Raw genomic sequence first — 57671 nt, 5'->3', positions numbered from 1 at the left:
TCAGCGCCACCAGCTGCAGCAGCGCGAAGGCGAACCAGCCCACCGCCGGCATCGCCATCGGCCGGCCGGAATGGCCCTGCGTCACTCGCGTCACCATCGCCACCAGCAGGCTGCCGAAGAAGCCGATGAACAGCGCGTGCGCCGGCCCGCGGCCGAGCACGAACTCGCCGCCGCCGGCCAGGATCGCGCTCTGCGCGGCATACAGCGCGAACGCGACCGGCAGCCAGGCGAAGCCGAGGAACAGCACCCACAGGATGCCGGGCGCCTTGCCGTGCGGCCACCAGCGCAGCAGCACCAGCGCGCTGCCGATCGCCAGCAGCGCGTCGACCGGCCACATCCAGGCGTTCGCGTGCGCCAGCTCCAGCGCCAGGTGCGCCAGCAGCAGCGCCCACAGCGCGGCCAGCGCCCACAGCGGCCGCCACGCGCGGTAGCCCGGCACCACGTTGCCGGCGAAGAACGGGAACATCCGGTGCGCCACCGTCGCGTACACCGGCAGCAGCAGGCCGAACGTGCCCAGCTTGATCGACACCGTCACCGCCCACGGCCCCGCGCCGTGCAGGTAGGCGGCCATCAGCAGCAGGCCGAGCAGGCCGAACGCCATCGCGGCGAAGCACGACCACGCGTGCCAGGTCGGCCCCTTGCCGGCGCGGCGCTCGACCAGCAGCACCCGCAGCAGCTGCGACACCCCGTACGCCCAGCCGACCAGCGACATCACCACGCCGATGTGGACCATCGCCTGCTGCCCGAACAGCATCCCGCCGACCACCGCCAACTGCCCGCCGAGCAGGCCCAACCCGACCGGCACGTAATGCCAGCGCGACAGGTCGGGCGTGCCTGTCCATCGCGGGAAGGTGGTCATCAGGAAGCCGAACATGAAGGGCGGCAGCAGCTGGTACTGCATGACGAAGGCGTGCATCCAGCCGCCGAACGGCGTGCCGGCGGGCAAACCAATCACGCCCCAGCGCACGTCAATCAGCCACAGTAGCCACCACGTCATCGCCAGCAATACGTTGACCGCGCCGACGAAGAACAGCAGCCGGTGCGGCGCTTCCGCCAGCAGCGCGGGCGAGAGGCCGCCGCCGGCGTCGTTGTGGAGAGTCCTGTTCATGCCGGCAGTGTCGCGCCGGGCGGTGGCGGTCGCCTTGATGCAGGTCAGCCGCGCCCGGCGCGCAAACAAAACGGGGACGGCGTTTGCCGTCCCCGTGGTCACGCGGCTTGCGATCGAACCGTCAGTCCGTCGCGAGCTTCGGCTTCAGCCACTTGCGGGCGATGAACAGCGCCAGCATCAGCGCGCCCGCCGAGAACACCAGGTCGCCCGGCATGCGCATCCACACCAGCATGTCGATGATCGGGCGGTTCATGAACTCGGCCGAGCGGGCGAACCAGTAGCCGTGGTCCAGCGCCGCATTGAGCTGCAGCACGCCCATCGGCAGCAGGGTCAGCAGGCCCATCAGGCCGAGGCCGATGTTGAGGCTCCAGAACGCGCCGCGCAGCAGGCCTTCCGGCCATTGCACCTGCGGCTTCAGGCCGCGCAGGCAGAACAGCATCAGGCCGATGCCGAGCATGCCGTACACGCCGAACAACGCGGTATGGCCGTGCAGCGCGGTCAGGTTCATGCCCTGCATGTAGTACAGCGCGATCGGGGTGTTGACCAGGAAGCCGAACAGGCCGGCGCCGACGAGGTTCCAGAAGCTGGTGGCCAGGAAGAACATGATCGGCCACTTGTAGCGGGCCATCCACGGGGTGGCACGGCTGTGGCTCCAGGTCTCGTAGGCTTCCAGCCCGATCAGCGCCAGCGGCACCACTTCCAGCGCCGAGAAGGTGGCGCCCAGCGCGACCGCCGCCGTGGTGGTGCCGGCGAAGTACAGGTGGTGGAACATGCCCAGCACGCCGCCGGTCAGGTAGACGATGGTGGCGAACAGCACGTTGATGGTGGCCGACTTGCCGCGCAGCAGGCCCAGCTTCACGAACAGGAAGCTCATCACCGCGACCGCGAACACCTCGAAGAAGCCTTCCACCCACAGGTGTACCACCCACCAGCGCCAGTACTCGACCACAGAGATGTGGCTGTTCTCGCCCCACATCAGGCCGGCGCCGTAGAACAGGCCGATGGCGATCGTGGAGAGGAACAGCAGGCCCACGATCGAGGACATCTCGTCCTTGCGCTTGAGCGCCGGCCACAGCGCGCGCCCCACCAGGGTCAGCCACACCAGCAGGCCGACGAACAGGAACGCCTGCCAGAAGCGGCCGATGTCGGTGTATTCCCAGCCCTGGTGGCCGAACCAGAAGTTGTACTTCAGGCCCATCTTCTGCATCACCGCGAACCACTGCCCGGCGAACGAGCCGACCACGATGATCAACAGGCAGGCGAACAGGAAGTTGACGCCGGCGCGCTGGTACTTGGGTTCATGTCCGGAAATCGCCGGGCCGATGTACAGGCCGGTGGCCAGCCACGCGGTGGCGATCCACAGCACCGCCAGCTGCGTATGCCAGCTGCGGGTCAGCGAGTAGGGCAGGATTTCCGCGATCTTGAAACCGTAGGCTTCCTGGCCTTCCACCTGGAAGTGCGCGGTGGTCGCGCCCAGCAGGATCTGGCACAGGAACAGCGCCACCACCACCCAGAAATACTTGGCGGTGGCCTTCATCGACGGAGTGATGGTCAGGCTCTGCAGCGGATCCTGCGCCGGCGGCGTCGGCAGTTCTTCCTTGCCGTGGTAGGCGGCGTAATGCCAGGCCAGCAGGCCGACGCCGCCGATCAGGAACAGCAGCGAGAACATCGACCAGATGAAGTTGTCCGAGGTCGGCTTGTTGCCGATCAGCGGCTCGTACGGCCAGTTGTTGGTGTAGCTGCGGTTCTCATAGCCGGGACGGTCGGTGCCGGTGGCCCACGCGGTCCAGAAGAAGAACGCGGTCATCGCGCGGCGGTTGTCGCCGTCGGACACCGTGTTCTCGCGCATCGCATAAGCCTCGCGCAGCTCGTGCGTGGCCGGGTCGTTGGAGAACACGCTCTCGTAGTGCGCCGCGACCATGCTGATCGCCTGCGCGCGCATGTCGCTGACCACGATTTCGTTCTTCGCCGCGTCATAGGTGTTGGTGCGGACCATCGGCTTGACCGCCGCCTGGATCTTCGCCTTCTCGCCGTCGTCGAGGCTGGCGTAGGACTGGCCGGTCGAACCGCGTGCCTGCAACTCCAGCAGCGCTTCGGTTTCGCGATGCAGCCAGTCGGCCGACCAGTCGGGCGCGACCAGCGCGCCGTGGCCCCAGATGGAGCCGAGCTGCTGGCCGCCGATGCTCTGCCAGACCTGGCGGCCGCGGTCGATGTCGGCGCGGGTGTACAGGGTCTGGCCGTTGGCGGCGACCACGCGATCGGGGATGGGCGGTGCGGTGTGGATCAGGTCCACGCCGAGCCACAGCATGACGGCGAAGCTGGCGGCGAGCAGGGCCCCCAGACCCAGCCACAGCCGTTTGGTGATGGACATTGCGACTCTCCTGATCTGGAACGGGCGTATTGAACGAGCGGGCGCATCCTCGGCCGAACGGCCGCGGGGCTCCATGACTTGAATCAACTTGGCGCGAGGATGCGCGGGAAAGGCATCGGCCCGCCTCCGCGGCGCAGCGAGGCGTTCGCGTTGCGATGTCGCGAACGGCGCAGCGGAATGGCGCTGTGGCGGGCGGCGCGGCGAATGCCGCCGGAAATCCGGATGCGGATCAGCGCGGAAAACGCGAAGCGGAGCGCGCGAATCGAATCGGCTTCCGGTTGATCCGCGTCAAACGAACGGCGCGGACAACCGGGGCGTCGCCGAAGGCTTCACTCGCGCAGGATCGGCGCGGCCATCGCCTCGAGGCGGTCCGGGGCGAGCAGTTCGACTTCGCGGCGGTCCACCGCCAGCACGCCTTCGTCCTGCATCCGCCGCAGCACGCGGCTCACGGTTTCCGGCGCCAGCCGCAGGTAGTTGGCGATGTCGGTGCGCGCCATCGTCAGCTGGAAGCGGGTGGACGAGAAGCCGCGTGCGGACAGGCGGCGCGACATCCCGACCAGGAACGCGGCGACGCGCTGGTCGGCGCTCCAGTCGCCCGCCAGCAGGGCGGCGCGGCCGATGTCGCGGCTGAGCAGGCGGAACAGCTCGCGCTGGATGCCGGGCACGCGGGTCGCCAGCACCGAGATCTTCGGGAACGAGAACCGGCACAGCATCACGGTGTCCAGCGCGATCGCGTCGCACGGGTAGCGGTGGCCGTCGATGGCGTTCAGGCCGATCACCTCGCCGGGGAAGTGGAAGCCCAGCACGTGTTCGTGGCCGTCGCGGTCGGTGACGCAGGTCTTGACCGAACCGGCGCGGACGGCGGCGATGGCCTCGAACGGGTCGCCCTCGCGGAACAGGTAGTCGCCGGCGTGGAACGGGCCGACGTGCTCGACCAGCACGTGCAGTTCCTTCAGCGCGTTCTTGTCCATGCCCTGCGACAGGCAGGCGTGGGAGAACGCGCAGGTGGTGCAGAACTGCAGTTCGTCGCCGTCGTCGGACAGAACCTGCGGGCTCAGGCGAGGAAACGGCAGGTTGCTCATGGCTGCCACCGGCGCGGGTGCGTGCCGCCCGGGAGCCGCGACGGCGGCGCGGCCCGGAGCGATCGTTTCGGGAGACAGGTCAGATCGCGCGCGAGAAGCGCGGCCGGGCGTCGGGAGCGGGCGGGGCCAAGTATTGGTCGAAGCACATGGCAATGTTACGCAATAGCAGGCGTCCGTGCGACGTCGCTTCGATGCGGCCGGGCAGGAGCCGGATCAGGCCGTCCTCGGCCAGCGGACGCAGGCGTTCCAGCTCGGCCGCGAAATACTCGTTGAAGCTGATCCCGTAGCGGCGCTCCAGCGCGGCCATCGGCACTTCGCCCTGGCACATCAGCGACTGGATCAGGTCGGCGCGCAGCTCGTCGTCCTCGCTCAGGGTCATGCCGCGGAACACCGGTAGCTTGCCGGCGTCGATGGCGGCCTCCCACGAGGGCAGGTCGCGCGGGTTCTGGCTGAAGCTGTTGCCGATGTGGCTGATCGCGGACACGCCCAGGCCGATCAGATCGCTGTCGGCGTGGGTGGTGTAGCCCATGAAGTTGCGGTGCAGGCCGCCGCGCTGCTGCGCCTGGGCGAGGTCGTCGTCGGGCAGGGCGAAGTGGTCCATGCCGATGTAGACGTAGCCGGCGGCGGTGAGTTTCTCCACCGCCAGCTGCAACAGCGCGAGCTTCGCCTCGCCGTCCAGCAGCAGCGCCTCGTCGATCTGCTTCTGCGGCTTGAACAGGTGCGGCATGTGCGCGTAGCTGTACACCGCCAGCCGGTCCGGGCGGATCTCGGTGACGATGTCGAGCGTCCTGCCGAAGCCTTCCAGGTTCTGCCCCGGCAGGCCGTAGATCAGGTCGATGTTGACCGAGCGCAGCCCGGCCTGGCGGCTGGCCTCGACCACCGCACGGGTCTCCTCGACGCTCTGGATGCGGTTGACCGCTTCCTGCACCTTCGGGTCGAAGTCCTGCACGCCCAGGCTGACGCGGTTGAAGCCGATCTTCGCCAGCTCCGGCAGCCAGGCCGGCTCGCAGAAGCGCGGGTCGATCTCGATGGAAATGTCGCGGTCGCCGGCCTCGGCGAAATGGAACTGCCGACGCAGCGTGTCCACCACGTCGCCCAGCTGCGCGGGCGAGAGGAAGTTCGGGGTGCCGCCGCCGAAGTGCAGCTGGATCACCTCGCGGTCGCGGTCGAACAGCGGCGCGATCAGTGCGATCTCGCGCTGCAGCCGCGCCAGGTAGGCCTCGCCGCGCGCCAGGTCGCGGGTGATGATGCGGTTGCAGCCGCAGTAGAAGCAGGGGCTGAAGCAGAACGGCACGTGCACGTACAGCGACAGCCGGCGCGGGATCGGCTCCTCGTTGCTGGCCTGCACGACCTCGCGCAGCGCCGCCTCGCCGAATTCCGCGTTGAACTGGGGCGCGGTCGGGTACGAGGTGTAGCGCGGGCCGGGCCGGTCGTAGCGGCGCAGCAGGCCGGCATCGAAGGCGATGAGCTGGGAATGCATGGGCGCAGCTTAGGCAGGGGCGGGTGGTTGCGAATTGATCCTGGTCAACCGATGGCGATGGGGCTCAGGTCCGGCTCAGACCATACACCGCCGTGTCCAGGCGCGAAACGCCGTCGACGTAACCGGCGTGATCGCGCGGGATCGGGCGGCGCTCGAGCAACTCGATGTCCCAGTCGCCGCCGTACAGGGCGCGGACTTCGTCCTCCGGCACGCTGAATGGCGGGCCGGCGCGTTCGTCCTGCGGATATTCCAGGGTGATGAGCAGGCCGCGGCAGCCGGCGGGAAGACGCGCGTGAAGCTCGCGGACGTAGCGCTGGCGGAGGTCGGATGGCAGCGCGATCAGCGCGGCGCGATCGAACACGGCGGCGCAGTCGGCGAGGATCGCCTCGTCCAGCGCGAAGGCGTCGCCGCAGATCAGTTCGATGTTGCCGGCGCGGTAGTGCGTGCCGTAGCGGGTGGTTGCGATGTCGGGTTGCAGGCCGTGTTCGGCGAAGAGCCGTTCGACGGCGAGCTGCGACAGCTCCACGCCCAGCACCGGGTGGCCCTGCTGCGCCAACCAGAGCATGTCCAGCGATTTGCCGGCCAGCGGCACGAACACCTTCGCACCCGCCGGCATGCCCAGCGCCGGCCAGTGTTTCTGCAACAGCGGCGTGGGCGTGTCCTGGTGGAAGCCGATCCGGTTGTCCTGCCAGCGCTGGTGCCAGAAATCGGGTTGCATGCGATTGCCTCCGTGTTTTTGCTCCCTCCCTTTCGCCGTAGGCGAAGGGGAGGGCTGGGGAGGGGTGCTTTTCACTTTGGCCCGAAAGGCACCCCCTCCCGGCCTCCCCCTTCGCTGCGCGAAAGGGGAGGAGAAATCACTCCACCGCCAGCGCGTCCACCTTCTGCCAGCCGCGCGGCAACAGCCCGCCGCGCGCGCCGCGCGCGCCGACGTAGGGATCCAGCTCCTTGAACGACAGCGTCATCGTGCGACTGCCGGACTTCACCAGCAGCTTGCCCGCGGCCGGCACCACCGCGATCGCCACCACGTGCTCGGTGCCGCGCTTGGCCTTCGGGATCTCGATGATCTTGTTGCCCTTGCCCTTGTCGAGTTCCGGCAGCTCGGACAGCGGGAACGCCAGCACGTGGCCGGCGCTGGTGACCGCGACGATGCGGTCGGTCGCGACGTCGGCCGCCATCGCCGGATGCAGCACGCGCCCGCCTTCCGACAGCGAGAGCAGCGCCTTGCCGGCCTTGTTGCGGCTGGTCAGGTTCTCGAAGCGGGTGACGAAGCCGTAGCCGTGGCTGGAGGCGATCACGAAGCGGGTATCAAAGTCGCCGCTGGCCAGCGCCTGGAAGGTCTCGCCCGGCGCAGGCGCGAAGCGGCCGGTCAGCGGCTCGCCGTTGCCGCGCGCGCTGGGCAGCGTGTGCACGGCGGTCGAATAGCTGCGGCCCGCCGAATCGAGGAAGGCCACCTGCTGGGTGCTGCGCGCGCGTGCGGCCGCCAGCAGGCCGTCGCCCTCGCGGTAGGACAGCGCGGCGGCGTCGATGTCGTGGCCCTTGGCGGCGCGCACCCAGCCCTTTTCGCTGAGCACCACAGTCATCGGCTCGCTCGCCACCAGCTCGGTTTCGTCCAGCGCCTGCGCGGCCTGGCGCGCGACCAGCGGGCTGCGGCGCGCATCGCCGAACTTCCTGGCGTCGGCCAGCAGTTCGTCCTTGACCAGCTTCTTCAGCTTGGCCTTGCTGGCGAGGATCGCGGCGATGCGTTCGCGCTCGGTGGCCAGCTCGTCCTGCTCGCCGCGGATCTTCATTTCCTCCAGCCGCGCGAGCTGCTTCAGCTTGGTGTCGAGGATGTAGTCGGCCTGGTCCTCGGACAGCTGGAAGCGCGCCATCAGCACGGCCTTCGGCTCGTCCTCGGTGCGGATGATGCGGATGACTTCGTCCAGGTTGAGGAAGGCGACCAGCAGGCCTTCCAGCAGGTGCAGGCGGCGCTCGACCTTTTCGAGGCGATGGTTGAGCCGGCGCGTGACGGTGTCCTGCCGGAACGTCAGCCATTCGCCCAGCAGCATCCTCAGGTTCTTGACCTGCGGGCGGCCGTCCAGACCGATTACGTTCATGTTGACCCGGTAGCTCTTCTCCAGGTCGGTGGTGGCGAACAGGTGGCCCATCAGCTGTTCGACGTCCACTCGGTTGCTGCGCGGCACCAGCACGATGCGGGTGGGGTTGGCGTGGTCGGATTCGTCGCGGATGTCTTCCAGCCACGGAAGCTTCTTGGCGCGCATCTGGTTGGCGATCTGCTCGATCACCTTCGACGGCGACACCTGATGCGGCAGTTCGGTGATGACGATGTTGCCCTGCTCCTTGTTGGCACGTTCCTTCACGAACACCGCGCGGGCGCGCACGCTGCCGGTGCCGGTCTCGTACATCGCCAGCAGGTCGGCGGCGGGCGTGATGATCTCGGCGGCGGTCGAATAGTCCGGGCCGCGCACGTGCTCGCACAGGTCGCGCACGGTCGCGTCCGGATCGTCCAGCAGGCGCACGCAGGCGCTGACGATCTCGCCCAGGTTGTGCGGCGGCACGTCGGTCGCCATACCGACCGCAATGCCGGTGGTGCCGTTGAGCAGCAGGTGCGGCAGCCGCGCCGGCAGCCAGGTCGGCTCCTCCAGCGTGCCGTCGAAGTTCGGCGTCCAGTCGGCCGTGCCCTGGCCCAGTTCGCCCAGCAGCACCTCGGCGATCGGCGAGAGCTTGGATTCGGTGTAGCGCATCGCCGCGAACGACTTGGGATCGTCGCTGGAGCCGAAGTTGCCCTGGCCCTCGATCAGCGGATAGCGGTACGAGAACGGCTGCGCCATCAGCACCAGCGCCTCGTAGCAGGCGGAGTCGCCGTGCGGGTGGAACTTGCCGATCACGTCGCCCACGGTGCGGGCGGATTTCTTCGGCTTGGACGCGGCGTTCAAGCCCAGCTCGCTCATTGCGTAGACGATGCGGCGCTGGACCGGTTTCAGACCGTCGCCGATGAAGGGCAGGGCGCGGTCGAGCACCACGTACATCGAGTAGTCGAGGTAGGCGCGCTCGGCGTATTCGCGCAGGGGGATCTGTTCGAAGCCGTGGAAGGTGGAGCGGATGAGGTCGTCGGTCATCCGTCCATTCTAAGGTTTAGCGCGGGTAGGCCGCTCCGGGTTCCTGCACCTTGCCCGCCGGCCGGGTCTGGATGCGCGGGCGCAGCCAGGCGGCGAAGCCGGCTTCGTCGAGGCTGCCTTCGGCCAGTTGCAGCATGGCGATGTACTTGTCTTCCTCGCCGGCCATCAGTTCGCCGTCGTTGAGGGCGATGAACACGCGATAGCAGACGTGCGCAGTGCGCTTGTTGCCATCGACGAACGGGTGGTTGCGCGCCAGTCCGAACGCCAGTGCGGCGGCCAGATCCGCCAGGTCGGGCGGCGGCTCGCCATAGGCGTGGCGCTGTTGCGGACGGGCCAGCGCCGAATCCAGCATGCCCTCGTCGCGCACGCCGCTGCCGCCGCCGTGTTCGGCCAGCTGGCGCTCGTGGATGGCCAGCGCCAGCGCCTTCCCGATCCATACGATCATGGCGGCTTATTGCGCCAGCTTGCGCAGCACCAGGCGATCCTCGCGCATCACCTGCTCGGCCACGTCCATCTGCGCGGCCAGCTGCGGGTCGTAGGCGGTCAGGCGGATGCCGTCCGGAGTCTCCAGCGCGTACAGCGCGTCGCCCTTGTCCAGGTGCAGGCGGGCCAGCAGCTCCTTGGGCAGGATGACCCCGGCGGAATTGCCGATGGCGGTGATCTTGAGCTTCATGGGCATGCTTCGGGCGGAAAGTTATAACCGATGTTATCACTTTCGGTGCCGGCGCAGCGCCCATTCCACGTGCTCGCGCACCACCTTTGATGGATGGTCGCGGCGGCTCGCCAGCGCGGCCAGCGCCTCCGGCGTGGTCGGCGCGTTGCCGAGTGCGATCGCGATGTTGCGCAGCCAGCGCTCGTGCCCGCTGCGGCGGATCGCGCTGCCCTCGCTGCGGCGCAGGAACTCGTCCTCCTCCCAGGCGAACAGTTCCACCAGCGTGGCCTTGTCGAGGTCGTTGCGAACGCGGAAGTCGGGCTCGTCCGCGCGCCTGGCGAACTTGTTCCACGGGCAGACCAGCTGGCAGTCGTCGCAGCCGAAGATGCGGTTGCCGATCAGCGGGCGCAGTTCCTCGTCGATGCTGCCGTCGTGTTCGATGGTGAGATAGGAAATGCAGCGGCGCGCGTCCATCCTGTATGGCGCGACGATGGCCTGCGTCGGGCAGATGTCGATGCAGCGCGTGCAGGTGCCGCAGTGTGCGCTGGCCGGCGGATCGATGGGCAGCGGGATGTCGACAAAGAGTTCGCCGAGGAAGAACCAGCTGCCGCCGTCGCGGTCGATCAGGCAGGTGTGCTTGCCGATCCAGCCCAGGCCGGCGTTGCGCGCCAGCGCGCGTTCCAGCACCGGCGCGGAGTCGGTGAAGGCGCGGTGGCCGAACGGGCCGATCTCCGTCTGCACGGCTTCGGCCAGCCGTTGCAGGCGGTTGCGCATCAGTTTGTGGTAGTCGCGGCCCAGCGCATAGCGGGCGACGTAGGCGCGCTCGCCGTCGCGCAGGTTCTCCCACGCGGCGTCCGGGTCCTTGCCGTAGTCCAGACCGACGGAGATCACCCGCACCGTACCCGGCAGCAGCTCCGCCGGACGCGCGCGCATCGCGCCGTGTCGGGCCATCCACTCCATCGAGCCGTACAGGCCCTGCCCGAGCCAGTCGAGCAGGTGGGTTTCGTCCTCGCGCAGGTCGATGCCGGAAATCCCCACGCGCTGGAAGCCGGCCTCGCGCGCCAGCGCGCGGATGCGGTCGGCGAGCGAGGCGTGGTCGGGGGTCTCCATGGCGCGGAAGTATAGGCGTCGCCTCCATGCCGGCAGTTCGGCGATGGACGCTTCGCGGGTACGATGGCCGCAGCGAATCAGCCTGGAATCGCCGCATGCACGCTCCACTGCCGCTGTTCGATCCCGCCGCGCTGCGCATGCTGGAAGCGCGCGGCACCGCGCATTGCGACGGCGACGCGTTCGCGCTGATGGCCCGCGCCGGGCAGGCGGCGTGGCGCTGCGCGCTGAAGCACTGGCCGCAGGCGATGCGGATCGCGGTGGTGTGCGGGCCGGGCAACAACGGCGGCGACGGCTACGTGCTGGCGCGGCATGCGCGCGAGGCCGGGCGCGACGTGCGCGTGCTGCGCCTGGCAAAACCCGCGAGCGCGCTAGCGCAGCGCGCCTGTGCGGACTATCTGGCCATCGGCGGCGTGATCGATGACACGCTGGGCGATTGCAACCTGATCGTCGACGCGCTGTTCGGCATCGGCCTGTCGCGTGCGCCGGACGCGGACGCCGCCGCGCTGATCGCCGCCGTCAACGCGCACCGCGCGCCGGTGCTGGCGCTGGACGTGCCCAGCGGTATCGACGCGAACAGCGGCAGTGCGCCGGGCGCGGCGGTGGATGCCGACTGCACGCTGCAATTCCTCGCCCGCCATCGCGGGCTGCGCACCGGCGCGGCGCTGGACCGCTGCGGTGAACTGGAGCTGGCGACGCTGGAGCTTCCCGCAACCGTGTTCGACGGCATCGCGCCGGCCGCGCTGGCCTATCGCGCCGATGCCTTGCCCGTGCTCTTCCCGCTGCGTCCGCGCGACAGCCACAAGGGTCGCAACGGCCACGTGTTGTGCATCGGCGGTGATGCCGGCAGCGGCGGCGCGATCCTGCTGGCCGCGCAGGCGGCGCTGCGCAGCGGCGCGGGACTGGTCAGCGTGGCGACCCGCGCGGCGCACGTGCCGGCGCTGCTGGCGCGCTGCCCGGAGGCGATGGTGCATGCGGTCGAGGGCACGGCGGAACTTGCGCCACTACTGGAGCGCGTGGATGTCGTCGCGATCGGGCCCGGACTGGGTCAGGGCGAATGGGGTCGCGCGATGTTCGATGCCGCGCTGGCCTGCGGCAAACCGCGTGTGCTGGATGCCGACGCGCTCAACCTGCTGGCCGCCTCCGGTGCGTCGCTGCGCGCCGGCGACATTGTGACGCCGCATCCGGGCGAGGCCGCGCGCCTGCTCGGCTGCGCCACCGCCGAGGTGCAGCGCGACCGCTTCGCCGCCGCCGCCGCGCTGCATGCGCGGCTAGGCTGCGCGGTGGTGCTGAAGGGCGCGGGCAGCATCGTGCAATCCGAGGACGCCGCGCCGGCGGTGATCTGCGCCGGCAATCCCGGCATGGGCACCGGCGGCATGGGCGACCTGCTGACCGGCGTGGTCGTGTCGCTGCGCGGGCAGGGCTTCGACGCCCATGACGCGGCGGTGGTCGGTGCGCTGCTGCACGCGGCGGCCGGCGACGCCGCCGCGCGCGAGGACGGCGAGCGCGGCCTGCTGCCCTCCGACCTGCTGCCGTGGCTGCGCAGGCTGGCCAATCCGGTGCGACGATAGGCGGATGTCCGATCTCCTCCTTTCCGACGCCGCCGCCACCGAAGCGCTGGGCGCGCGGCTGGCGCAGACCCTGCCCGAGCGCGCCGTTGTCCACCTGCACGGCGACCTCGGCGCCGGCAAATCCACCTTGGCGCGCGCGCTGCTGCGCGCGCTGGGCGTGACCGGCACCATCCGCAGCCCCACCTACACCCTGGTCGAGCAGTACCTGCTGCCCGCCGGCGGGCTGGCCCTGCACCTGGACCTGTACCGCATCGGCAATCCGGGCGAACTGGAGTTCCTCGGGCTGGATCCGGCCGAGGCCCGGCTGTGGCTGGTGGAATGGCCGGAGCGCGGACAGGGCGCGTTGCCGCCGGCCGATCTGGACATCGAACTGGCGGTGGACGGCGACGGCCGCTGCTGCGTCCTGCGCCCGCAAACGGCGGCGGGACGGGCCTGGGCGGAGGCGCTGCGAACCGGTTGAGTTGCGGCCAGAAGCTGCGCGCTGATCGAGAAAGATCGCGCAGGTCACGGATTATTCAGGGAAAAGTGCTTGCGCACCGGGTTCGCAAGTGCTTAACTCCCGGCCATGCGCCTGAGGGGAATCCACATCGAGCAGATCCTGCTGGCAGCCATGCTGCTGGCGGCGCTTTGCTGGAATCTGGCGAATGCCTCGGAAATCAGGCAGTTGCGCATCGAAACCGGGGCCACCGGCACGCGCGCCGAACTGCAGCTCGACAAGGCCGGCGCCTACAAGCTGATCCCGCTCTCCAACCCGGAGCGGCTGGCGGTGGACTTCCCCGACAGCCAGCTGGCGCGCGGCCTGGCGATGCCCGCGGCCGCCGGCATGGTGAAGGCGGTGCGCACCGGCCAGCCGGTGCCGGGCACGGTGCGGGTGGTGTTCGACCTGGCCGGCGCGGTGAAGGCGATCCCCACCACCATCGAAACCGCCGGCACCGGCTACACGCTGGTGCTGGAATGGCCCGGCGACCGTGCGCCGAGGATGACGGCGGCAGTGCCGTCCGTGCCGGCGAAGCAGGAGGCCGCGAAGCCGGAATCCGCCTCCGCGCTTCCGCCCGCGTCCGATCCCATCGCGCAGATCGCCAGCCAGCCGATGCCCGCGGTGGCCGGCACCGATGCGTCCACGCGCTCGCCTGCACCCGCGCCGTCGCCTGCGTCCGATACGCTTCAGCCCGCGCCGCTTCCACCGCCGCCCCGGCTGCCGATGCAGTCCGGCATGCGCCCGCTGGTGGTGGCGATCGACGCCGGCCACGGCGGGCAGGACCCGGGCGCGCACGGCCTGAACGGCACGCGCGAGAAGGACGTCACGCTCGCCATCGCCCGCGAACTGGCGCGGCAGATCAATGCCACGCCGGGATTGAAGGCCTACCTGACCCGCGACAGCGACGTGTTCATCCCGCTCAACCTGCGCGCCCGCCGCGCCAGCGCCAACAAGGCCGACATCTTCCTGTCGATCCACGCCGACGCCGCCGAGAACCGCGGCGCGCGCGGCTCGTCGGTGTACGTGCTTTCGACCCGCGGCGCCTCCTCGCAGCGCGCGCGCTGGCTGGCGGACAAGGAAAACGCGGCCGACGTGATCGGTGGCGAGCGCGTCCGCGCCGCCGACAACACCCTCACCTCGGTGCTGCTCGACCTCACCCAGAGCGGCAACATGAAGGCGTCGGAAGACGCCGCCGAGCACGTGCTGGGCGGCCTCAAGCGGGTCGGCAACAACCACAAGCCGGACGTGGAGCGCGCCAACTTCGCGGTGCTGCGCACCTCCGACAAGATGCCGGCGATGCTGGTGGAGACCGCCTTCATCTCCAATCCCGACGAAGAGAAGCGGCTGACCGACCCGGCGTTCCAGCGCACGTTGGCGAGCGCGATCCTAGACGGCGTCGACCGCTACTTCGCCCGCCAGCCGCCGCCCGGCACGCTGTACGCCGCGCGCGCGCAGGCCAACCAGTCCGCGCAGGTCACGCAGGCGCCCGCCGGCATGACGGGCATCGGCGGCGCGGGCGGCAGTCCGTAACTTCGTCGTCATTCCCGCGAAAGCGGGCCGCTACTGACAGACGAATGTCTGTCCAATCCAGGGACTTTCGCTTTTCAAACGTGTTGAACGTCCTTGGACACACGGCCTGTGCCGTGAGAAGCGGCCCGCTTTCGCGGGAATGACGGGACTTGTTCGGCGGTGTCTTAGAATCCCGGCGTGAGCATCCGCCAACTCCCCGACACCCTCATCAACCAGATCGCCGCCGGCGAAGTCGTCGAACGCCCCGCGTCCGTCGTCAAGGAACTGGTCGAAAACGCGCTGGACGCCGGCGCGAAGCGCATCGACATCGACCTGGAAGAAGGCGGCGTGCGCCTGATCCGCATCCGCGACGACGGCGGCGGCATCGCGTCCGACGAACTGCCGCTGGCGGTCAGCCGCCACGCCACCAGCAAGATTGCTTCCATCGACGATCTTGAGGCAGTGGCGACGCTGGGGTTCCGAGGCGAAGCGCTGCCGTCGGTGGCTTCGGTCAGCCGCTTCCGCCTTGCCTCGCGCCGGCGCGACGCCGAACACGGCGCGGAGTTGCGCATCGACGGTGGCAAGCTCGGCGAGGTCGCGCCGAACGCGCATCCGCACGGCACCACGGTGGAGGTGCGCGACCTGTTCTTCAACGTGCCGGCGCGGCGCAAGTTCTTGCGCGCCGAGCGCACCGAGTTGTCGCACATCGAGGAATGGTTGCGCACGCTGGCGCTGGCGCGGCCCGACGTGGAGATCCGGGTCAGCCACAACGGCAAGCCGTCGCGGCGCTGGAAGGGCGAGGGCAATCTCTTGTCCGACGTGCGCCTGCACGAAGCATTGGGCGAGGAGTTCGCGCGCAACGCGCTGCGCGTGGACCACGCGGGCGCGGGCATGCGCCTGCACGGCTGGATCGCGCAGCCGGCCTACAACCGTGCCAGCGCCGACCAGCAATACCTCTACGTCAACGGCCGCAGCGTGCGCGACCGCAACGTCGCCCACGCGGTGCGGCAGGCATACAGCGACGTGCTGTTCCACGGCCGCCATCCGGCCTATGTGCTGTTCCTCGAACTCGACCCGCGCGGCGTGGACGTGAACGTGCATCCTGCCAAGCACGAGGTGCGCTTCCGCGAGTCGCGCCTCGTCCACGACTTCGTCTACCGCACTTTGCATGCAGCATTGGCGGAAACCCGCGCCGGCAGCATCGCCGCACCCACGCCGCCGATGCACGTCTCCGCCGATGCGCCGCGCTGGTCGATGCCGCCGGCGCCGCAGCAGCAGGCGATGGGCCTGCGCGTCGCCGATGCGCCCGCCGCCTACGCCGCGCTGTACGCGCCGCGCGACGGGTCTGCGCCGATGCAGCCGGCACCCGCGATGCCGATGCCGGACGATGCGCCCGGCGGCATGCCGCCGCTGGGCTTCGCGGTCGCACAGCTGCACGGCATCTACATCCTCGCCGAGAACGCCGACGGCCTGATCGTGGTGGACATGCACGCCGCGCACGAGCGCATCGGCTACGAAAAACTCAAGGCCGCGCACGACGGCGCCGGCCTGCGCACGCAGCCGCTGCTGGTGCCGTCCAGCCTCGCCGTCTCCGAGCGCGAGGCGGAAGTGGCCGAGCGCGAGACCGACACGCTGGCGCAGCTCGGCTTCGAAGTGCAGCGCAGCGGCCCGCAGTCGCTGCTGCTGCGCAGCGTGCCGGCGCTGCTGGCGCACGGCGACGTGGAAGCGCTGCTGCGCGACGTGCTGGCCGACCTGCGCGAACACGGCAGCACCCGCCGCATCGCCGACACCCGCGACGAACTGCTGGCGACCATGGCCTGCCACGGCGCGGTGCGCGCCAACCGCCGCCTGAGCATCCCCGAAATGAACGCCCTGCTGCGCGAGATGGAAGCCACCGAGCGCTCCGGGCAATGCAACCACGGCCGTCCCACCTGGACGCGCTTTTCGCTGGCGGAGATGGACAAATGGTTCCTGCGCGGACGCTGACGCTGCTGGCCGCGGCCCTGCTGGTGGCGGCCTGCGATCGTTCCGCCGGACCCAGCGCGGCGCAGCAGGCCGCGAAGGCGAAGGCCGCCGCCGAGTTCGCCGCGTCCGAACAGGCGTGGCGCGACCAGCGGCTGGCCGAACTGACCAAGCCCGACGGCTGGACCAGCCTGATCGGCCTGCACTGGCTGGATACGGGCACGCACCGCGTCGGCAGCGCCGCCGACAACGGCATCCGCCTGATGATGGGGCCGGCGCACCTCGGCGTGTTCAGCGTGCGCGACGGCAAGGCCCGCTTCGTGGCGGACGCTGCCGTCGCCGTCGATGGCGAGCCCAGCAAGGGCGGCGTGCTGCGCAGCGATGCCGACGAGGGCGGCCCCAGCGTCATCGCGTTCGACGAGGGCAAGGGGCTGGCGACCGTGATCGCGCGCGGCGGCCGGCTGGCGCTGCGAGTCAAGCACGCCGATGCCGGCAGCCGCCTGCATTTCACCGGCCTGGACTATTGGGCCGGCGGACCCGGCTGGCAGGTGCAAGCGCGCTTCATCCCGCATCCGGCCGGCAGGACGCTGCCCATCGCCAACATCATCGGCACCACCGACGAGATCCCCAACCCCGGCGTCGTCGAGTTCACCCGCAATGGCACGCCGTTCCGGCTGGAAGCGCTGGACGAAGGCGAGGGCACCCTGTTCCTGATCTTCGCCGACCGCACCAGCGGCCACGGCAGCTACGGTGCCGGCCGCTTCCTCGACGCGCCGATGCCGGACGCGCAGGGCCGGCTGACGCTCGATTTCAACCGCGCCTACAACCCGCCGTGCGCGTTCACCCCGTTCGCCACCTGCCCGCTGCCGCCGCCGGAGAACCGGCTGAACCTGCGCGTGGAAGCGGGCGAAAAGACCTATCTCAAACCCGCCGCTCCGGCCAAGGACACCTGATGAAACCGCGATTGCTCGCCCTCGCGCTGTGCGCGCTGCTGATCCCCGCCGCCCATGCCGACCAGCCGGCGCAGGACGGCAAGCGGCCGCTGCTGTGGAAGGTGTCCGACGCCGACAATTCGGTCTATCTGCTCGGCTCGTTCCATCTGCTGAAAGCCGACGACTATCCGCTGCCGGCGGAAGTGGACCGCGCCTTCGACGACAGCGCCTCGCTGCTGTTCGAGGTCGATCCGGCGGCGATGACCGCGCCGGAATCGGTGGCGGCGATGCAGAAGTACATGGCCTATGAAGACGGCAAGACCCTGAGCGCGGTGCTGCCCAAGCCCACGCTCGCCAAGCTGGGCACGCTGGTGTCCGCCAGCGGCGGGTCGCTGCAGGCGCTGGAGCACAGCGAGCCGTGGGCGGTGAACCTGGGGCTGGTATTGGGCATCACCCAGGCGATGGGCTTCCGCCCGGAGCTGGGGCTGGACCGCAAGCTAATGGAGCGCGCGCAAGACGCCGGCAAGCCGGCGGCCGGCCTGGAGACCGTGGAAGACCAGATGAAGGCGATGGACGCCGTGCCCTACGCCGAGCAGGCGCAGGGCCTGGAGGAGTTCCTCGACGACCCGCAGAAGTCGATCCGCGAGATGGGCGACATGCACGCCTGGTGGCGTGCCGGCGACGTGGCGAAGCTTGACGCGGAGATGCGCGCGGAAATGGCGCGCAAGACCCCGGAGAGTTACCGCCTGCTCGACGTGGAGCGCAACCAGGCCTGGCTGCCGCAGGTGGAGAAGCGCCTGTCCGACTCGAAGAAGGACAACACGCTGGTGGTGGTCGGCGCGCTGCACCTGCTGGGCGGCGACGGGTTGGTGGAGCAGCTCCGAGCCAAGGGCTATACCGTCGAGCGCATGTGCGACGCCTGCGCGGCGGACTGATCCGTTTTAGACGGGCGAGCCCATTCTGTTCGTGCCGCCGCTCCCGCCTCAGCAGTAGGAGCAGCGGCAGGCTTCGAGCCTGGACGATGCTCCGATGCGCATCAGCGCGGAAAAACCGATCCCAGGATCCGGTCCGCGACTATCCGCCTCGATCCGCGTCCAATGTTCCCCGCGGAAAAGACGCGGCTCACCGCATCACGATGCAGTCCACCGGGCAGGCCGGCACGCACAGCTCGCAGCCGGTGCATAGCGCGTCCAGCACCGTGTGCATGTGCTTCGGGCCGCCGACGATGGCGTCCACCGGGCAGGCCTGGATGCACTTGGTGCAGCCGATGCAGTCGGCCTCGACGATGAAGGCCAGCTGCGCCGGCTTGTGTTCGCCGCGGCTGCGGTCAAAGGGGCGCGGCGCCACGCCCAGCGCCTTCGCCAGCGCGCGCGCGCCGGCATCGCCGCCGGGCGGGCAGTGGTCGGGACCGGCCTCGCCGCGCGCCATCGCCTCGGCATAGGGGCGGCAGCCGTCGAAACCGCATTGCCCACACTGGGTCTGCGGCAGCAGGCGGTCCAGGCGTTCGGCGAGATCGGTCATGGCGCTCCCCACGCGACACCGGCATGCGGGCGCCGGTCCGGCGGCATCGTCCGTCCGCGCACGCCTTCAGACCTGTTCGGCCAGCGGCAGCAGTTCGCGGGTTTCGTGGTGGATGCGCGCATGCAGTGCCTCGAAGACGGCGTCCGCCTCGCGCCGGAACCCGTCCGGATCGGCGGCGATGCGTGCGCCGGCGTTCCAGTGCGTCGCGAAGGCGCGGTAGGCCTCGGCCAGGCCGCCCATGTCCTGCCGGAAGCGCTTGCCGGCGGCAGCGATGTCCAGGTCCGCGGCGTTGGCCAGCGCCGGATACAGCATGCGGTCCTCGATCGACAGATGCAGCCGGATCGTCGCGCTGAGCTTGCCCAGCTCGCCGGAAATCGCGTCGGCGTTCTCCGCGACTCCCACCCGCATGAGCGCGCGCAGCGCGTCGATGCCCGCGAACAGCGCGTCGTGATCGCGCCTGATCTTGCTGGTGTCCATGCAGCCTGCAACGGGAAAAGCGCGGGGAACCGGCGCGCGTTCAGCGCACCGGCATCCCGGGCTGCGCGCCGGCGTCGGCGTCCAGCAGCGCCAGCGCGCCGCCGTCGAACCCGGCGGACAGGATCATGCCCTCGCTGGTGCCGAAGCGCATCTTGCGCGGCGCGAGGTTGGCGATGAACACCACGCTGCGGCCGACGAGTTTTTCAGGCTCGGCATAGCTGGCGCGGATGCCGGAGAAGATCTGCCGCTGGCCGAGATCGCCGGCGTCGAGCAGGAAGCGCAGCAGCTTGTCGCTGCCCTCCACCAAGCCGCATTCCAGCACCTTGCCGATGCGTAGGTCGAGCTTGGCGAAATCGTCGATGCCGATGTGGCCGCCGGTATCGGCGGCCGGCGCGGCGGCGGGCTTGCCCTGTTTCTTCTCCACCGGCTTCGCTTCCGCCTGCTTCGCGGCAGCCGCGGGCGCGGCGAGCGTTTCCTTCGACGCGTCCACCATCGCCTCGATCTGCTTCGGATCGATGCGGGTGAACAGCGGCGCGTAGGCGTTGATGCCGCGCGCCAGCAGCGGCGCGTCGAGGTCGTCCCAGCCCTTCACCGGCGCGGCGAGGAACTCCGCGGCCTGCGCGCTGGTGCGCGGCAGGATCGGCGCCAGCGCGGCGGCCAGCACGCGGAACAGGTTCAGGCCCTGCGTGCACACGCTCTGCAACTGCACGTCCGCACCTTCCTGCTTGGCGATGACCCACGGCTTGTGGTCGTCGATGTACTTGTTGGCCTCGTCGGCCAGCGCCATCGTCTGGCGGATCGCGGCGGCGGCATCGTTGCGCTCATAGGCCTCGCGCACGCCGGCCAGCGCGGACACGAAGCGGTCGTACTGCGCGGGATCGGGCAGCGCATCGGCCAGCCTGCCGCCGAAGCGCTTGTCGATGAAGCCGGCGCAGCGGCTGGCGAGGTTGACGAACTTGCCGACCAGGTCGCTGTTCACCCGCGCGGTGAAATCGGCGAGGTTGAGGTCGAGATCGTCCACGCCGCCGGAGGACTTCGCGGCGAAGTAGTAGCGCAACGCCTCCGGATCGAGGCCGGCGTCGAGATAGGTGCGCGCCATGATGAAGGTGCCGCGCGATTTGCTCATCTTCGCGCCATCGACGGTCAGGTAGCCGTTGACGTGCAGGCGGGTCGGCGCGCGGTGGCCGCTGCCGTGCAGCACCGCCGGCCAGAACAGGCCGTGGAAGTTGACGATGTCCTTGCCGATGAAGTGGTGCAGCTCGGCCTCGCTGTCCGGCGTGAGGAAGGCGTCGAAGTCGATGCCGCTTTTCGCGCACAGGTTCTTGAAGCTGGACAGATAGCCGATCGGCGCGTCCAGCCAGACGTAGAAGTACTTGCCGGGCGCGCCCGGAATCTCGAAGCCGAAATAGGGTGCGTCGCGCGAGATGTCCCACGCGCGCAGGCCGCCGTCGGCGTCCAGCCACTCCATCAGCTTGGCCTTCACGCCGGGCAGCATGGTGTCCCGCGACAGCCAGTCGCGCAGGAAGGCCTCGAAGCGGCCGACCTCGAAGAAGTAGTGCTCGGAATCGCGCAGCTCCGGCGTCGCCCCGGACACCACCGACTTCGGTTCCTTCAGCTCGGTGGGCGAGTAGGTCGCGCCGCAGACTTCGCAGTTGTCGCCGTACTGGTCGGCGGCGCCGCAGTTCGGGCAGATGCCCTTGATGTAGCGGTCGGGCAGGAACATGCCCTTGGCCGGATCAAAGAACTGGGCGACGCTGCGGCGGGCGATGTGGCCGCCGGCGTCGAGGCGCGCGTAGAACCGTTCGGTCAGCTCGCGGTTGGCGGCCGAGTTGGTGGAGTCGTAGTGGTCGAAGGCAACAAAGAACGCCGCGAAGTCGCGCTCGTGCCCGGCCTGGATGGCGGCGATGAAGGCTTCCGGCGTGGTGCCGGCCTTCTCGGCGGCCAGCATGATCGGCGTGCCGTGGGTGTCGTCGGCGCAGACGTAGTGCACCGTGTCGCCGCGCATGCGCCGCGCCCGCACCCAGATGTCGGCCTGGACGTAGCCGACCAGGTGGCCCAGATGCAGCGGGCCGTTGGCGTAGGGCAGGGCGTTGGTGACGAGCGCGGAGCGGGACATGGGCAGGCGGGTTGCAGGGGGATCGGCGATTATCGCACGCGCAAAACGACGAAACCCCGGCGCGGCCGGGGTTTCGGAGATCGCTGAAGCCTGCGGTCAGTCCGCGCGCACCCAGGTCGCGGTGCGGCAGATGAAGGCCACGCAGCCCTTCACTTCCAGCTTCTTGCCGCCGTCGATCAGCTTGACCGACTTGGCGTTGAAGTTGCGGTCTTCCGACGGCTTGTAGCCGTTGCCGCCGCCCCAGGTGCCGTCCGGCTGGGCCTTCAGGTTCCACAGGGTGACGATGCCGACGTAGGGCTTGCCCTTGTACTGGCCGCTGCATTCGTCGCAGTTGGCCGGCATGCCGAGGTTCTCGGTGATCTTCGCCGCCAGCGTGCCGTTCTTGGCCTCGTAGATTTCCGAGATGGTCATCGCCTTGCCGGTCTTGTCGTCCAGCGTCTTCCACTTGCCGACCGGCGAGGCGTGGTGCTGCGCGGTGGCCGCGAACGAAAGCGAGGCCAGCACCGCCGCCAGGATCATCTTGCGCATGTACGTTCCCTCCCGGGGATCAGCGGGACGCGGCGCGCCCCTTGCGGGCTTTTATACCCCATCCGAAGGCGTATGGAAGGTGCCGCCCGCCCGGCCCGGTGCCGGGAGTTCAGGCAAAAAAGAACCCCGCCTCGCGGCGGGGTCCAGGGTGTCGCGATGGCGCGGGCGGATCACTTGCCCTTGCCGAAGCTCCACTTGGCTTCGATGTAGTAGGCGCGGCCCAGTGCGTCGAAGTTGTAGCTGTTGTACGGCTCGTCGCTGGTGCCCGGATAGGAACGGGTGTCCATGTCGGGCATGCGGTTGGCGATGTTGTTGACCATCAGCGACACGGTCAGGTCGTTGGTGACGTTGAAGTTCACGCTGCCGTTGACCGTGGTGTACGAACCTAGGCGGCCGCCGCCGGCGAACGCGTAGCCCTTCGGGTCGAGGGTGGCGCTGTAGTTCGGGGTCGGGCCGAGGTAGTTGGCGTACAGCGTGGTCGTCCAGCGATCCTTGTTCCAGCTGGCCGAGGCACTGGCCTTGTACTTGGCGTCGGTGCTCCAGTACGGGTCGCTCAGCGCGTCGCGGACCGGGTCGGTCGGGTAGGTCTGGATCTCGTGCTTGAGGTTGCGCGTCCACGAACCGGCCAGGTTGAGCAGGCCGAAATTGCCCAGCTCCACGCTGTAGTTGGTGTCCACGGTCACCGCGTTCAGCGTTTCCTTGGCGACGTTGACCTTGTCCAGGCTGATCGATTCCACGTTGCCGCTGACGTCGCGGACGATCTGGTTGCCCGCCGCGACGCAGGTGCCGGAATCCGCCGGCAGCTTGCCGAGGCGGCAGTTGGCCTCGTCACGCAGCAGCTGGTCCACGTCCTGCAGCGCCACTTCGTTGCGGATGTCCCAGTGGTGGAAGTCGGCGCTGAGCGAGAACTTCGCGGTCGGCGCCCACACCACGCCGTAGCTCCACACGGTGGCGTTGATCGGCTTCAGGTCCGGGTTGCCGGACTGCTCGCCGAAGTACTGCATCTCGGAGTACTGGCTCGGGCAGTTCGTCACCTGGCCGGCATCGAAGCCCAACAGGGCGCAGTTGTAGTAGTCGACCGCCTTGCCGTAGAAGCCGCTGGCGCCCTGGAACTGGTCTGCCAGGGTCGGCGCCTTGAACGCGGTGCCGTACTTGCCGCGCAGCAGCAGCGATTCGAACGGGCGGTATTCCAGGCCCAGCGAATAGGTCGGCTTGGAAATCTCGGTGCCGGCCATGCGGAAGCCGTCGTAGCGCGCCGAGGCGGACACGGTCAGCTGTTCCCACACCGGCAGGCGCAGCTCGCCGGTCAGCGCGTAGCGCGAACGCTGGCCCTTGCCGCTGACGCCGGTCAGGCCCCAGATGTCGCCGTTCGTCAGGCGCGCGTCGGGCTCGTAGCTCCAGCCCTGGGTGCCCGCTTCCACGGCCACCGCCATGCCGGCGTCGCCGCCCGGCAGCGAGAACAGGGCGCCGTTGGTGAACTGCGCGCGCAGCATGTTGTCGTAGGTGCGGCTGCGCGAGCGCACGTAGGTGGAGATGCCGGCGAAGTCTTCCGGCGACATCAGCGTGTAGAACGCGGCGTAGTCCGGGGTGAACACCGGGTAGGCGTCGTAGTTCGGATCCCAGCCCTGCTGCTCGCCCAGCACGCGGTCCAGGAAGTACGTGTCCACCTTGTCGGCCAGCAGCGCCTGGCTGATTTCGGTCAGCTTGTACTCGGTGCGGGTCAGGCTGAGGTCGTAGTCCCAGTTCGAGTCTTCGCTCAGGGTGCCGTTCACGCCGAAGGTGACGGAGTAGGAGCTGCTCTTGTTCTGGTCGTTGTGGTCGTTCCAGTTGCCCACTTCTTCCGGCGCGAACGCGCGCTGCAGGTTCAGCAGCTTGCCCTGGTTCGGGTCGTAGTAGGCGCCGAAGCCCACTTCGGTGCCCCACCACAGGTAGCCGGAGCCGCTGTTGTATTCCACCTTCTCGTGGTTCAGCAGCACGTCGGCGTAGGCCTGGGCGAGGTCGTTGAGATCAAAGGTGGAATGCGCGTAGACCTGCGCCGATTCCTTGCTGTTCTTCAGGGTGCGGTAGCCCGGGGTCCACTGCGAACCGCAGTAGTCGCCCTTGCCGTCGCGGCTCTGCTTGCCCTCGGTGCCGCCGAAGGCGCTGCCGAGGTTGGCGCAGTTGGCCGGGTCGAGGAACACGTAGCTGTAGTCGTTCTCGACGTCGAGGATCGTCCAGTCGCGGCTGGCGACCGGCGCGGCGCCGTTGCGGGCATCGACGTTGAACTGCTGGGTCAGGTCGCGTTGCGACGCCCACACCGGGTCGGCCTTCTCGGCCTGCACGCCCAGCAGGGTGTTCCAGCGGCCGCCGGCGCCGTTGACGCTGGTGGCGAAGCTGACGCGGCCGCTCTGGCCGCCGCCCTTCTCGTAGCCGCCGATGCGGCCGCTCAGCACGCTGCCTTCGATGTTCTTCTTGAGGATGATGTTGACCACGCCGGCGATGGCGTCCGAGCCGTACAGCGAGGACTGGCCGCCCGGCAGGATCTCGATGCGGTCCACCAGATCGACCGGGATGCCGCTGATGTTGTTGAACACGTCGGAGCCGTTGTACAGCGCCGGGTAGTTGGCCATCGGGCGGCCGTCGATCAGGTACTTCACGTAGCTGGCGGACAGACCGAACAGGCTCAGGGTGTCGGCGCCCTGGGTGAAGCCGCCGGAGCTCTGGCTGTTCTGCACGCCGCCGGTGGCGAACGAGCTCTTCTGCAGCACTTCGGCCACGTTGTTGAAGCCGCGGGCCTTGATGTCCTCGGCGGAAATGATGGTGACCGGGACGAAGGTTTCGACCTGGGTCTGCGGGATCAGCGAGCCGGTGACGACGACCTTGTCCAGCTCCTTGGCCTGCTGGGCGGGGGCATCGGCGGGCGCCTGCGACTGGGCGAAGGCGGTGGCGGGCAGCAATGCGGCGGCAAGCGCCAGCGCCAGCGGGCGACGGTGGGATACGAACATGGGGGGACTTCCTTTGGTCTTCTTCTTCGATCTTGTTGTGGACATGCGCGACGGATGCGGGGCGCATGCGTCTCCGGACACGGAGGCAACGGAACCTAACATCCGATTAACATCCGATCCCTGAACGCACGAAGCGGTTTTGTATTGACTGCTCTTTGCAGATCGTGCGAAGCGCGCGCGTCGCCGGAGAGGCGGTCGGCTGCATCGCGCGGATGACGGGAATCAAGGGGAAGCGGGGACGGCTTCGCTAGAATCGACGCACTCCCCACGCGTCATTCCGCCATGTCCCGCCTGCCTTCCCACGCCGTCCAGGGCGAGCTGAAACCGCTCGCCAACGTCCGCAACGTCATCGCCGTCGGCTCCGGCAAGGGCGGGGTGGGCAAGTCCACCACCGCGGTGAACCTGGCGCTGGCGCTGGCGGCGGAGGGGCTGAAGGTCGGCATCCTCGACGCCGACGTGTACGGCCCCAGCGTGCCGATGATGCTGGGCCTGTCCGGCCGGCCCGACAGCCCGGACGGCAAGAGCATCACGCCGATGCGCGCGCATGGGGTGGAGGCGATGTCGATCGGCCTGCTGGTCGATCAGGATGCGCCGATGATCTGGCGCGGGCCGATGGCGACGCAGGCGCTGAACCAGCTGCTCAACGACACCCGCTGGGGCGACCTCGACGTGCTGGTGGTGGACCTGCCGCCGGGCACCGGCGACATCCAGCTGACCATGGCGCAGAAGATCCCGGTGGCCGGCGCGGTGATCGTGACCACGCCGCAGGACATCGCCACGCTGGACGCGCGCAAGGCGCTGCGGATGTTCGAGAAGGTCGCCATCCCGGTGCTGGGCGTGGTCGAGAACATGGCGGTGCACGTCTGCGGCAACTGCGGCCACGCCGAGCGCATCTTCGGTGAGGGCGGTGCGAAGCGGATGTCCGAGCAGTACGGCGTGCCGCAGCTGGGCGCGCTGCCGCTGGAGATCGGCATCCGCGAGCAGGGCGATGCCGGCACGCCAATCGTGATTGCCCAGCCCGAATCGCCCGCCGCGCAGGCATACCGCGACGCCGCGCGGGCGCTGCTGGCCGAGCTGGACAAGCGGCCGAAGGTGCGCGCCGGGATCATGGCCTCGCTGCTGGGCGGCTGATGATTGCCCCCTCCCTTTCGCCATTGGCGAAGGGAAGGGTTGGGGAGGGGTGCTTTTCCCGTGCCCGGCGCGACCCCCTCCCGGGCTTCTCCTTGCGCTGTGCGCAAAGGGGAGGAGCGGAACACCCTACAATCGCCACCTTTCGATCCGAGGAAACCGCATGAGCATCAAGAGCGACCGCTGGATCCGCCGCATGGCCGAGCAGCACGGCATGCTGGAGCCGTACGAGCCCGGCCAGGTCAAGCAGGTGGACGGCCAGCGCATCGTCAGCTACGGCACTTCCAGCTACGGCTACGACGTGCGCTGCTCGCGCGAGTTCAAGGTGTTCACCAACATCAATTCGACCATTGTCGATCCTAAGCACTTCGACCCCAAGAGCTTCGTGGACGTGGTGGCGGACGAGTGCATCATCCCGCCCAACTCCTTCGCGCTGGCGCGCACGGTCGAGTACTTCCGCATCCCGCGCGACACGCTGGTGGTCTGCCTCGGCAAGAGCACCTACGCGCGCTGCGGGATCATCGTCAACGTGACGCCGCTGGAGCCGGAGTGGGAAGGCCACGTCACCCTGGAGTTCTCCAACACCACGCCGCTGCCGGCGCGCATCTACGCGAACGAGGGCGTCGCGCAGATGCTGTTCTTCCAGGCCGATGCCGACGACGTCTGCGAGACCAGCTACAAGGATCGCGGCGGCAAGTACCAGGGCCAGACCGGGGTCACCCTGCCGCGCACGTAAGCGCGGTCAGGCCAGCGCGGCGCGCAGCGCGCCGACCCGCTCCACCAGGTCTTCCGGCGCGTAGGCGCGCGCGTTCGCCGCGCCCCAGACCGGGCGCGGCCAGGCGATGTCGTCGGTGTAGCGGGCGATGACGTGCACGTGCAGCTGCGGCACCAGATTGCCCAGCGCGGCGACGTTGAGCTTGTGCGGCTTGAACAGCGCCTTCAGCGCGCGCGCCGCGGCGTCGATTTCCCGCGTCAGCTGCGCGCGCTGGGCGTCATCCAGGTCGAGGATCTCCACCGCGCCGGCCACCCGCGGCACCAGCACCAGCCACGGATGGTTGGCGTCGTCCATCAGCCGCACTTCGCACAGTTTCAGGTCGATGACCGGCGCGGTGTCGTCGGCCAGCCGCGGGTCCAGGTGCCAGGCGCTCATCGCAGGTGCTCCGTGAAGAAGGCCAGTGTACGCCGCCATGCCAGCGCGGCGGCCTCGGGCTGATAGGGCGGTTCGGGATCGCGGTTGAAGGCGTGGCCGGCATCGTCGTAGGCGAAGACCTGCGCCTGCGGCTGCTTTCGGCGGTGCGCCTCCACCGCGTCCGGCGGGATGCTCGCGTCGAGGCCGCCGAAGTGGAACATCAGCGGCGCGCGCGCGGGTTCGTCGAGGAAGCCGACGTTGCGCGCGCCGTAATAGCTCACCGCCGGCAGGCCGAGCCGGGTGGCGGAGAGGAAGGCGACGCTGCCGCCCCAGCAGAAGCCGACCACGCCCACCGCCAGCCCCTGGTTCCGCAGCGTTCGCGCGGCTTCGTCCACCACGTCCAGCGCGCAGTCCAGCCCCAGCTTGTCCACCAGCTCGCGTCCGCGCCGGGTGCCGTCGGCGTCGTAGGCCAGTTCCGTGCCGGGTTCGATCAGGTCGAAGAACGCCGGTGCCAGCGCGGTGAAGCCCGCCTCGGCCAGCCGCTCGCAGACGGCGCGGATGTGCGCGGTGACGCCGAAGATTTCCTGCACCACCACCACGGCCCCGCGCGATTCGCCTTCGGGCCGCGCCAGCCAGGCCTGCACCGCGCCGCAGGGAGTGAAGAGGGTTTGCCATTCGCCCATGCGATTCTCCTCGGCGCGCGCGGCGAGCGGGGCGCGGCGCCATCGGTCTGGCGGGGCGGCGGGGGCCGTCCCGCGCGGGACGTATAATCTCGCACCTTTTCGAGTGGCCGTGGCATGTCCCTGCAACAACCCAGAGTCGCTAGCCCCAGAGTGGGATTTGTCAGCCTCGGCTGCCCCAAGGCGCTGGTGGATTCCGAGCGCATCCTCACCCAGCTGCGCGTCGAAGGCTACGACCTCGTGCCGACCTACGACGATGCCGACGTGGTGGTGGTCAATACCTGCGGCTTCATCGACAGCGCGGTGGCCGAGTCGCTGGACGCCATCGGCGAGGCGATGGCGGAGAACGGCAAGGTCATCGTCACCGGCTGCCTCGGCAAGCGCGCCGACGTGATCCGCGAGGCGCATCCGGGCGTGCTCTCGATCAGCGGTCCGCAGGACTACGCCAGCGTGATGGACGCGGTGCACGCGGCGCTGCCGCCGAAGCACGATCCGTTCGTGGATCTGCTGCCGGACTACGGCCTCAAGTTGACGCCGAAGCACTACGCCTACCTGAAGATTTCCGAAGGCTGCAACCACCGCTGCAGCTTCTGCATCATCCCGTCGATGCGCGGCGACCTGGTGTCGCGCCCGGTGGACGACGTGCTGCGCGAAGCCGAGAAGCTGGTGCGCGGCGGCGTCAAGGAACTGCTGGTGGTGTCGCAGGACACCAGCGCCTACGGCGTCGACCTGAAGTACGCGCCGCGCCTGTGGGGCAGCAACCTGTACGAGACGCGGATGAAGGCGCTGTGCGAGGGCCTGTCGGAACTCGGCGTCTGGACGCGCCTGCACTACGTCTACCCGTATCCGCACGTGGACGACGTGATCCCGCTGATGGCCGACGGCAAGCTGCTGCCGTACCTCGACATCCCGTTCCAGCACGCCAGTCCGCGCGTGCTCAAGCTGATGAAGCGCCCCGGCGCGGTGGACAAGACCCTGGAGCGCGTCCAGCGCTGGCGTTCGATCTGCCCGGAGCTGACCCTCCGCAGCACCTTCATCGTCGGCTTCCCCGGCGAGACCGAGCAGGAGTTCGAGGAGCTGCTGGATTTCCTCGACGAAGCGCAGCTGGACCGCGTCGGCGCGTTCGCCTATTCGCCGGTGGACGGCGCCAAGGCCAACGACCTGCCCGATCCGGTGCCGGAAGAAGTGAAGCAGGAGCGCCTCGCCCGTTTCATGGAGCGGCAGGCGGCGATTTCCGAGGCGCGCCTTGCGGCCAAGGTCGGCACCGTGCAGAAGGTGATCGTGGACGCCATCGACGGCGACCTCGCCATCGCCCGTTCGATGGCCGACGCGCCGGAGATCGACGGCCTGGTACAGGTGCAGGACGGTCGCGAGGCCGGGCTGGTGCCGGGCGAGTTCGCCCACGTCCGCATCATGGGCAGCGACGAACACGATCTGTACGGCGAAGTCGACTACACGGCCTGATCACGCCGCAGCCCCATACTGCGCCGTCCCATCGTCGGAGCGCGGTCATGCGGCAAACCCCACTGTTCGGCCGGCTGGCGAAATGGGCCTCCAGGGCGTCGGGGCGGCCGATGGCGTTCATCCTGGCGCTCTCGGCCGTGGTCGTGTGGATCGTCACCGGGCCGATCTTCGGATTCAGCGACACCTGGCAGCTGGTCATCAACACCGGCACCACCATCGTCACCTTCCTGATGGTGTTCCTGATCCAGAGCTCGCAGAACCGCGATACCGAAGCGATCCAGCTGAAGCTGGACGAGCTGATCCGCGCCACCCGCGGCGCGCACAACAAGCTGATGGACCTGGAGGAACTGGAAGAGTCCGAACTGGACGCCGTGCACGAAAGCTACGCCACGCTGGCCAGGAACGCGCGCGACTGCGGCGACGAAGCGGAGGAGTGCGGCACGCCGGAGGTGAAGGACGCGCTGGCGGAACTGAAGCAGGCCGAGGCGAAGCTGGAGGACGTGACGGATGGCGCGCCGGGGAAGCACAAGCCCGTCGCCGCGCAGCGGGGCGCCTGACGGCTGCGCCGCCTACGTCGCGGGATAGGACACGTCCACGATGGCGAAATGCGCGATCCCGCCGGGCAGCTCCACCCGCACTTCGTCGTCCACGCGCTTCTTCAGCAGCACCCGCGCCAGCGGCGCATCGATGCTGATCCAGCCCAGCTTCGCGTCGGTTTCGTCCGGGCCGACGATGCGGTAGCGCGACAGCTCGCCGTTGGCGACGTCCTCCAGCTCGACCTGCGCGCCGAAGAACACCGCCTCGCGGTCGGCCGGCGCGGCATCGACCACGCGCAGCGCTTCCAGCCGCTTGCTCAGGTAGCGCACGCGGCGGTCGATCTCGCCCAACTGCTTCTTGCGGTAGGTGTATTCGGCGTTCTCGGAGCGGTCGCCCTCGGCGGCGGCGGCCGACAGCGCCTTCACCACTTCGGGCCGGCGCACGCGCCACAGCTCGTCCAGCTCGGCCTTCAGCCGCGCGTGGCCCTGCGGGGTGATCAGCGCGGTGCTCTTCTCGGCGGGAGGTCGCCAGCGGCTCATGCGGGCATCGCACCCTGCGGCGTGGCCCCGGGCGTGCCAATCCGTGACGGGCGATGGAAGTAGTACTTGCGCTGCCACACCACGAACAGCAGCGCCGCGCCCAGGTAATACGGGGCGCTGGACGCGCCTCCCGGCAGATTGCCGCCGCCGATGCCGGGGAAGGTCGTTTCCAGGATGCGCGCATGGGTATTGGCGCTCCAATGCAGGAAGACGGCGGGCCAGACGGACCCTCCCGCGCGCGGCACCAGCCAGACCAGCAGCAGCGACAACGTCAGGCAATGGGCGGTGAAGCCCAGGGTGGAACGCAGCGAGGAAAACACGCTGTCGTAGAACGCCGGGAGGTGCCAGACGGCCCAGATGAGGGCGACGACGAGCGCGGTCAGGAACGGCGACATGCGGTTCAACAGCCTTGTCTGGAGATAGCCGCGCCAGCCGAACTCCTCGGCGAACGGCCCGGTGATCCAGGCCGTGGCCAGCATCGCAAGGAAGCCGGCGTCGAACGCCGGGTGGAACGTGGCGGGCAGTTTTCCCGCAGCGCGCAACGCCATCCACCCGAGCCCGAGGCCGAGCGGGATCAGGTAGCCGATGACGATGAAGCGCAGCGACCCCGCGACGCGCAGGGTGCGCCGGCCGAACTCGCGAAGCCCGTCCCGGCCGCCTTCGGCATAGCTGGCGGCAAACCCGCCGAGCGTGCAGAAGAGGGCGGTGTACCAATACAGCGGATTGTCCTCGCTCATGAAGATGTCGCACGCCCAGACCGGAACGAACGCCACGAACAGGAACACCAGCAGCCCGCGTTGATGCTTGCTCATCAGGGAGAACCTTGAGGTTGTAGAGGAGGGGGGAGCTCAGCGCCTGCCGAAGATGCCGCCCAGGATGCCGCGCACGATCTGGTTGCCGATCTGCCCGCCGTACTTCTTGCCGGTCTTGCCCATCACCGATTCGCCGATGGCGCTGCCGACGCTGCGGCCGATCGAGCCGCCGACGTTGCCGGTGGTCCGCTTCGCCACGCTCTGCACCATGCCTTGGCGGCGCTTGGTGCCGAACAGGAACTCGCTCATCTTCTGGCCGAAACCGCCTTCCTCCGCCTCGCTGGCGGCGGGCGCGTCCTGGCTGGCCTGCTGCACGCGCGCGGCCAGCAGTTCCGATGCCGATTCGCGATTGATCGCGGTGTCGTATTTGCCGCCCACCGGGCTGCCGGCGCGCACCTGCTGTCGCTCGGCATCCGTAATGGCGCCCATCCGGCAGCGCGGCGGCGCGATCAAGGTCTTCTCGACCGGCATCGGCACGCCCTTGTCCAGCAGCATCGACACCAGCGCCTCGCCCACACCCAGCTGGCCGATGGTCTTCGCCACGTCCAGCCCCGGGTTGGCGACGAAGGTTTCGGCCGCCGTCTTGACCGCCTTCTGGTCGCGCGGCGTGTAGGCGCGCAGCGCGTGCTGCACGCGGTTGCCGAGCTGGCCCAGCACGTTGGCCGGCACGTCGTCCGGGAACTGCGAGCAGAAATACACGCCCACGCCCTTGGAACGGATCAGGCGAACGACCTGCTCGATGCGCTGCTGCAACGCCGCCGGCGCGTCGTCGAACAGCAGGTGCGCCTCGTCGAACACGAAGACGAGCTTGGGTTTCTCCAGGTCGCCCACTTCCGGCAGGTTCTCGAACAGCTCGGACAGCAGCCACAGCAGAAAGCTGGAATACAGGCGCGGCTTCAGGATCAGCTGGTCGGCGGCGAGGATGTTGACCACGCCTCGACCATCGTAGGTGGTGCGCATCAGGTCGGCCAGCTCCAGCGCCGGCTCGCCGAAGAACAGCTCCGCGCCTTCCTGCTCCAGCCGCAGCAGCGAGCGCTGGATCGCGCCGATCGACTGCGTGCTGACCAGCCCGTAGGAGGTGCTGATGTCCTTGCGCTCCTCGGCGATCAGGTTCAGCAGCGCGCGCAGGTCGGCCAGGTCGAGCAGCAGCAGGCCGCGGTCGTCGGCCAGCTTGAACAGGATGTCCAGCACGCCGCTCTGGGTGTCGTTCAGTTCGAGGATGCGCGAGAGCAGGGTGGGGCCCATCTCGCTGACCGTGGTGCGCACCGGATGCCCGGCCTTGCCCCACAGGTCCCAGAACACCACCGGCGCGGCTTCGTTCCTGTAATCGGCGATGCCCATCTGCTCGATGCGCGCCTGCAGTTTCTCGTTCGACGTCCCCGGCATCGCGAGGCCGGCCACGTCGCCCTTCACGTCGGCCAGGAACACCGGCACGCCGAGCCGGCTGAAGCCTTCCGCCAGCGTCATCAGCGTCACCGTCTTGCCGGTGCCGGTGGCGCCGGCCACCAGCCCGTGGCGGTTGCCGTACTTCGGCAGCAGGTACACGCTGCCGCTGGTTTCGGTGGTGATGGCCTTGCCGACGAGGATCGGATCCATGGGCGCTTCGTCAAAATGAATGGTCGCCGGATTCTATGCGATGGCGCGCGCATTCATCGGCCGGCGCGGGTTGCCGCCGCGCGGCCGGCGCGGCTACCCTGCCAGCCCCCTTCGCCAAGCCCGCGCCTGATGCCCCTTCGTCCGTTGCCCGTCGTTGCCACGCTGTCCCTGTCGCTGCTGGCGGCGCTGTCCGCCCCCGCCGCGCAGGCGCAATCGAAGCGCGACCGCGCCGCCGCCGCCGAATCCCGGCACGACCAGGCCGCGGTGGCCGTCCTGCAACAGCGCATGGATGCTGCCGAGAAGCGCTATCGCGACGCGATGCTGGCCGAGGACGAGGAAGCGGCGGCCACCGCCACCAGCGCCTCGCTGACCGAAATGAAGGCCGTGGTGGACGCCTGCGCGAAGCAGCGCGGCTGCTCGATGGACGCCATGCTGTCCACCTACGAGCGCCTGCTGAAGGCCGCCCCGCAGTTCGACGACGCCGTGGCCGACGACGGCGTCGACGATCCCATCGACGAGAGCAATCTCGACGACGCCGACGTTCCCGATACCGCCAACGCCGCCTCGTTGCTGAGCGAGGAAGGCCAGCGCTTCGTGAAGATGGTGCAGTTCAACCCGGCGGTGCAGGCCGGCATCCGCCGCTGGCTCACCGACATGCGGCCGTCGCTGATGGACAGCTACGAGAACTACCGCTACATGCAGCACCTGATGTCGCCGGCGTTCAAGCGCCACGGCCTGCCGGAAGCGCTGCTGTTCGGGATCATGGCGAAGGAGTCCAACGGCAAGGTGCACGCCGGCTCGCGCGTCGGCGCGGTGGGGCCGCTGCAGTTCATGCCGGCCACTGGCCGCCGCTTCGGCCTGGGCAACGACGGCACCGGCTTCGACACCCGCTACGACCCGGCGGCCTCCGCCGACGCCGCGGCGCAGTACCTGACCGAGCGCATGGCCCAGCTCAACAACAGCATCGAACTCTCGCTGGCCGGCTACAACGGCGGCGAAGGCCGCGCCCTGCGCGTGTTTCGCGACACCGGCGGGCGCAGCTTCTGGGACATCGACGTCTACAACCAGTTCCCGGCGGAAACCAAGGACTATGTGCCGATGGTGATTGCCGCCGCCTGGCTGTTCCTGCACCCGAAGGACTACGGCATCCGCTGGCCGCGCATCAGCGCCCGCCCGGCCACCGTCACCCTGTCGCAGCCGGCCTCGCTGTACGAACTCACCATCTGCCTTGGCAACTGGGGCTCACGCGACGGCTACCTGCGCGCCCTGCGCAACCTCAATCCGCGCTGGCAGCCCGACGAAACCCTGCCGGCCGGCACCGCCCTCAACGCCACCAGCCGCATTGCCTGGCTGTACCGCTTCAACTGCACCCGCGGCAAGCGCCTGGAACTGGCAAGGCAGTTGATCGCCAGCGACGTGCGCTCCGCGCTGGTACGGGTGGGTGACCCGATGCCTGCCGGCGCTGCGACCGCTACTGCGTCGGCACCCGTCGCTGCGCCGCCGCGCGCTCCGGCCAAGCCGAAAACCTACAAGGTGCAGCGCGGCGACACCCTCGGCGGCATCGCCCGCAAGCTGCAATGCGACATCGGCGACCTGGCGAAGGCGAACAAGCTGAAGAAGCCGAGTTATGCGATCAAGCCGGGGCAGAGTTTGAAGCTGGACGATTGCGACTTCTTTCCTGTAATTCGGACCAGCCAGAAGTAGAGGATTCGGCGACACTCAGGTCCCAGAGAGGTCCGCCGCCATGAAAGAAGCCTAAGTTCACTGAGGAGCAGATCGCAGCAGGCCGAGAGCGGCACGACGGTCAAGGAGGTCTGTCGCAAGATGCGGCATCAGCCAAGCTACGCTCTATGCTTGGCGCAAGAAGTTTGGCGGGCTTGGAGTGGCTGAGTTGCGCCGGCTGCGCCAGTTCGAGGAGGAGAGCTGCCAGCTCAAGCAGTTGGTCGCCGATCTGAGCCTGGACAAGGTCATGCTGCAGGACGTTCTAGCAAAAAAAGCTCTATAAACCCGCACAGCGCAAGACGCTCGCGGGCCATCTGATCGATCGTTACCAAGTTGGCGTGCGTCGCGCCTGCGATGTAGTTCGAGAGAGTCGCTCGGTATAGGTGCTGCCAATCCGGGAAAACGATGATGCGCCCTGCGGCGGCGGATCAAGGATATCGCGGCCACACGCGTCCGCCGGATCTTCGTACTCCTGCGCTGGAAGGTCAACCATAAGCGCGCGTACCGGTTGTATTGTCAGGCCGGACTCAACCTGCGGCGCAAGCGGCCGCATCGACGCAAGGCCGCGGTGCATCGCTTGGAGTGCAAGATGCTGACGGCCCACAACTTAGGTCTGGAGTATGACTTCGTCGCTGACGCCCTGTTCGATGGGTGTCGTTTCCGGGCAATGACGGTCGTGGATAACTTCACCAAGGAGAGCCTAGCCATCGAGGTCGACCAACAGCTCAAGGGTGGGGACGTCGTGGCATGATGGAGCGATCACGCCACCAGCGTGACCTGCTACAACGCATCTAGACCGACAGCGGCAGCGAGTTCATCTCAATTATGACGGATTGTTGGGTCTACGATCATGGCGTGGTCGATGGACTACTCACTCCCCGGCAAGCCCACCGACAACCGTTTATCGAGTCGTTACAAAGGCAGTTTCAGGGACGAAAGCCTCAACACTCACTGATTTCTGCCGCTCGACGATGTCCGCCGGAAATAGATAACTGGAGGCTCGATTACAACCATTTCCGGATGCACTCCTTAAGATGGCCTGCCAGCCGAGTTCACCGCGCGATTCACCTCTCAACCCAAGGCCGAATTTCCAGTTCTGCCCGGGTCTCAATGCAGGGAGAAAGTCGGGTTTTATGTGAATGTGCCGTTCAGTGCCTACAATTGGAGCCTGTGCGTATAAGCAGGCCGTGTTGAGAATCGGCAATCGCAACATCGCGACATCCGTCTGAGTTGATATCGCCAACTGCAAGGCCGTCAGGTCTGTAATGAGATGTTGGCCATCCCGTCAGTGACACTGAAATCAAGGTTTCAGGCTCAAAGCCGTTCGGCCCTTGAAGATAGTAGCCCATGGAGAAAAATCCACCATGTAGGGTAATGATGTCATCCAGGCCATTTCCATCAAGATCGGCAATGGTTACGGGTTCCGGGATGTCGTATGAATCAAGAATCTGGTCTAACTCGTAACTGCCGTCAGGTTTGGCCAAGAAGACGCCGATGCCGGCTGGTCGATTCGATGCCAAACTTGTGACGACATCCCGTCGGCCGTCTCCATTCAGGTCTCTTGCATCCACACCCCAGGCCATCCAAGGCCAGTTATCGGATGGTCGGCGAGGAAGCGTGTACGGCGTGGCATCCCTGAATGCGCCGTCACCTTGGTTCAACATCAGGTACCAAGACCCCCAGCCTTGGCCATTAGTCATTACCAAATCTGGCCTATTGTCTTGATTCATGTCGCGGGCAATAATTCTGTTATAGCCGGCAAGAGGTGTCATAATTTCCTTGTAGCGTGACAATTCACTTTTTCCATTGCCCCTATACAGCACGGCGCCAGTGTTCCACGTTTGTGCTATTACGTCTATTTTCCCGTCGCTGTCAAAATCGGCAGCTACAACAGATGAAAAATTTCCTAATTCATTGATAATTGTAACATCGAGACTGTTAGTGCTGGATTGGAATTTGGCGACGGATAGTCCGTCTTGATGGGCGACGATAATTTCTTGCGCCCCATCATTGTCCAAATCACTGATAGTCAAACTAGCTTGCATCCAGCCTGCATGGTCAAGGTATGCGGCTTGGATGGGGGCGCCGAGAGCTCCGTTTGATAGTTGCGGGAAGACCATGATTTGGCTTGTCAGATCGGGGGTTGAGGCCTCTGAAATCAAAGACGATGCAGTGATCACAACATCAAATCGGCCGTCTCCCGTGATATCGCCAATCGCAACTGAATCGGCCGAATAAAGACCCTCTTGATTGGGCTGTTGCGGGGGATACTGCTGAAGAGGGTTGAAGCTGAAACTTTTATTCACGGAATGATTGGAGGGAGTGGTGTTCCCGCTCCCATTTTCATGGCCTGTTGTGGTTCCCTTTTTTCCGTTCCCCCCGCCTCCACAGCCGGCTAAGGAAAGCACGATGAGGCCGATAATTCCGAATCGAAAAAAATCTGGCCATTCGTGCCTTGGCATAATATTCCTTGTCTTTCCTTGGGGTTGCTGGGGGGTTATTGATAATTTAGGAGTTTTTGTCAATTAAGTGTAATCTTGATGTATTTCCTGCGCTGCCGCGAAGGTCGGTGTAAGTTGCTTGAGATTTTTTATGGGTGAAAATTGAAAGCCATCGCGCGGCGGTATTCAATGTTCAAGCCAAGTCGGGTGAAAGAATAGCAAAAGAAAGCTCCGAAAGTGGGTGGCTGGAAGCATGGGGCGGTTTTTTTTTGATCACCTATAAGGCAGCAAGGTCCGCGTCTCTGTAGGCCTCGTCATTGTCCAATACTTGATTGAGCGGTAGCGTCAATTGCGCAGCGCTAACCGCTGTCCCAACTTCACGCGCGTTTCCGCTTTCAGCACGAGCTCCAACGTGGCCACACCCTTCGGCAGCAGCACGATCACCGTGCTGCCGTAGTTGAACCGCGCCATTTCGGCGAAGCGCTCCAGCGTGATGCCCTTGCCGCGGTAGTCCTTGCGCGTGACGGCATCGCCATAGGCGGGGATTTCCACGCCGCTCCACACGGTTTCCACGCCGGACACCAGCAGCGCGCCGACCATCACCTGCACCATCGGGCCGAAGTCGGTGTCGAAATGGCAGACCAGGCGCTCGTTGCGGGCGAACAGGCGCGGCACGCCAGCCACGGCATCGGTGCCGACCGAGAACAGCCGGCCCGGCACGTGCACGGTTTCGCGCAGGGTGCCGGTCCATGGCATGTGCACGCGGTGGTAGTCGCGCGGGGACAGGTAGACGGTGGCGAACACGCCGTCCTTGAACGGCGCGGCGTCGGCCTCGCTGCCCAGCAGTTCGGCGGCGGTGAAGCCCTGGCCCTTGGCTTGGAAGATGCGGCCGTCGACGATGTCGCCGCATTGGCTGATGCGGCCGTCGGCGGGCATCAGCAGCGCGTTCGGGTCGGGGTCGGGCGTGCGCGCGCCCGGCTTGAGGGCGCGGGTGAAGAAGGCGTTGAAGCTGGGATAGGCGGCGGGGTCGGATTCCGCCGCTTCGGACAGGTCCACGCCGAACCGGCGGGTCACGGTGTCGATCAGCCACTGCTTGAGCGAGCGGTTGGTCGAATAGGCCAGCCGGCGCGCCAGCGAGGACAGCAGCCGGTGCGGCAGGACGTAGGTGAGGGCGGTGACGGGGCTCATCTGGCGGTCTTGGTCAGGGTTTCGAGGTCGGCGGCAATCCCCTTCACGTCGAACGGCGGCTGCGCCACGCCGGCCATGCGAGCCTGCGGGTCCAGCAGCACCAGCGCGGCGCTGTGGTCGATGCTGTAGTCGGCCGGATCGTCGCTGGGGCCGGGCACCTTCATGAACACCAGCGACAGCGAGCGCGCGAACGCTTCCAGTTGCGGCAGCGGCGCGGTGGCGGCCAGCGTGTCGGGATGGAAGGCGTGCGCGTACTGGGCCACGAGCTGCGGAGTGTCGCGCTCGGGATCGGCGGACACGAACAGCACGCGCGGGCGGCTGGCTTCCGGCATCGACGCCCATTGCTTCTGCGCGCCGGCCAGCTGCGCCAGCGTGGTGGGGCAGACGTCGGGGCAGTGGGTGAAGCCGAGGAACACCACCGTCCAGTGGCCTTGCAGCGTTTCCGGCGTCAGCGCTATGCCGTTCGCCTGCTGCAGAGAGAACGTCGGCAGCGTGCGCGGCGTCGGCAGCAGGGTCACCGCTCGGGTGGCGGGCAGGGCGGGCGCGGCCGGCGCATGCGCGCGTTGCGAAACCCAGAAGCCCACCCCCGCGGCCAGCGCGGCGACGAGCAGCAGGGGGACGATGCGTCTGGACATGAACGTCTGGAATGAAGGCGGGCCGCCATGATACCGGGGCGCCGCCGCTATACTTCACGGCCTTGCCCGCGTGTCGCCGCCATGTCCCAGGAACTGCAGACCATCATCGACCTGATCCGCTACGGCGCCAGCCGGTTCAACGCGGCGGGCCTGACCTTCGGCCACAGCTTCGACAACGCGCTGGACGAAGCCACCCAGCTCACCCTGCACGCGCTGCACCTGCCGCACGACCTGCCGCCCGCCTACGGCAACGCCCGCGTCACCGAGGCCGAGAAGGAAGACGTGCTGGGCCTGTTCCTGCGCCGCATCGAGGAGCGCATCCCCGCCTGCTACCTGACCGGCGAGGCGTGGTTCGCCGGCCTGAGCTTCAAGAGCGACACGCGCGCGCTGGTGCCGCGTTCGCCGATCGCCGAGCTGATCGAAGCCGGCTTCCAGCCCTGGCTGGGCGGCCGCGAGGTGCGCCGCGCGCTCGACCTGTGCACCGGTTCCGGCTGCATTGCCATCGCGATGGCGCACTACAACCCGGACTGGCATGTCGATGGCGTGGACATCAGCGACGACGCGTTGGCGCTGTCGCGCGAGAACGAAAAGCGCCTGCACGTGGAAAACGTGCGCTTCGTGAAGTCCGACCTGTTCTCCGGCCTGACCGGCGAGCGCTACGACTTGATCGTCACCAACCCGCCCTACGTCACCAACGACGAAACCGACGCCCTGCCGCGCGAATACGCGCACGAGCCCGAACTGGGCCTGCGCGCCGGTGACGACGGCCTGGACCTCGCCCTGAAGATCCTGCGCGACGCCCCGCTGCACCTGACGGAAGACGGCTTGCTGATCTGCGAAGTCGGCGAATCCGAACGCGCGCTGGTCGAACTTCTGCCGGAACTGCCGCTGGCCTGGGTGGAGTTCAAGGTCGGGCAGATGGGCATCTTCGTGGCCGAGTGCGCCGATTTGATCGAGCACAACGCGCGGATCGCGCAGTTGACGGATGCGCGCGGGGCAGGGCGGGGAGCTGGTGACAGTCTGTTCTGACCACTGCCCACGTGGCATGACGGCATTGCGTTTCGCAATCAGCGCACAAAGCCAGCAAGATCGAGGCGTGCGGGCATCCGCGCTTCCGCACCCATTGCAATCGTTTGCATAAGCCGATCCAATGCGCGACTGCGCGTGTAGTGCAGTGGGGGGCACCGCGTGTTGCATTTCCCGCTTCAAGTCAAACACTGCCAGCCAAGGGTATGCGAAGTGAAAGATCGCCTTTTCAATGCCGATCGCATCGTTGGACTGTTTGTTTCATTTGCACTGCTTGTCGTGTTGGCATGGTGGAACCTTGGTGCGGCGCATGCGCAGGTGCCGGATTATTCGCAGTGCATTGCCGACGCACTCGGCAATTCGAGAGATGTGTGGTGTCTTTCGCCCAAGGAGGCCTATACAGGTGGGCGAAATGCTGCCTGCGAGCGGAATATCCTCTGGTATGAATTGGGGGCGCTCAATCGGAACTCTCGGGAACCGGTATGTAGCGTTGGATCTGCTGGCGCTGACACGAGGTCTGCTGCAGGTGATCCGCACCGACAACGGCAAGGAGTTCTGAGGCAAGACGATGGTGGCGTGGGCGCACACGCGCGGTGTGCAGCTGCGCCTGATCCAGCCGGGAAGGCCGACCAGGACGCCTACATCGAGAGCTTCAAGGCTGGCTGCGCGACGAATGCCTCAACGAGCACTGGTTCCCGACACTGCTGCACGCCCGCACCGAGATCGAGATCTGGCGGCGTGAATACAACGAGGAGTGACCGAAGAAGACCCTGGGCGGTCTGACGCCGGCCGCCTATGCCCAACAGCTAGCGGCCAAAGCCGCTACGATCAAACCCGGACTCTAAAGAGCTCCGCTACTGAAGGCGAGGGGACGTCTTCAGCATTCAATTGCACGAAAGCTGGATTCATACACATGCCGACCGTTGACCGCTAGCATGTAGCGTTGCAACTTTGCCTGAACTTTGGCAAGACATTCGGCCTGTCGATGGGAGGACAAGGGATGGATATGGTTGGCCAGAAAAGTCGCGGATTGGCGTGATTTGTGCGCCATATGCGTGTGCGACTTAGATCTCTGTAGGTATCTTCCCCGCGGCTTGCGGCGTGCCAACTTTGCCGTTGCTCTTGATTTTTCGTACTTCGCGGCAAGTCGCTAGCGTATTTGATTGACCGCATTTTCCAGATAGTCGATACGGATTGGTAGGGGTGAAAAATGGTAAGCAATCAAATTCTTGCTTCATTCTGGAAAGTACTAGGAATGAGTATGTTGCTATTTTGGATGCAGCCACTGCACTCACAAGGCTTGCCTCCAAGTGCTCCTCCAAGCGCGAATGATTTCTGCCTTGATGCTCAAACTTGCTATCCGACTGTGGAGCAAGCTGAAGAGGTCATACGGCAGTGGCCTGATATATGGAATATATGGTCGCAAATCAAGTTTGTAGGTACAGAGTACTATGGCGGAGATACTGTTCTTCGGCGTTATCGGGCTGAGCAAACATCAGCTCCTGCGTCGGTCCAGCCGCTAGTTTTTTCCTCAATAGGTGTATGTGAGGAGGGGTGTTCTTCAGAGCAGGAAGCGATTGCTTCAATTGTAGAATGGGAAACTCAAGCAGTTGCTGGGTACTGTGAAATTGAAAGCATGAATCTAAATGCGGGATCTTACGTTGTTTCGGAGATGTCCTCCGTGGGTGTTGAAGAGCGCTGGATAAGTTTCAACAATCCTGATCATAATCTCACTCGACGAGTTGTATCGCATATTGTTTGCGACGGAGTTCCCGCGCCAGTCAGAAATTTTTATATCAGTAAGACTCAGCGCTTTACTTGCCCGGCTCAGTTTTACCTATATCCGTATCGGGTCAGCTATAACGACCCGCCTGATTATGATCCGAGATGGCAGCAGGTTTATGATTCTGGAGAATGGTGCCAAAGGTATGGCGAAGTGCCAGTCCAAGTGCGCATTCGACAGCGTCCCTCATGTCAAGTGGGACATCCCTGCCACCCATCATCCGGCGATAAGTCACGAATTGAAACTGATTTTACTTTTGCAGGGCAGAGTTTCTCTCGTTTTTATCATTCGCTCCGCCAGGTGAGTTACGCTGATGGGGTTGGGCATGGTTGGACACATTCGTTTCAGACCAGAATAGCCGCAGATGCGACTATGCTGATAAGTGAAGATGGGTATTATTCTCCGCTGGAAGCCGTCGGTACCAATCTATTTCGAATTCAGGGTAGCCAGAATACTTACATTGAGCGCCTTTCGTCCGGGGAGTATAGGTTTTTAGCAGAAGATGGTAGCGAAAGTATTTTTGGAAGCGATGGATATCTGACTTCTAGAACATATCAGGCGGACCCGACGAGAAATGTCGTTCTTGAGTATGCCCCCGATGTGAGCCCCAAGCAGCTTGCTCGTGCCGTAGATTTTACGGGTCGATCAATTGCGTTCGAGTATGAAGATGGTCGACTTTCGGCTATTTCCCTTCCGGATGGCCAGTTGATTAGCTATCGGCGTGACGAGAGAGGGAACTTAACGGAAGTCGATTCTGGCGGCGGCTTGATAAAGAAATACCATTATGATGAACCTGACTTGGCGCCTACTGGAAGCTTAGGCTTGCTAACAGGTATTACTTATGAATCTGGTGATCGGTATGGCACTTTTGAGTACGATGGATATGGACGAGTTGTAAAAAGCGTACTTCATGGCGCTAACGGTCCAACTGAAACAACTGAACTGAGCTACGTTAGTCAAAATAGTACTGTTTTGCGCGATATGCATGGCAGCATTCGTACTTACAACTACGGCGGAAGCAATTGGCGGAAACCACTTTCGATAAGCGATCAGAACGGGGTTGAGACTTGGTCATATGATGCATCTGGTCGCCCATTGACATATACGGATATCGCAGGAATTCAGACGCGCTACAACTACAGCAATGCCCAGCTCAGTTCTACCGTTACCGCATATGGGGCGGCTGAACAACGAACTGTTAGTACGATCAGGGATAGGGTAGGTAGGTGGCTAGAGCAAACTATTTTGGACGCCGATGGCAACATCGCCTCAAAAGATAGTAGGTCTTACAACGCCCGCGGCCAGGTCCTGACTGCAACAAAAACAGACCCTGTTTCCACGAATTCCCGTACCACGACCACGATTTACTGCGAACAGGCGGACGTGACAGCTGGGACATGCCCACTAGTGGGCCTGGTGTTGTCGGTGGATGGCGCGCGCACTGATGCCGCTGACACCACTTCGTATACGTACTACGCCAGCGACGATGCGAGTTGTGCGGCTGCGCCCTCCACTTGCCCGCACCGCAAGGGCGACTTGTGGAAGGTCACCAATGCACTAGGACATGTGACTGAAACGCTCTCCTACGACGGTGCGGGCCGTCCGTTAGCCGTCAAGGATCCAAACAGCGTCATCACCGATCTGCGCTATGACCAACGCGGACAGCTAATCCTACGCAAGGTGCGCGGCGGTTCGGATGCGGAGTCTCGCATCACTCGCATCGCCTACTGGCCCACCGGACTGGTGAAGCGCGTTACCCAGTCGGATGGCAGCTACACCGTCTATCACTACGATGCGGCCCAGCGCCTCATCGGCATCGACGACAATGCCGGTAACCGCATCCGCTACACGCTGGACAACGCCGGCAACCGGATCAAGGAAGACACCCGCGATCCCAGCGGCACGTTGACCCGTCGCCTGTCGCGCGTGTACGACGAACTGGGTCGCCTGCAATCGCAGGCCGACGCCTACGGCCATGCAACGGGCTACGCCTACGACGCCAACGCCAACGCCAACGCCACGTCCACCACTGATGCCCTCGGTCGCCAGACCGCTAACGTCTACGATCCGTTGAACCGACTGGTTGCCACCTTGCAGGACGTGGGCGGTATCGAAGCGCAGACGCAGTTCACCTACGACGCGCAAGACAACCTGACCCGTGTCACCGATCCAAAGGGGGTGAACACCGATTACGCCTACAATGGCCTTGGCGATTTGACCCAGCTGACCAGCGCGGACACCGGCATTACGCAGTATGGCTACGACGGCGCCGGCAACCGCAACAGCCAGACCGATGCGCGCGGCAAGGTGCAGACCTATGCCTACGACGCATTGAACCGCGTGGTTCAGATCACTGGGCCTACGCGGAAGTACTTCTACGACAGCGCCAACAGCGCCGTCTGCCAGACGGGGGAACGCTCGAACAAAGGTCGGCTCTCCGGCTTCAACGATCCTAGCGGCACCACGCGTTACTGCTACAACCGCTTCGGCGAGCTGACCCGCAAGGTGCAAACCACCAATGACGTTGTGTTCACCACGCAGTACGGGTATGACAGCTATGGCCGGCCGATCTCCACGACCTACCCGGATGGTGCGGTGCAGGACGCGATTTACGACGCCAACGGACAAGTAGTGGAGCTGGGCATCACCCCCGCAGGCGGTGCCCGGCAGGTTGTCCTGACCGGTGTCACCTATGCGCCGTTCGGCCCGGCGACAGGTTGGCAGTACGGTAACGGGCGCATTCTGTTGCGTAACTTGAACCGCAACTACCAGCCGGATGCTGTGCATGACGCACAAACAGGCGGCTTGTCGCTGGGCTATGGCTTCGATGCGGTGGACAACCTGGCAATGTTGCAGAACGGCGCGCGAACCCAGAGCCTAGCCCAGTACAGCTATGACGCCCTGAACCGTCTGAATCAGGTCATGGACGGTCCGACCGGGACGCCGATCGAGACCTACGCCTACGATGAGACGGGCAACCGCACGAGCGTGATCACTGCTGGTGTGACCACAGCCTATACCTATTCCACAGGCGGACACCACTTGGACAAAGTGGGAGCGGTGGTACGGACCTATGACGCCTCGGGCAACACGATGAAGATTGGAGGCAACGCGCGGCAATTCGTGTATGACAACAGCGGACGTATGACACAGGTCAAGGCAAACGGTATCGTCACTCGGCAATACGAGTACAACGCGAAAGGCGAACAGACCCGTGCCTACCTCGATACGGACAGTGCCTACTTCGCGTATGACGAGGCCGGTCATTTGCTGGGAGAGTACGACACCAGTGGCGCGCCCAAGCAGCAGATGTTGTGGTTCGGTGATCTGCCCGTGGGTGTGTTGGCGGGGTCAGGTGCAAACCAGCAGTTGCATTACATTGAGCCAGATCACCTCGGTACGCCACGCGTCATTATCGATGGTGTGCGCGATGTGCCGATCTGGATGTGGTCCATCACCGGCGAAGCGTTTGGCAATACGCCGCCCAATCAGGATTCGGACAACGATGGCATAGTCTTTGACTTCGATCTGCGTTATCCGGGACAGCGGTACGACCAAGCCGCTGGGCTCAACTACAACTACTTCCGCGATTACGACCCCAACACTGGACGCTATGTTGAGAGCGACCAGATTGGATTGAATGGCGGGATTAGCACGTTCGCTTATACTTCAAATAATCCACTTGGGTTCAGTGATCCAACGGGCTTGGTCAAGTGGAAGGGGGATTTCTTATTTGGCGAGGTATCGCTGGGCGTAAAGAAAATATCCGCGTTCTCAATCAGTAATTTGAAGCTGGACTTGAAAAGTGATTGTGTGGCAGGGAAGAGGGTGAGTGCGATTGTGTCGGGATGGAAAAAGGAATTTGGAGTTGATGCAAATATTCTACCGAACGTGGTGCTGATCGGCAGCGTTGAGATGGGAGATGGCACCCCGACCCCATCAGCTAATAGCTTGCTTGGCGTTTTGCGTTTCAAGTCTAGCGGCGGAATTGGCTCTGCCAATGGCAGTGTCACGGCAGGTATTGCCAAAGGGAAATTTACCTCGAAAGGGACCAAGGTCACTAATATAGATTTCGAAGCGAAAGGCGCGTTAGCGACGCCTGCAACAATAGAAAATTGCAATTGCACACAATGAGGGCTTATGAAAGTCATAAGGGCAACCATTGGCATTCTGATTATCTTGTTGACGCCGCTTCTTTATTTGAAAGTCACGGAAGTCTCGAGTAACTCTATGCTTTCATTTCTCGGTCATTCTTTGGTAATGAGACCGGCGATGAGTAACGCCATTAGTTGGGTCGTATATGCGGCTTCTATTGCGTGTTTTGCTTGGCTTATTGCGTTATTGGTTATTATGGTAACTAAATTTTCAGGGCTCTTAATATGGGCGACAATGACGCTATTGGTATCGTCTACTATTTTATTTGATCTTGTCGGCCTTGTTAAAGGGGGGGGGCGGGGTTTGTATTTGGTGCTCTGCCCGGAATGCTAATTTTCTCCTTCTTCTGTTGGCTTGCAGTTCGCCAAAGAAAAAACGTGTATGAAAAATCGGATTCGACAATCATGTGATTGGCAAAGCTGGAACCGTCCTGTCTGTGGTTGAAGCGATCGGCTGGTCCGTGATCTAAGCCATGCAACAAGGACCCCCGGATCACTACGGCGGTTCACCAGGCTATCTCCGACCAGCCGATCGCAGTTCCCATGCAAGCAGGGATGCACTAAATGGCAACGATCATCCGTGCGAAACCGCGTACAGAAGGCGCAAAAGGATCGCGCTTCTAACTCAGGTGTAAGGTCGGGTGCTCACGACAGGGCATGAGCTTCCGAACCTACAAACAAAGGTGCAGGGACATTTAGAGGAAAGCACAAGGGGCATGCTCGGTTCGGCACGCTTGTCTGCGCGAGCCCTCCCTGCTGCTCGTCATAGCTGTTACATTTGCTGCATTGCCGCATGCGCAGCGGTAAACCCGTCTCACCTGCAACCAAACCGGATTGCGGAACGTCCTTGAACACCTTCGGCCACCTGCTGCGCGTCACCACCTTCGGCGAATCGCACGGGCCGGCCATCGGCTGCGTCCTCGACGGCTGCCCGCCCGGCATCGCCATCGCGCCGGAGGACTTCGCGCATGACCTCGCGCGGCGCGCCACCGGCAAGACCCGTCACACCTCGGCGCGGCACGAAGCGGACGAGGTCGAAATCCTCAGCGGCGTGTATGAAGGCATCACCACCGGCACGCCGATCGCGCTGCTGATCCGCAACACCGACCAGCGCAGCAAGGACTACGCGAAGATCGCCGCGCAGTTCCGCCCCGGCCATGCCGATTACACCTACTGGCAGAAGTACGGCATCCGCGATCCGCGCGGCGGCGGGCGCAGCAGCGCGCGCGAGACGACGATGCGCGTGGCCGCTGCCGTCATCGCCAAGAAGTGGCTGGCGCAGCGCGGGGTCGCGGTGCGCGGCTGCATGGCCCAGATCGGCGATGTGCTGCCGCGTGCGCACGACTGGAGCGCGGTCGAAGGCAATCCGTTCTTCTGGCCTTGCGCGGAGCAGGTGCCGGAACTCGAAACCTACATGGATGCGCTGCGCAAGTCCGGCGATTCGGTCGGTGCGAAAGTCATGGCGGTGGCCGATGGCGTGCCGCCGGGATGGGGCGAGCCGATCTACGGCAAGCTCGACGGCGAACTGGCGGTGGCGATGATGTCGATCAACGCGGTCAAGGGCGTGGAGATCGGCGACGGCTTCGCGTCCGTGGCGCAGAAGGGCAGCCACCACCGTGACGTGATGACGCCGGATGGTTTCCTGTCCAACCACGCCGGCGGCATCCTCGGCGGCATTTCCACCGGGCAGCAGGTTTCCGTGTCGGTGGCGTTCAAGCCGACCTCCAGCCTGCGCCTGCCGGTGGAAGGGCTGGACGTGGACGGCAACGTGGTCGACGTGGTCACCACCGGCCGTCACGATCCCTGCGTCGGCATCCGTGCGACGCCGATCTGCGAGGCGATGCTGGCGCTGGTGCTGATGGACCAGGCGCTGCGCCACCGCGCGCAGTGCGGCGACGTCGGCGAGATCGGCCCGCGCATTCCGGGCATGAAATCGATGTCCGACGCGAAACGATAGCGGCGCGCCGCCGGCTTCGCCCCCACGGGCAGCAGCGCGCCGCAGCGGGATACGCAGGCAATCCATTCCCCGCAGGCGCTGCGATGCGCCGCATCCAAATTTCGAGGCAGGCAACAATGAGCAATCAGTACAAGGTGGCCGTGGTCGGCGCGACCGGCGCGGTGGGCGAGACGATGCTGTCGATCCTCGCCGAGCGCAAGTTCCCCGCCAGCGCGGTGGTGGCGCTGGCCAGCGAGCGGTCGGCCGGTGGCAAGGTGGCGTTCGGCGACGAAGAACTGCTGGTGCACGACCTGGCGACGTTCGATCCGTCGTCAATTGATATTGCGCTGTTCTCCGCCGGCGGTTCGGTATCGAAGGAATACGGGCCGAAGTTCGCCGCCGCCGGCGCGGTGGTGATCGACAATTCCTCGACCTTCCGCTACGACGACGACGTGCCGCTGGTGGTCAGCGAGGTGAATCCGGACGCGGCGAAGCAGCGCCCGCGCGGAATCATCGCCAATCCCAACTGTTCGACCATGCAGCTGATGGTCGCGCTGGCGCCGATCCACCGCGCATACGGCATCGAGCGGATCAACGTGGCGACCTACCAGTCGGCCTCCGGCGCCGGGCGTTCCGGCATGGAGGAGCTCGGCAAGCAGACCGCCGCGCTGCTGAGCTTCCAGGACATCACGCCTGCGAAGTTCCAGGTGCAGATCGCCTTCAACCTGATCCCGCAGATCGACGACTTCCAGGACAACGGCTTCACCAAGGAAGAGATGAAGCTGGTCTGGGAGACGCGCAAGATCCTCGGCGACGAGAGCATCGGCGTGAACCCGACCGTGGTGCGGGTGCCGGTGTTCTACGGCCATTCCGAGGCGGTGCACATCGAGACCCGCGAGAAGGTCACGGTGGACGCGGCGCGCGCGCTGCTGGCCGCCGCGCCGGGCGTGAAGGTGGTGGACGAGCGCAAGCCCGGCGGCTACCCGACGCCGGTGACCCACGCGTCCGGCACCGATCCGGTCTACGTGGGCCGCATTCGCGAGGATCTGTCGCATCCGCGCGGCCTCGACCTGTGGGTGGTGGCCGACAACATCCGCAAGGGTGCGGCGCTCAACGCGGTGCAGATCGCCGAGCTGCTGGTGGCCGAAGGCTTGCCGCCGAAGGCCGCGCGCGGCTAGAGTCGCAGCGCCAAGGCGGGGGATGGAGCGCACGTGATCGGAACATTGCGGACAGCGGTGGCAGCCGCGCTGTTGCTGGCGGCGGGCAACGCGTGGGCGCTCGGCCTCGGACAGATACAGGTCAAGAGCAAGCGCAACCAGCCCCTGCTGGCGGAAATTCCCATCGTCTCGACCACGCCGGGCGAGCTGGCCGCGCTGCAGGCGCGGCTGGCGTCGCCGGAGACGTTCCGCCGGGTCGGCCTGGCGCCGCCCAGCGGCGTCGCCGCCGACCTGCAGTTCAGCCTGGGCAGCGACGCCAAGGGCCGGCCGGTCATCCGGGTGACCACGATCCGGCCGGTCGAGCAGGCGATGCTCAACTTCCTGATCGAAGTCGATTGGGGCGCGGGCCGGCTGGTGCGCGAATACTCCGCGCTGGTGGACGCGCCGAACACGGCCGGCGCCGCGGTGCCGCCGGTGGTGCAGGCGCCGCAGACCTCGGCGCCGAACCTGGTGCAGCGTCCGGCTGCGTCGCCGGTGGCGGTCGCCTCCGCGCCGGTGCCGCCGCCCGCCCATCCATCGCCGCCGCCCGCGTCGCGTGCCGCCGTGGAGCCGCCGCCGGTCCCGGCGCCGACTCCCGCGCCTGCGGAGCCGCCCGCACCCATCGCGGATTTCGCGCCGCAACCGTTGCCGCCGGCGCCTGCGCCGGCACGGCCCGCGCCGATGCCCGCGCCGCCCGCCGAAGCGGCGCCGTCGCCGATGCAGTACGGCCCGGTCAAGCAGGGCGAAACCCTGTCGAAGATCGCCAGCGGCCTGGACCTGCGCAGCGCCTTCAGCCTCGACCAGACCATGCTGGCGCTGTTGCAGGCCAATCCCGACGCCTTCCTCGGCGACGACGTCAACCGCCTGCGCAGCGGCGCGGTGCTGCGGGTGCCGGCGCAGGACGAAGTGGCGAAGATCGGCGCCGACGAGGCCGCGCAGGTGGTGCGCCAGCAGATGCGCCAGTGGCGTCAGGCGCGGCGCGCGGTGCGCCAGCCGGAGGCCGTGGCCTCGGCGCAGCCGGCGACGCCCGCCGCCAAGCCGGAAACGCCGGCCGCGACCGCGGTGGAAGCGAAGCCGAAGCCGGCGGACAAGCCCGCGCCGAAGCCCGCCGCGACCGCCGCATCGAACACTCCACCCAAGCCGGCCGCGCCGGTACGCCGCCAGGAAGCGAGGCTGCAGATCGTGCCGCCGGCCGCGCCGGGCAAGGCCACAGGAACCAAGTCCGGCACCAGCGCCGGTGGCGAGGGCAGCATGCTGCAGCAGGAATTGCGTCAGCGCGACGAGGACATCGCGGCCAAGTCGGCCGAGATCGGCGAGTTGAAGGAGCGCTTGGCCGCGCTGGAAAAACTCAAGGACGAACAGCAGAAGCTGATCACGCTGAAGGACAGCGAGCTGGCCGCCGCGCAGGCGCGGCTGGCCGAGTCCAACAAGGCGCAGCAGCAGGCGCCGGCGACGCAGCCGGCTGCAAAGACCACGACCCAGCAGCCCGCGCCCGCCGCCGATGCGGCATCGGGCGCCACCACGCCCTGGCTGTGGGGCGGCATCGGCGTGGTCGTGCTGGCGCTGCTGGCCTGGCTGCTGGCCAGCCGCCGCAAGCCGGCGGCGCCGGCGCGGCGCAGCATGTTCGACAGCGAGGCGCTGGCCGCCAGCATGGAGGCGCCCGCCGCGCGCGTGCACGAGGTGGTGGAGGACGACGAGCCGATCGAGTTCGGCGTCGAAGCGGAAGACGACGCGCCCGCGGCGGTGGATTCTGCGCAGGTCGCCGCGACGGAACCGGTCGAGGCCTCTGCCGCCGACGAGCCGACCCGCGCGCCGACCTGGCATTCGGGCTGGGTGAAGGTCGAGTCTTCGATTCCTGCGTCGCAGGCCGCTGCGGAACCTGCCGTTGAGCCGATCGCCGAGCCGGTCGCAGCGGCGGCTCCGGACATCGAACTGCCCGACCTCTCCGACGTGCCCGCGCAGGCCACCGCCGAGCAGCGCTTCAAGCTGGCGCGCGCCTTCCTCGACGTGGGCGACGAGTTCTCCGCCCAACAGCTGCTGCTGGAGCTGCTGGACGACGAGGACGACGCCGTCAGCGACGAAGCCGCGCGCATGCTCAGCAAGCTGGTGGGCTGAGGCCGGCGCGGGACACGAGGAACGCGATGCGGCTGGCGCTGGGAGTCGAGTACGACGGCGGCGGGTTCTCCGGCTGGCAGCGGCTGAGCCAGGCCGGCGCGCTGGAGGCCGACGGCAGCCTGCAGACCGCGCTGGAAATCGCGCTGTCGAAGGTGGCCGCCGCGCCCATCGACACCGTTTGTTCGGGCCGCACCGATGCCGGCGTGCACGCGCGCTGCCAGGTGGTGCATTTCGACACCGATGCGACGCGCGACGCGCGCGGCTGGGTGCTGGGCGTCACCGCCAACCTGCCGCCGACGATGGCGGCGCGCTGGTGCGTGCCGGTGGCCGACGACTTCAACGCGCGCTTCTCCGCGCGCGCGCGCCGCTACCGCTACCGCATCCTCAACCGCAGCGCGCGGCCGGGGCTGGAGCGCCAGTACCTCGGCTGGGAGCGCATGCCGCTGGACGCCGAGGCGATGCACGAGGCCGCGCAGGCGCTGCGCGGCGAGCGCGATTTCTCCGCCTTCCGCAGCGCCCAGTGCCAGGCCACCCACGCGCGTCGCAACCTGCAGCACATTTCCGTCGCGCGCTTCGGCGACGAAGTGGTGGTGGAAGTGCAGGCCAACGCCTTCCTGCACCACATGGTGCGCAACATCGTCGGCTCGCTGCTGGTGGTGGGGCGCGGCGAGCGTCCGCGCGAGTGGATCGCCGAACTGCTGGAAGGCCGCGACCGCACCGTCGCCGGCCCCACCGCGCCGTCGGCGGGGCTGCTGTTCCTGGGCCCGAAATATCCGTCGCACTGGAACCTGCCGCACGAGGTTTGCGCCGATGAGTGAAACCCAGGTCATGCGCCATCACGGCTCCTGCCTGTGCGGCGCGGTGCGTTTCGAGATCGAGGGCGGCTTCGACCGCTTCTATCTCTGCCACTGCGCGCATTGCCGCAAGGACACCGGCTCCGCCCATGCGGCCAACCTGTTCTCGGCGACGGCGACGCTGCATTGGCTGGCCGGGGAGGACAAGGCGACGCTCTACCGGCTGCCGGATACGCGGCATGCCCGCAGCTTCTGCGCCGTCTGCGGCTCGGCCTTGCCCTACGCGTCGGAACGGATGATCGTGGTGCCCGCCGGTTCCCTCGATGGCGCGTTCGATGCCGCGCCGGACGCGCATCTCTTCGTCGCCAGTAGGGCGGCGTGGGAGCACGATCTGGATCGCATTCCCGCGTTCGATGCGTTTCCTTCCTGATTCCGTCAACGACGCTGCCGCCATGTCCAGCCCGCCGTTCCGCACCCGCATCAAGTTCTGCGGCCTGACCCGCCCCGGCGACGTGCGCCTGGCCGGCGAACTGGGCGTGGACGCGGTCGGCGTGATCTTCGCCGCGCGCAGCAGACGCCGCGTCGCGCCCGGACAGGCCGAAGCGCTGCATGCGGCGTTGCCGCCGCTGGTCGATCTGGTCGCGCTGTTCATGGACAACGACGAGCGCGAGGTGCGCGCCGCCATCGCGCAGGCGCGGCCCACGCTGCTGCAATTCCACGGCAGCGAGGACGACGCCTTCTGCCGTAGCTTCGGCCTGCCGTACCTGAAGGGCGTGGGCATGGGCGGCGCGGCGCTGGACGGACGCACGCTGCGCGCGCGCTGGCCGCATGCGGCGGGCTTCGTGCTGGACGGCCATGCGCCGGGGCAGGCCGGCGGCAGCGGGCAGCGGCTGGATGCGGCCAGCGTGCCCGCCGATCTCGACGTGCCGTGGCTGCTGGCCGGCGGACTGATGCCCGACAACGTGGGCGATGCGATCCGCGCGGTGCGTCCGTGGGGCGTGGACGTGGCCGGCGGCATCGAACTCGCGCCCGGCGTCAAGGACGGCGCGCTGATGCGGCGCTTCGTCGAGCAAGTACGCGCGGCCGACCTGGAACCGGCCGGCACGGCGATGCCCGCGATCGGGTAGGCTATGCCCACGCCATGAAGACCTCGAATCGCCCCTCCGCGCCCTTCGGCCGCTCGCTGCGCCGCTGGCGGCGCGTGCCTGCGGCGGCGGTGCGGTAACGCGCCACGCGTTTCGCGTCCGCACCGGCGGTCGCACGGATTCCTACTTCGACCTGCGCCGGGCAACGGCCTTGCGCGCATTCCGATTCCGGAGACTTCAGCGTGAACACCCCCAGCACCGCGGCTGCGACCGATGCGGCCACCGACTTCCACGCCTATCCCGACGCCGCCGGCCACTTCGGCCGCCACGGCGGCCGCTTCGTCGCCGAAACCCTGATCGGCCCCTTGCAGGAACTGGCCGCCGCCTACGACGCCGCGCGTGTCGATCCGGACTTCATCGCCGCGTTCGAGAAGGACCTCAAGCACTACGTCGGCCGCCCCAGCCCGATCTACCACGCCGAGCGCCTGAGCCGCGAGGTCGGCGGCGCGCAGATCCTGCTCAAGCGCGAAGACCTGAATCACACCGGCGCGCACAAGATCAACAACACCATCGGCCAGGCGCTGCTGGCCAGCCGCATGGGCAAGACGCGGATCATCGCCGAGACCGGCGCGGGCCAGCACGGCGTCGCCTCCGCCACCGTCGCCACCCGGCTGGGGCTGGAGTGCGTGGTCTACATGGGCGCGACCGACATCGAGCGCCAGAAGATCAACGTCTACCGCATGAAGCTGCTGGGCGCGACCGTGGTGCCCGTCACCAGCGGCTCGGCCACGCTCAAGGACGCGCTCAACGAGGCGATGCGCGACTGGGTGACCAACGTGCGCGACACCTTCTACATCATCGGCACCGTCGCCGGTCCCGACCCGTATCCGCGCATGGTGCGCGACTTTAATGCCGTGGTCGGGCGCGAGGCGCGGGCGCAGATGCTGGCCGACTACGGCCGCCTGCCGGACGCCATCACCGCCTGCGTCGGCGGCGGCAGCAATGCCATCGGCCTGTTCCACGCCTTCCTCAACGACGCCGGCGTGCGCATCGTCGGCGCGGAGGCGGCGGGCGAGGGCATCGACACCGGACGCCATGCCTCGTCGCTGGCGGCGGGCCGCGTCGGCGTGCTGCACGGCAACCGTACCTACGTGATCTGCGACGACGACGGCCAGATCGTCGAAACCCATTCCATTTCCGCCGGCCTCGACTATCCCGGCGTCGGCCCCGAGCACGCCTTCCTGAAGGACGCCGGCCGCGCCGAGTACGTCGGCGTGACGGACGACGAAGCGCTGGCCGCCTTCCACCGCCTGACCCGCACCGAGGGCATCCTGCCGGCGCTGGAATCCAGCCACGCGGTGGCGCAGGCGATCAAGCTGGCCCGAGAGCTGCCCAAGGACGCGCTGGTGCTGTGCAACCTGTCCGGGCGCGGCGACAAGGACGTGCACACCATCGCGGCGCGGGAAGGGTTGGCTCTATAGCCCTCCCCTTCAAGGGGAGGGTTGGGTGGGGATGGTGTTCAGCGACGCCATTCCAAACAACACCATCCCCATCCCGGCCTTCCCCCGGAGGGTAAGGAGAAAACCTCGGGATTTGGCCTGCGCCCCGCTTTCGGCGACAATGCGCGGTTCAACTTCACCCTCACTATCCAGGAGTTCCGGCCATGGCCGAAGAAACCAACACGCAGCCGGCGGCCGAACAGCAGGCCGGCGGCCAGCAGTTCCCGCCGCAGTTCTTCGAGTGCGTCAACGAGTACCTCGAGCTGACCAACAAGCAGTCGCAGAAGTACGGCGACAAGAACATCAGCCTCGCCGCCCTGTTCGCCAGCGCGCGCTTCAACGCGCACGTGTTCCTGGCCAACGTCAAGCCGATCGCCGCCGCCGAAGAGCGCACCGCGTTCCTCGACTACATGAGCACCATGTACCGCCGCATGCTCAACGAGCATCTGGACGGCATGGGCGAAGAGCGCGGCATCGACGTGGGCGATTCCGAGCTGGCCGACGAGTACAAGGCCGCCGGCGTCAAGATCGGCCGCCTCAAGGACGCGCCGGCTGCGGCCAACGAATGACGCGTCTGCAACAACGGCTGGACGCGCTGCGTTCGGCCGGCCGCAAGGCGCTGGTGCCGTTCGTCACCGCCGGCGATCCGTCGCTGGCGGCGACGGTGCCGGTCATGCACGCGCTGGCGGACGCCGGCGCGGACGTGATCGAGCTGGGCGTGCCGTTCTCCGACCCCATGGCCGACGGCCCGGTGATCCAGCGCAGCTCCGAGCGCGCGCTGGAGCGCGGTGCCGGTCTCGCCTGGGTGCTGGACTGCGTGCGCGCCTTCCGCGAACGCGACGCCGCCACGCCTGTGGTGTTGATGGGCTACCTCAATCCGGTCGAGATCCGCGGCGCGGCGACCTTCGCCGCCGATGCGGCGGTGGCCGGCGTGGACGGCATGCTGCTGGTCGACCTGCCGCCGGAAGAGGCCGACGAATACCGCGCGGCGTTCGCGCACAACGGCTTGGCGCTGATCTCGCTGGCCTCGCCGACCACGCCGCAGGCGCGGTTGCAGCGCCTGTGCGAGCAGGCCGACGGCTATCTCTATTACGTCAGCTACGCCGGCGTCACCGGCGCGGCGCACCTGGACGTGGGCGATGCCGGCCGCCATCTGGCGGAGGTGCGGGCGATGGCGAAGAGCCCGGTGTTCGCCGGCTTCGGCATCCGCGACGCCGCCAGCGCGGCGGCGATGGCCGCGCACGCCGACGGCGTGGTGGTCGGCAGCGCGCTGGTGTCGGCGCTGGACGGCAGTACGGACGAGGCCGAGGCCGCCGCGCGCGCCGGGGCGTTCCTGCGCCCGCTGCGCGAGGCCCTGGACGGGGCGGCCGTCCCGGCCTGAGGAGTAGACTGGCGCCGTCCCGGCTGCGGCCGGGGCGGGAGCGGGCAATCGTGCTCGACAGACGGTGATCGAAACGAATGAGCTGGCTTAAGAAACTGATGCCGGGCGCCGGCATCCGCACCGAGGCGGGCAGCGAGCGCAAGCGCAGCGTGCCCGAGGGCCTGTGGGAAAAATGCGAGCGCTGCGGCTCGGTGCTGTACCGGCCCGAGCTGGAGGAAAACCTCGAGGTCTGCCCGAAGTGCGCCTTCCACATGCCGATCCGCGCCCGCGCGCGGCTGGCGGCGTTGCTGGACGACGGCGAGGGCCGGGAGATCGGCGAGAAGCTCGGCCCGACCGACGTCCTCAAGTTCAAGGACCAGAAGAAGTATTCCGACCGCATCAAGGCCGCGCAGAAGTCCACCGGCGAGCGCGACGCGCTGGTCGCGCTGGAAGGCAAGCTGGCGGGCCAGGACCTGGTCGCGGCCTCGTTCGACTTCGCCTTCATGGGCGGCTCGATGGGCTCGGTGGTGGGCGAGCGCTTCACCTTGGCCGCCGAGCGCGCGCTGGAGCTGCGCTGCCCGTACGTCTGCTTCACCGCCAGCGGCGGCGCGCGCATGCAGGAAAGCCTGTTCTCGCTGATGCAGATGGCCAAGACCTCGGCCGCGCTGGGCCGGCTGCGCGCGGCCGGGCTGCCGTACATCGTGGTGCTGACGCATCCGACCACCGGCGGCGTGTCCGCCAGCTTCGCGATGCTGGGCGACCTCAACCTCGCCGAACCGGGCGCGCTGATCGGCTTCGCCGGCCAGCGCGTGATCGAGCAGACCGTGCGCGAGAAGCTGCCGGAAGGCTTCCAGCGCAGCGAGTTCCTGCTCCAGCACGGCACCGTGGACCAGATCGTGGACCGCCGCGAGATGCGCGAGCGCCTCGCCCACCTGCTGGCGATGCTGATGAAGCGTCCGGCTCCGGCCGACGGCGCGGAGGCGGCGTGAGCGCGCGCAGGTATTTCGGCACCGACGGCATCCGCGGCCGGGTCGGCGAAGGCCCGATCTCGGCCGACTTCGTGCTGCGCCTGGGCAACGCCTACGGCCACGCGCTGGTCGCCGCCGCGCGCGCGCAGCAGGAATGGCGAAAACCAATGGTCGTCATCGGCAAGGACACCCGCATCTCCAACTACATGTTCGAGGCGGCGCTGGAAGCCGGGCTGGTCGCCGCCGGCGTGGACGTGCAGCTGATGGGGCCGATGCCGACCCCGGCGGTGGCGCATCTCACCCATTCGATGCGCGCCGACGGCGGCATCGTGATCTCCGCCTCGCACAACCCGCACCACGACAACGGCATCAAGTTCTTCTCCGCGCAGGGCGAGAAGCTGGACGACGCCACCGAGCTGGCGATCGAGGCCGCGCTGGACGAGCCGTTCCGCACCGTGCCGTCGGAGCGCCTCGGCAAGGCGGTGCGCACGCGCGACACCATCGGCCGCTATGTCGAGGCCTGCAAGAACTCGGTGCCCAAGGGCTTCCACCTCGGCGGCATGAGGATCGTGGTCGATTGCGCCAACGGCGCGACCTACCAGCTGGCGCCGCTGGTGCTGCGCGAATTGGATGCGCGCGTGGACGCCATCGGCGTCGAGCCGAACGGCGTCAACATCAACGACGGCGTGGGCTCCACCCATCCGGAAACGCTGGCCGCGCGCGTGCGCGGAACCGGCGCCGACCTCGGCATCGCCTTCGACGGCGACGGCGACCGCGTGCTGTTCGTCGACGCCGAAGGCAACGTCCGCGACGGCGACGACCTGCTCTACGTGCTGGCCTGCGACTGGCAGGCCACCGGCCGCCTGCGCGGCCCGGTGGTCGGCACGCTG

Annotated in this window: 46 protein-coding genes and 2 pseudogenes (2 of these 48 only partly in view); 26 read left to right on the top strand and 22 right to left on the bottom strand. The window is 67.0% G+C overall.

The features are described from left to right. The 9 genes from H9L17_RS03645 to queG all read right to left on the bottom strand — a co-directional run. Positions 1 to 1108 carry the 5' portion of an NnrS family protein gene (locus tag H9L17_RS03645; RefSeq protein ID WP_187571004.1) on the bottom strand. 143 nt of this gene lie to the left of the window's left edge, so 1108 of the gene's 1251 nt are visible here — the first part of the coding sequence; it begins with the start codon at positions 1106 to 1108; the stop codon falls past the left edge of the window. Between the two features lie 121 nt (positions 1109 to 1229). Then, on the bottom strand, positions 1230 to 3479 hold the full coding sequence (locus H9L17_RS03640) for a nitric-oxide reductase large subunit (RefSeq protein ID WP_187571003.1): 2250 nt from the start codon (positions 3477 to 3479) through the stop codon (positions 1230 to 1232). Between the two features lie 329 nt (positions 3480 to 3808). Further along, complete coding sequence (locus H9L17_RS03635) at positions 3809 to 4561, bottom strand: helix-turn-helix domain-containing protein (RefSeq protein WP_187571002.1); 753 nt, start codon at positions 4559 to 4561, stop codon at positions 3809 to 3811. Between the two features lie 79 nt (positions 4562 to 4640). Further along, the gene (gene hemN / locus H9L17_RS03630) at positions 4641 to 6041 is read right to left on the bottom strand and encodes an oxygen-independent coproporphyrinogen III oxidase (RefSeq protein ID WP_187571001.1); all 1401 of its coding nucleotides are present in this window, start codon (positions 6039 to 6041) and stop codon (positions 4641 to 4643) included. A 64-nt stretch (positions 6042 to 6105) separates the two neighbouring features. Continuing rightward, entirely contained in the window at positions 6106 to 6759 is a 654-nt protein-coding gene (locus tag H9L17_RS03625) for a thiopurine S-methyltransferase (RefSeq protein ID WP_187571000.1), read from the bottom strand. A gap of 136 nt (positions 6760 to 6895) precedes the next feature. Continuing rightward, positions 6896 to 9157 (bottom strand): DNA topoisomerase IV subunit A, encoded by a 2262-nt coding sequence (parC, locus tag H9L17_RS03620; RefSeq protein ID WP_187570999.1) that lies wholly within the window; start codon positions 9155 to 9157, stop codon positions 6896 to 6898. A gap of 16 nt (positions 9158 to 9173) precedes the next feature. After that, positions 9174 to 9602, bottom strand: coding sequence for a type II toxin-antitoxin system death-on-curing family toxin (locus H9L17_RS03615; RefSeq protein WP_187570998.1), 429 nt, complete (start codon positions 9600 to 9602; stop codon positions 9174 to 9176). Between the two features lie 6 nt (positions 9603 to 9608). Then, positions 9609 to 9830 (bottom strand): AbrB/MazE/SpoVT family DNA-binding domain-containing protein, encoded by a 222-nt coding sequence (locus H9L17_RS03610; protein WP_187570997.1) that lies wholly within the window; start codon positions 9828 to 9830, stop codon positions 9609 to 9611. Between the two features lie 36 nt (positions 9831 to 9866). Further along, positions 9867 to 10919: a tRNA epoxyqueuosine(34) reductase QueG gene (queG, locus tag H9L17_RS03605; protein WP_187570996.1), complete on the bottom strand. Its 1053-nt coding sequence runs from the start codon at positions 10917 to 10919 to the stop codon at positions 9867 to 9869. A 95-nt stretch (positions 10920 to 11014) separates the two neighbouring features. Here queG and H9L17_RS03600 point away from each other — a divergent pair, with 95 nt between their 5' ends. The 6 genes from H9L17_RS03600 to H9L17_RS03575 all read left to right on the top strand — a co-directional run bounded on the left by H9L17_RS03600 (position 11015) and on the right by H9L17_RS03575 (position 18303). Beyond that, positions 11015 to 12487, top strand: a complete 1473-nt coding sequence (locus H9L17_RS03600; protein WP_187570995.1) for an NAD(P)H-hydrate dehydratase — start codon at positions 11015 to 11017, stop codon at positions 12485 to 12487. Positions 12488 to 12491: 4 nt separating this feature from the next. Next, the gene (gene tsaE, locus H9L17_RS03595; RefSeq protein ID WP_187570994.1) at positions 12492 to 12947 is read left to right on the top strand and encodes a tRNA (adenosine(37)-N6)-threonylcarbamoyltransferase complex ATPase subunit type 1 TsaE; all 456 of its coding nucleotides are present in this window, start codon (positions 12492 to 12494) and stop codon (positions 12945 to 12947) included. Positions 12948 to 13097: 150 nt separating this feature from the next. Continuing rightward, positions 13098 to 14495 carry an N-acetylmuramoyl-L-alanine amidase gene (locus H9L17_RS03590; protein ID WP_246455197.1) on the top strand — a complete coding sequence of 466 codons (1398 nt, stop codon included), beginning with the start codon at positions 13098 to 13100 and terminating at the stop codon, positions 14493 to 14495. 177 nt (positions 14496 to 14672) lie between these two features. Beyond that, positions 14673 to 16460 (top strand): DNA mismatch repair endonuclease MutL, encoded by a 1788-nt coding sequence (mutL, locus tag H9L17_RS03585; RefSeq protein WP_187570992.1) that lies wholly within the window; start codon positions 14673 to 14675, stop codon positions 16458 to 16460. Then, positions 16439 to 17389, top strand: a complete 951-nt coding sequence (locus H9L17_RS03580; protein WP_187570991.1) for a DUF1684 domain-containing protein — start codon at positions 16439 to 16441, stop codon at positions 17387 to 17389. Before mutL ends, H9L17_RS03580 begins: the two co-directional genes overlap by 22 nt. Beyond that, entirely contained in the window at positions 17389 to 18303 is a 915-nt protein-coding gene (locus tag H9L17_RS03575) for a TraB/GumN family protein (protein WP_187570990.1), read from the top strand. The genes H9L17_RS03580 and H9L17_RS03575 overlap by 1 nt, the downstream gene beginning before the upstream one ends. Before the next feature lie 187 nt (positions 18304 to 18490). Here the strand turns inward: H9L17_RS03575 and rnfB are convergent, their stop codons facing one another. The 5 genes from rnfB to H9L17_RS03550 form a co-directional block, all read right to left on the bottom strand. Then, the gene (rnfB, locus tag H9L17_RS03570) at positions 18491 to 18889 is read right to left on the bottom strand and encodes an Rnf electron transport complex subunit RnfB (RefSeq protein WP_187570989.1); all 399 of its coding nucleotides are present in this window, start codon (positions 18887 to 18889) and stop codon (positions 18491 to 18493) included. 66 nt (positions 18890 to 18955) lie between these two features. Next, the gene (locus tag H9L17_RS03565; RefSeq protein ID WP_187570988.1) at positions 18956 to 19366 is read right to left on the bottom strand and encodes a hemerythrin domain-containing protein; all 411 of its coding nucleotides are present in this window, start codon (positions 19364 to 19366) and stop codon (positions 18956 to 18958) included. 40 nt (positions 19367 to 19406) lie between these two features. Beyond that, entirely contained in the window at positions 19407 to 21482 is a 2076-nt protein-coding gene (gene metG, locus H9L17_RS03560; RefSeq protein WP_187570987.1) for a methionine--tRNA ligase, read from the bottom strand. A 96-nt stretch (positions 21483 to 21578) separates the two neighbouring features. Next, positions 21579 to 22010 carry a DUF2147 domain-containing protein gene (locus H9L17_RS03555; RefSeq protein WP_187570986.1) on the bottom strand — a complete coding sequence of 144 codons (432 nt, stop codon included), beginning with the start codon at positions 22008 to 22010 and terminating at the stop codon, positions 21579 to 21581. A 170-nt stretch (positions 22011 to 22180) separates the two neighbouring features. Continuing rightward, positions 22181 to 24994 (bottom strand): TonB-dependent receptor plug domain-containing protein, encoded by a 2814-nt coding sequence (locus H9L17_RS03550; protein WP_187570985.1) that lies wholly within the window; start codon positions 24992 to 24994, stop codon positions 22181 to 22183. A 282-nt stretch (positions 24995 to 25276) separates the two neighbouring features. Here H9L17_RS03550 and apbC point away from each other — a divergent pair, with 282 nt between their 5' ends. Then, complete coding sequence (gene apbC, locus H9L17_RS03545) at positions 25277 to 26125, top strand: iron-sulfur cluster carrier protein ApbC (protein ID WP_187570984.1); 849 nt, start codon at positions 25277 to 25279, stop codon at positions 26123 to 26125. 160 nt (positions 26126 to 26285) lie between these two features. Further along, entirely contained in the window at positions 26286 to 26858 is a 573-nt protein-coding gene (gene dcd, locus H9L17_RS03540; RefSeq protein WP_187570983.1) for a dCTP deaminase, read from the top strand. A 6-nt stretch (positions 26859 to 26864) separates the two neighbouring features. Here dcd and H9L17_RS03535 read toward each other — a convergent pair whose 3' ends face one another. Beyond that, positions 26865 to 27272 carry an HIT domain-containing protein gene (locus H9L17_RS03535; RefSeq protein WP_187570982.1) on the bottom strand — a complete coding sequence of 136 codons (408 nt, stop codon included), beginning with the start codon at positions 27270 to 27272 and terminating at the stop codon, positions 26865 to 26867. After that, positions 27269 to 27934, bottom strand: a complete 666-nt coding sequence (locus H9L17_RS03530) for a dienelactone hydrolase family protein (RefSeq protein ID WP_187570981.1) — start codon at positions 27932 to 27934, stop codon at positions 27269 to 27271. The genes H9L17_RS03535 and H9L17_RS03530 overlap by 4 nt, the downstream gene beginning before the upstream one ends. A 114-nt stretch (positions 27935 to 28048) precedes the next feature. Here H9L17_RS03530 and rimO point away from each other — a divergent pair, with 114 nt between their 5' ends. Then, positions 28049 to 29395: a 30S ribosomal protein S12 methylthiotransferase RimO gene (gene rimO, locus H9L17_RS03525; protein WP_187570980.1), complete on the top strand. Its 1347-nt coding sequence runs from the start codon at positions 28049 to 28051 to the stop codon at positions 29393 to 29395. A 47-nt stretch (positions 29396 to 29442) separates the two neighbouring features. Further along, the gene (locus H9L17_RS03520; RefSeq protein WP_187570979.1) at positions 29443 to 29952 is read left to right on the top strand and encodes a low affinity iron permease family protein; all 510 of its coding nucleotides are present in this window, start codon (positions 29443 to 29445) and stop codon (positions 29950 to 29952) included. A gap of 12 nt (positions 29953 to 29964) precedes the next feature. Here the strand turns inward: H9L17_RS03520 and greB are convergent, their stop codons facing one another. The 3 genes from greB to H9L17_RS03505 are packed head-to-tail and all read right to left on the bottom strand — an operon-like array spanning position 29965 to position 32879. After that, positions 29965 to 30471 (bottom strand): transcription elongation factor GreB, encoded by a 507-nt coding sequence (gene greB, locus H9L17_RS03515; protein ID WP_187570978.1) that lies wholly within the window; start codon positions 30469 to 30471, stop codon positions 29965 to 29967. Further along, on the bottom strand, positions 30468 to 31283 hold the full coding sequence (locus H9L17_RS03510; RefSeq protein WP_187570977.1) for a CPBP family intramembrane glutamic endopeptidase: 816 nt from the start codon (positions 31281 to 31283) through the stop codon (positions 30468 to 30470). Before H9L17_RS03510 ends, greB begins: the two co-directional genes overlap by 4 nt. Before the next feature lie 36 nt (positions 31284 to 31319). Next, entirely contained in the window at positions 31320 to 32879 is a 1560-nt protein-coding gene (locus H9L17_RS03505; RefSeq protein WP_187570976.1) for a helicase HerA-like domain-containing protein, read from the bottom strand. Positions 32880 to 33008: 129 nt separating this feature from the next. Between H9L17_RS03505 and H9L17_RS03500 the strand changes: the two genes are divergently transcribed. Further along, positions 33009 to 34583: a transglycosylase SLT domain-containing protein gene (locus tag H9L17_RS03500; protein ID WP_187570975.1), complete on the top strand. Its 1575-nt coding sequence runs from the start codon at positions 33009 to 33011 to the stop codon at positions 34581 to 34583. A gap of 71 nt (positions 34584 to 34654) precedes the next feature. Beyond that, positions 34655 to 35630: pseudogene (locus H9L17_RS03495) on the top strand (IS3 family transposase); the annotation flags it as partial. 119 nt (positions 35631 to 35749) lie between these two features. Here the strand turns inward: H9L17_RS03495 and H9L17_RS03490 are convergent. From H9L17_RS03490 to H9L17_RS03480, 3 genes are all read right to left on the bottom strand, one after another. Next, positions 35750 to 36907: an FG-GAP repeat domain-containing protein gene (locus H9L17_RS03490; protein ID WP_187570974.1), complete on the bottom strand. Its 1158-nt coding sequence runs from the start codon at positions 36905 to 36907 to the stop codon at positions 35750 to 35752. 480 nt (positions 36908 to 37387) lie between these two features. Further along, positions 37388 to 38230 (bottom strand): archaetidylserine decarboxylase, encoded by an 843-nt coding sequence (gene asd / locus H9L17_RS03485; protein WP_187570973.1) that lies wholly within the window; start codon positions 38228 to 38230, stop codon positions 37388 to 37390. Beyond that, a complete protein-coding gene (locus H9L17_RS03480) occupies positions 38227 to 38865 on the bottom strand; it encodes an SCO family protein (protein WP_187570972.1) in 639 nt (212 codons plus the stop codon). The genes asd and H9L17_RS03480 overlap by 4 nt, the downstream gene beginning before the upstream one ends. Before the next feature lie 81 nt (positions 38866 to 38946). Here H9L17_RS03480 and prmB point away from each other — a divergent pair, with 81 nt between their 5' ends. From prmB to glmM, 14 genes and pseudogenes are all read left to right on the top strand, one after another. Further along, positions 38947 to 39894 carry a 50S ribosomal protein L3 N(5)-glutamine methyltransferase gene (prmB, locus tag H9L17_RS03475; protein WP_246455156.1) on the top strand — a complete coding sequence of 316 codons (948 nt, stop codon included), beginning with the start codon at positions 38947 to 38949 and terminating at the stop codon, positions 39892 to 39894. 487 nt (positions 39895 to 40381) lie between these two features. Beyond that, positions 40382 to 40736: pseudogene (locus H9L17_RS03470) on the top strand (transposase); the annotation flags it as partial. A 431-nt stretch (positions 40737 to 41167) separates the two neighbouring features. After that, positions 41168 to 45808, top strand: coding sequence for an RHS repeat-associated core domain-containing protein (locus H9L17_RS03465; protein WP_187570970.1), 4641 nt, complete (start codon positions 41168 to 41170; stop codon positions 45806 to 45808). 813 nt (positions 45809 to 46621) lie between these two features. Then, a complete protein-coding gene (aroC, locus tag H9L17_RS03460; RefSeq protein ID WP_187570969.1) occupies positions 46622 to 47785 on the top strand; it encodes a chorismate synthase in 1164 nt (387 codons plus the stop codon). Between the two features lie 116 nt (positions 47786 to 47901). Further along, complete coding sequence (locus H9L17_RS03455; RefSeq protein WP_187570968.1) at positions 47902 to 48942, top strand: aspartate-semialdehyde dehydrogenase; 1041 nt, start codon at positions 47902 to 47904, stop codon at positions 48940 to 48942. Positions 48943 to 48999: 57 nt separating this feature from the next. Next, a complete protein-coding gene (locus H9L17_RS03450) occupies positions 49000 to 51075 on the top strand; it encodes a FimV/HubP family polar landmark protein (protein ID WP_187570967.1) in 2076 nt (691 codons plus the stop codon). Between the two features lie 26 nt (positions 51076 to 51101). Further along, positions 51102 to 51893, top strand: coding sequence for a tRNA pseudouridine(38-40) synthase TruA (gene truA, locus H9L17_RS03445; RefSeq protein WP_187570966.1), 792 nt, complete (start codon positions 51102 to 51104; stop codon positions 51891 to 51893). Further along, entirely contained in the window at positions 51886 to 52299 is a 414-nt protein-coding gene (locus H9L17_RS03440; protein ID WP_223158080.1) for a GFA family protein, read from the top strand. The genes truA and H9L17_RS03440 overlap by 8 nt, the downstream gene beginning before the upstream one ends. Before the next feature lie 22 nt (positions 52300 to 52321). After that, positions 52322 to 52996: a phosphoribosylanthranilate isomerase gene (locus tag H9L17_RS03435; RefSeq protein ID WP_187570965.1), complete on the top strand. Its 675-nt coding sequence runs from the start codon at positions 52322 to 52324 to the stop codon at positions 52994 to 52996. A gap of 200 nt (positions 52997 to 53196) precedes the next feature. After that, positions 53197 to 54435 (top strand): tryptophan synthase subunit beta, encoded by a 1239-nt coding sequence (gene trpB, locus H9L17_RS03430; RefSeq protein WP_187570964.1) that lies wholly within the window; start codon positions 53197 to 53199, stop codon positions 54433 to 54435. Positions 54436 to 54617: 182 nt separating this feature from the next. Further along, positions 54618 to 55022 carry a DUF3144 domain-containing protein gene (locus H9L17_RS03425; protein ID WP_187570963.1) on the top strand — a complete coding sequence of 135 codons (405 nt, stop codon included), beginning with the start codon at positions 54618 to 54620 and terminating at the stop codon, positions 55020 to 55022. Next, complete coding sequence (gene trpA, locus H9L17_RS03420) at positions 55019 to 55834, top strand: tryptophan synthase subunit alpha (RefSeq protein WP_187570962.1); 816 nt, start codon at positions 55019 to 55021, stop codon at positions 55832 to 55834. Before H9L17_RS03425 ends, trpA begins: the two co-directional genes overlap by 4 nt. Before the next feature lie 77 nt (positions 55835 to 55911). Then, positions 55912 to 56802 carry an acetyl-CoA carboxylase, carboxyltransferase subunit beta gene (gene accD, locus H9L17_RS03415; protein ID WP_187570961.1) on the top strand — a complete coding sequence of 297 codons (891 nt, stop codon included), beginning with the start codon at positions 55912 to 55914 and terminating at the stop codon, positions 56800 to 56802. Then, a protein-coding gene (gene glmM / locus H9L17_RS03410) for a phosphoglucosamine mutase (RefSeq protein ID WP_187570960.1) crosses the window boundary here: on the top strand, positions 56799 to 57671 show its 5' portion. The gene runs 489 nt beyond the window's last position; only the first 873 of its 1362 coding nucleotides appear in the window; the start codon lies at positions 56799 to 56801; its stop codon lies off the right edge, out of view. Before accD ends, glmM begins: the two co-directional genes overlap by 4 nt.

The organism is Thermomonas brevis (assembly GCF_014395425.1).
In the GTDB taxonomy this organism is placed as follows: Bacteria; Pseudomonadota; Gammaproteobacteria; order Xanthomonadales; family Xanthomonadaceae; genus Thermomonas; species Thermomonas brevis.
This window is presented reverse-complemented; position numbering and strand designations above follow the sequence as displayed.

What these genes read in the sequence shown, in the direction of transcription:
- H9L17_RS03465 (WP_187570970.1), top strand. Translation starts at nt 41,168, where the DNA reads ATGCAGCCACTGCACTCACAAGGCTTGCCTCCAAGTGCTCCTCCAAGC.
- queG (WP_187570996.1), bottom strand. Translation starts at nt 10,919, where the DNA reads ATGGAGACCCCCGACCACGCCTCGCTCGCCGACCGCATCCGCGCGCTG.
- H9L17_RS03565 (WP_187570988.1), bottom strand. Translation starts at nt 19,366, where the DNA reads ATGGACACCAGCAAGATCAGGCGCGATCACGACGCGCTGTTCGCGGGC.
- hemN (WP_187571001.1), bottom strand. Translation starts at nt 6,041, where the DNA reads ATGCATTCCCAGCTCATCGCCTTCGATGCCGGCCTGCTGCGCCGCTAC.
- H9L17_RS03480 (WP_187570972.1), bottom strand. Translation starts at nt 38,865, where the DNA reads ATGTCCAGACGCATCGTCCCCCTGCTGCTCGTCGCCGCGCTGGCCGCG.
- rimO (WP_187570980.1), top strand. Translation starts at nt 28,049, where the DNA reads ATGTCCCTGCAACAACCCAGAGTCGCTAGCCCCAGAGTGGGATTTGTC.
- asd (WP_187570973.1), bottom strand. Translation starts at nt 38,230, where the DNA reads ATGAGCCCCGTCACCGCCCTCACCTACGTCCTGCCGCACCGGCTGCTG.
- H9L17_RS03455 (WP_187570968.1), top strand. Translation starts at nt 47,902, where the DNA reads ATGAGCAATCAGTACAAGGTGGCCGTGGTCGGCGCGACCGGCGCGGTG.
- H9L17_RS03580 (WP_187570991.1), top strand. Translation starts at nt 16,439, where the DNA reads ATGGTTCCTGCGCGGACGCTGACGCTGCTGGCCGCGGCCCTGCTGGTG.
- H9L17_RS03550 (WP_187570985.1), bottom strand. Translation starts at nt 24,994, where the DNA reads ATGTTCGTATCCCACCGTCGCCCGCTGGCGCTGGCGCTTGCCGCCGCA.
- H9L17_RS03530 (WP_187570981.1), bottom strand. Translation starts at nt 27,934, where the DNA reads ATGGGCGAATGGCAAACCCTCTTCACTCCCTGCGGCGCGGTGCAGGCC.
- H9L17_RS03590 (WP_246455197.1), top strand. Translation starts at nt 13,098, where the DNA reads ATGCTGCTGGCGGCGCTTTGCTGGAATCTGGCGAATGCCTCGGAAATC.
- H9L17_RS03640 (WP_187571003.1), bottom strand. Translation starts at nt 3,479, where the DNA reads ATGTCCATCACCAAACGGCTGTGGCTGGGTCTGGGGGCCCTGCTCGCC.
- H9L17_RS03625 (WP_187571000.1), bottom strand. Translation starts at nt 6,759, where the DNA reads ATGCAACCCGATTTCTGGCACCAGCGCTGGCAGGACAACCGGATCGGC.
- dcd (WP_187570983.1), top strand. Translation starts at nt 26,286, where the DNA reads ATGAGCATCAAGAGCGACCGCTGGATCCGCCGCATGGCCGAGCAGCAC.
- apbC (WP_187570984.1), top strand. Translation starts at nt 25,277, where the DNA reads ATGTCCCGCCTGCCTTCCCACGCCGTCCAGGGCGAGCTGAAACCGCTC.
- rnfB (WP_187570989.1), bottom strand. Translation starts at nt 18,889, where the DNA reads ATGACCGATCTCGCCGAACGCCTGGACCGCCTGCTGCCGCAGACCCAG.
- H9L17_RS03610 (WP_187570997.1), bottom strand. Translation starts at nt 9,830, where the DNA reads ATGAAGCTCAAGATCACCGCCATCGGCAATTCCGCCGGGGTCATCCTG.
- H9L17_RS03520 (WP_187570979.1), top strand. Translation starts at nt 29,443, where the DNA reads ATGCGGCAAACCCCACTGTTCGGCCGGCTGGCGAAATGGGCCTCCAGG.
- H9L17_RS03500 (WP_187570975.1), top strand. Translation starts at nt 33,009, where the DNA reads ATGCCCCTTCGTCCGTTGCCCGTCGTTGCCACGCTGTCCCTGTCGCTG.
- metG (WP_187570987.1), bottom strand. Translation starts at nt 21,482, where the DNA reads ATGTCCCGCTCCGCGCTCGTCACCAACGCCCTGCCCTACGCCAACGGC.
- tsaE (WP_187570994.1), top strand. Translation starts at nt 12,492, where the DNA reads ATGTCCGATCTCCTCCTTTCCGACGCCGCCGCCACCGAAGCGCTGGGC.
- H9L17_RS03615 (WP_187570998.1), bottom strand. Translation starts at nt 9,602, where the DNA reads ATGATCGTATGGATCGGGAAGGCGCTGGCGCTGGCCATCCACGAGCGC.
- H9L17_RS03635 (WP_187571002.1), bottom strand. Translation starts at nt 4,561, where the DNA reads ATGAGCAACCTGCCGTTTCCTCGCCTGAGCCCGCAGGTTCTGTCCGAC.
- H9L17_RS03435 (WP_187570965.1), top strand. Translation starts at nt 52,322, where the DNA reads ATGTCCAGCCCGCCGTTCCGCACCCGCATCAAGTTCTGCGGCCTGACC.
- H9L17_RS03535 (WP_187570982.1), bottom strand. Translation starts at nt 27,272, where the DNA reads ATGAGCGCCTGGCACCTGGACCCGCGGCTGGCCGACGACACCGCGCCG.
- truA (WP_187570966.1), top strand. Translation starts at nt 51,102, where the DNA reads ATGCGGCTGGCGCTGGGAGTCGAGTACGACGGCGGCGGGTTCTCCGGC.
- parC (WP_187570999.1), bottom strand. Translation starts at nt 9,157, where the DNA reads ATGACCGACGACCTCATCCGCTCCACCTTCCACGGCTTCGAACAGATC.
- H9L17_RS03555 (WP_187570986.1), bottom strand. Translation starts at nt 22,010, where the DNA reads ATGCGCAAGATGATCCTGGCGGCGGTGCTGGCCTCGCTTTCGTTCGCG.
- prmB (WP_246455156.1), top strand. Translation starts at nt 38,947, where the DNA reads ATGTCCCAGGAACTGCAGACCATCATCGACCTGATCCGCTACGGCGCC.
- H9L17_RS03425 (WP_187570963.1), top strand. Translation starts at nt 54,618, where the DNA reads ATGGCCGAAGAAACCAACACGCAGCCGGCGGCCGAACAGCAGGCCGGC.
- aroC (WP_187570969.1), top strand. Translation starts at nt 46,622, where the DNA reads ATGCGCAGCGGTAAACCCGTCTCACCTGCAACCAAACCGGATTGCGGA.
- accD (WP_187570961.1), top strand. Translation starts at nt 55,912, where the DNA reads ATGAGCTGGCTTAAGAAACTGATGCCGGGCGCCGGCATCCGCACCGAG.
- greB (WP_187570978.1), bottom strand. Translation starts at nt 30,471, where the DNA reads ATGAGCCGCTGGCGACCTCCCGCCGAGAAGAGCACCGCGCTGATCACC.
- H9L17_RS03510 (WP_187570977.1), bottom strand. Translation starts at nt 31,283, where the DNA reads ATGAGCAAGCATCAACGCGGGCTGCTGGTGTTCCTGTTCGTGGCGTTC.
- H9L17_RS03575 (WP_187570990.1), top strand. Translation starts at nt 17,389, where the DNA reads ATGAAACCGCGATTGCTCGCCCTCGCGCTGTGCGCGCTGCTGATCCCC.
- H9L17_RS03505 (WP_187570976.1), bottom strand. Translation starts at nt 32,879, where the DNA reads ATGGATCCGATCCTCGTCGGCAAGGCCATCACCACCGAAACCAGCGGC.
- H9L17_RS03600 (WP_187570995.1), top strand. Translation starts at nt 11,015, where the DNA reads ATGCACGCTCCACTGCCGCTGTTCGATCCCGCCGCGCTGCGCATGCTG.
- H9L17_RS03440 (WP_223158080.1), top strand. Translation starts at nt 51,886, where the DNA reads ATGAGTGAAACCCAGGTCATGCGCCATCACGGCTCCTGCCTGTGCGGC.
- trpA (WP_187570962.1), top strand. Translation starts at nt 55,019, where the DNA reads ATGACGCGTCTGCAACAACGGCTGGACGCGCTGCGTTCGGCCGGCCGC.